General features: G+C 67.8%; 50 protein-coding genes. 19 read left to right on the forward strand and 31 right to left on the reverse strand.

The window, feature by feature from the left end:
- Positions 1 to 857, forward strand: an 857-nt coding sequence (locus tag GOPIP_RS10015; protein ID WP_006369542.1) for an HNH endonuclease signature motif containing protein, incomplete at its 5' end; no start/stop codon positions are given.
- 584 nt (positions 858 to 1441) lie between these two features.
- Here the strand turns inward: GOPIP_RS10015 and GOPIP_RS10020 are convergent.
- Both GOPIP_RS10020 and GOPIP_RS10025 read right to left on the reverse strand, forming a co-directional pair.
- On the reverse strand, positions 1442 to 2449 hold the full coding sequence (locus GOPIP_RS10020) for an enoyl-CoA hydratase/isomerase family protein (RefSeq protein ID WP_006369543.1): 1008 nt from the start codon (positions 2447 to 2449) through the stop codon (positions 1442 to 1444).
- Between the two features lie 5 nt (positions 2450 to 2454).
- The gene (locus tag GOPIP_RS10025; RefSeq protein ID WP_006369544.1) at positions 2455 to 3345 is read right to left on the reverse strand and encodes a LysR family transcriptional regulator; all 891 of its coding nucleotides are present in this window, start codon (positions 3343 to 3345) and stop codon (positions 2455 to 2457) included.
- 93 nt (positions 3346 to 3438) lie between these two features.
- Here GOPIP_RS10025 and GOPIP_RS10030 point away from each other — a divergent pair, with 93 nt between their 5' ends.
- Complete coding sequence (locus tag GOPIP_RS10030) at positions 3439 to 4392, forward strand: DMT family transporter (protein ID WP_006369545.1); 954 nt, start codon at positions 3439 to 3441, stop codon at positions 4390 to 4392.
- A gap of 146 nt (positions 4393 to 4538) precedes the next feature.
- Positions 4539 to 6074 carry an ABC-F family ATP-binding cassette domain-containing protein gene (locus tag GOPIP_RS10035; protein WP_006369546.1) on the forward strand — a complete coding sequence of 512 codons (1536 nt, stop codon included), beginning with the start codon at positions 4539 to 4541 and terminating at the stop codon, positions 6072 to 6074.
- Between the two features lie 36 nt (positions 6075 to 6110).
- Here GOPIP_RS10035 and GOPIP_RS10040 read toward each other — a convergent pair whose 3' ends face one another.
- Complete coding sequence (locus GOPIP_RS10040) at positions 6111 to 6284, reverse strand: YbdD/YjiX family protein (RefSeq protein WP_370530183.1); 174 nt, start codon at positions 6282 to 6284, stop codon at positions 6111 to 6113.
- Positions 6285 to 6301: 17 nt separating this feature from the next.
- On the reverse strand, positions 6302 to 8578 hold the full coding sequence (locus GOPIP_RS10045; RefSeq protein ID WP_035727681.1) for a carbon starvation CstA family protein: 2277 nt from the start codon (positions 8576 to 8578) through the stop codon (positions 6302 to 6304).
- 101 nt (positions 8579 to 8679) lie between these two features.
- Between GOPIP_RS10045 and GOPIP_RS10050 the strand changes: the two genes are divergently transcribed.
- Entirely contained in the window at positions 8680 to 9456 is a 777-nt protein-coding gene (locus tag GOPIP_RS10050; RefSeq protein WP_081482492.1) for an alpha/beta fold hydrolase, read from the forward strand.
- 3 nt (positions 9457 to 9459) lie between these two features.
- Here the strand turns inward: GOPIP_RS10050 and GOPIP_RS10055 are convergent, their stop codons facing one another.
- The 4 genes from GOPIP_RS10055 to GOPIP_RS10070 form a co-directional block, all read right to left on the reverse strand.
- The gene (locus GOPIP_RS10055; RefSeq protein ID WP_006369550.1) at positions 9460 to 11307 is read right to left on the reverse strand and encodes an ABC-F family ATP-binding cassette domain-containing protein; all 1848 of its coding nucleotides are present in this window, start codon (positions 11305 to 11307) and stop codon (positions 9460 to 9462) included.
- Between the two features lie 67 nt (positions 11308 to 11374).
- Entirely contained in the window at positions 11375 to 12496 is a 1122-nt protein-coding gene (locus GOPIP_RS10060; RefSeq protein ID WP_006369551.1) for a lipase family protein, read from the reverse strand.
- Between the two features lie 116 nt (positions 12497 to 12612).
- The gene (locus GOPIP_RS10065; RefSeq protein WP_006369552.1) at positions 12613 to 13572 is read right to left on the reverse strand and encodes a 4-(cytidine 5'-diphospho)-2-C-methyl-D-erythritol kinase; all 960 of its coding nucleotides are present in this window, start codon (positions 13570 to 13572) and stop codon (positions 12613 to 12615) included.
- A gap of 31 nt (positions 13573 to 13603) precedes the next feature.
- Positions 13604 to 14290, reverse strand: a complete 687-nt coding sequence (locus GOPIP_RS10070; protein ID WP_006369553.1) for an HAD family hydrolase — start codon at positions 14288 to 14290, stop codon at positions 13604 to 13606.
- 143 nt (positions 14291 to 14433) lie between these two features.
- Between GOPIP_RS10070 and GOPIP_RS10075 the strand changes: the two genes are divergently transcribed.
- Positions 14434 to 15432: an LLM class F420-dependent oxidoreductase gene (locus tag GOPIP_RS10075; RefSeq protein ID WP_006369554.1), complete on the forward strand. Its 999-nt coding sequence runs from the start codon at positions 14434 to 14436 to the stop codon at positions 15430 to 15432.
- 187 nt (positions 15433 to 15619) lie between these two features.
- The gene (locus tag GOPIP_RS10080) at positions 15620 to 17734 is read left to right on the forward strand and encodes a HelD family protein (RefSeq protein ID WP_006369555.1); all 2115 of its coding nucleotides are present in this window, start codon (positions 15620 to 15622) and stop codon (positions 17732 to 17734) included.
- A gap of 88 nt (positions 17735 to 17822) precedes the next feature.
- Here GOPIP_RS10080 and rsmA read toward each other — a convergent pair whose 3' ends face one another.
- From rsmA to GOPIP_RS10100, 4 genes are all read right to left on the reverse strand, one after another.
- Positions 17823 to 18740 (reverse strand): 16S rRNA (adenine(1518)-N(6)/adenine(1519)-N(6))-dimethyltransferase RsmA, encoded by a 918-nt coding sequence (rsmA, locus tag GOPIP_RS10085; protein ID WP_006369556.1) that lies wholly within the window; start codon positions 18738 to 18740, stop codon positions 17823 to 17825.
- Positions 18703 to 19785 (reverse strand): resuscitation-promoting factor, encoded by a 1083-nt coding sequence (locus GOPIP_RS10090; protein WP_006369557.1) that lies wholly within the window; start codon positions 19783 to 19785, stop codon positions 18703 to 18705. The genes rsmA and GOPIP_RS10090 overlap by 38 nt, the downstream gene beginning before the upstream one ends.
- 178 nt (positions 19786 to 19963) lie before the next feature.
- Positions 19964 to 20830 carry a TatD family hydrolase gene (locus tag GOPIP_RS10095; RefSeq protein WP_085949119.1) on the reverse strand — a complete coding sequence of 289 codons (867 nt, stop codon included), beginning with the start codon at positions 20828 to 20830 and terminating at the stop codon, positions 19964 to 19966.
- A 136-nt stretch (positions 20831 to 20966) separates the two neighbouring features.
- Complete coding sequence (locus GOPIP_RS10100) at positions 20967 to 21845, reverse strand: PhzF family phenazine biosynthesis protein (protein ID WP_050955252.1); 879 nt, start codon at positions 21843 to 21845, stop codon at positions 20967 to 20969.
- 106 nt (positions 21846 to 21951) lie between these two features.
- Between GOPIP_RS10100 and GOPIP_RS10105 the strand changes: the two genes are divergently transcribed.
- Positions 21952 to 22662: an HAD family hydrolase gene (locus GOPIP_RS10105; RefSeq protein ID WP_006369560.1), complete on the forward strand. Its 711-nt coding sequence runs from the start codon at positions 21952 to 21954 to the stop codon at positions 22660 to 22662.
- Positions 22659 to 25013, forward strand: a complete 2355-nt coding sequence (locus tag GOPIP_RS10110; protein WP_006369561.1) for a glycoside hydrolase family 65 protein — start codon at positions 22659 to 22661, stop codon at positions 25011 to 25013. Before GOPIP_RS10105 ends, GOPIP_RS10110 begins: the two co-directional genes overlap by 4 nt.
- Positions 25014 to 25046: 33 nt before the next feature.
- On the opposite strand, the gene GOPIP_RS10115 is transcribed toward GOPIP_RS10110, so the two are convergent.
- Together GOPIP_RS10115 and GOPIP_RS10120 are read right to left on the reverse strand one after the other, a co-directional pair.
- Positions 25047 to 26162, reverse strand: coding sequence for an alpha/beta hydrolase (locus tag GOPIP_RS10115; protein WP_035727653.1), 1116 nt, complete (start codon positions 26160 to 26162; stop codon positions 25047 to 25049).
- A 57-nt stretch (positions 26163 to 26219) separates the two neighbouring features.
- Positions 26220 to 27335: an alpha/beta hydrolase gene (locus tag GOPIP_RS10120; RefSeq protein ID WP_020172054.1), complete on the reverse strand. Its 1116-nt coding sequence runs from the start codon at positions 27333 to 27335 to the stop codon at positions 26220 to 26222.
- 292 nt (positions 27336 to 27627) lie between these two features.
- On the opposite strand from GOPIP_RS10120, the gene metG reads away from it, so the two are divergent.
- Both metG and GOPIP_RS10130 read left to right on the forward strand, forming a co-directional pair.
- On the forward strand, positions 27628 to 29232 hold the full coding sequence (metG, locus tag GOPIP_RS10125) for a methionine--tRNA ligase (RefSeq protein ID WP_006369564.1): 1605 nt from the start codon (positions 27628 to 27630) through the stop codon (positions 29230 to 29232).
- Positions 29233 to 29242: 10 nt separating this feature from the next.
- Positions 29243 to 30442 (forward strand): aminodeoxychorismate synthase component I, encoded by a 1200-nt coding sequence (locus GOPIP_RS10130; RefSeq protein ID WP_035727654.1) that lies wholly within the window; start codon positions 29243 to 29245, stop codon positions 30440 to 30442.
- A gap of 16 nt (positions 30443 to 30458) precedes the next feature.
- Here the strand turns inward: GOPIP_RS10130 and rsmI are convergent, their stop codons facing one another.
- A complete protein-coding gene (gene rsmI / locus GOPIP_RS10135) occupies positions 30459 to 31310 on the reverse strand; it encodes a 16S rRNA (cytidine(1402)-2'-O)-methyltransferase (protein ID WP_006369566.1) in 852 nt (283 codons plus the stop codon).
- Positions 31311 to 31419: 109 nt separating this feature from the next.
- Here rsmI and GOPIP_RS10140 point away from each other — a divergent pair, with 109 nt between their 5' ends.
- Positions 31420 to 32964, forward strand: a complete 1545-nt coding sequence (locus tag GOPIP_RS10140; RefSeq protein WP_231387059.1) for a dolichyl-phosphate-mannose--protein mannosyltransferase — start codon at positions 31420 to 31422, stop codon at positions 32962 to 32964.
- A 109-nt stretch (positions 32965 to 33073) separates the two neighbouring features.
- Here GOPIP_RS10140 and GOPIP_RS10145 read toward each other — a convergent pair whose 3' ends face one another.
- From GOPIP_RS10145 to GOPIP_RS10175, 7 genes are all read right to left on the reverse strand, one after another.
- Complete coding sequence (locus GOPIP_RS10145; RefSeq protein WP_014359265.1) at positions 33074 to 34759, reverse strand: BCCT family transporter; 1686 nt, start codon at positions 34757 to 34759, stop codon at positions 33074 to 33076.
- Positions 34760 to 34832: 73 nt separating this feature from the next.
- Positions 34833 to 35228 (reverse strand): GntR family transcriptional regulator, encoded by a 396-nt coding sequence (locus GOPIP_RS10150; RefSeq protein WP_006369569.1) that lies wholly within the window; start codon positions 35226 to 35228, stop codon positions 34833 to 34835.
- A gap of 6 nt (positions 35229 to 35234) precedes the next feature.
- Complete coding sequence (locus tag GOPIP_RS10155; protein WP_006369570.1) at positions 35235 to 36500, reverse strand: arginine deiminase; 1266 nt, start codon at positions 36498 to 36500, stop codon at positions 35235 to 35237.
- An 11-nt stretch (positions 36501 to 36511) separates the two neighbouring features.
- Positions 36512 to 37735, reverse strand: coding sequence for an MFS transporter (locus GOPIP_RS10160; RefSeq protein ID WP_006369571.1), 1224 nt, complete (start codon positions 37733 to 37735; stop codon positions 36512 to 36514).
- A gap of 10 nt (positions 37736 to 37745) precedes the next feature.
- On the reverse strand, positions 37746 to 38786 hold the full coding sequence (locus GOPIP_RS10165) for a patatin-like phospholipase family protein (RefSeq protein ID WP_035727656.1): 1041 nt from the start codon (positions 38784 to 38786) through the stop codon (positions 37746 to 37748).
- A gap of 43 nt (positions 38787 to 38829) precedes the next feature.
- The gene (gene soxR, locus GOPIP_RS10170) at positions 38830 to 39276 is read right to left on the reverse strand and encodes a redox-sensitive transcriptional activator SoxR (protein WP_006369573.1); all 447 of its coding nucleotides are present in this window, start codon (positions 39274 to 39276) and stop codon (positions 38830 to 38832) included.
- Between the two features lie 64 nt (positions 39277 to 39340).
- Positions 39341 to 40207, reverse strand: coding sequence for a universal stress protein (locus GOPIP_RS10175; RefSeq protein ID WP_006369574.1), 867 nt, complete (start codon positions 40205 to 40207; stop codon positions 39341 to 39343).
- Between the two features lie 178 nt (positions 40208 to 40385).
- On the opposite strand from GOPIP_RS10175, the gene GOPIP_RS10180 reads away from it, so the two are divergent.
- A complete protein-coding gene (locus tag GOPIP_RS10180; protein ID WP_006369575.1) occupies positions 40386 to 40739 on the forward strand; it encodes a hypothetical protein in 354 nt (117 codons plus the stop codon).
- Between the two features lie 69 nt (positions 40740 to 40808).
- On the forward strand, positions 40809 to 42584 hold the full coding sequence (locus GOPIP_RS10185; protein ID WP_006369576.1) for a serine/threonine-protein kinase: 1776 nt from the start codon (positions 40809 to 40811) through the stop codon (positions 42582 to 42584).
- A 43-nt stretch (positions 42585 to 42627) separates the two neighbouring features.
- On the opposite strand, the gene GOPIP_RS10190 is transcribed toward GOPIP_RS10185, so the two are convergent.
- The 8 genes from GOPIP_RS10190 to mrf form a co-directional block, all read right to left on the reverse strand.
- Complete coding sequence (locus GOPIP_RS10190; RefSeq protein ID WP_006369577.1) at positions 42628 to 43458, reverse strand: protein kinase domain-containing protein; 831 nt, start codon at positions 43456 to 43458, stop codon at positions 42628 to 42630.
- A gap of 1 nt (position 43459) precedes the next feature.
- Positions 43460 to 45625, reverse strand: a complete 2166-nt coding sequence (locus GOPIP_RS10195; RefSeq protein WP_006369578.1) for a cation:proton antiporter — start codon at positions 45623 to 45625, stop codon at positions 43460 to 43462.
- 34 nt (positions 45626 to 45659) lie between these two features.
- Positions 45660 to 47147, reverse strand: a complete 1488-nt coding sequence (locus GOPIP_RS10200) for an FHA domain-containing protein (RefSeq protein ID WP_006369579.1) — start codon at positions 47145 to 47147, stop codon at positions 45660 to 45662.
- Positions 47144 to 47584: a hypothetical protein gene (locus GOPIP_RS10205; RefSeq protein WP_006369580.1), complete on the reverse strand. Its 441-nt coding sequence runs from the start codon at positions 47582 to 47584 to the stop codon at positions 47144 to 47146. Before GOPIP_RS10205 ends, GOPIP_RS10200 begins: the two co-directional genes overlap by 4 nt.
- Position 47585: 1 nt before the next feature.
- Positions 47586 to 49202 (reverse strand): FAD/NAD(P)-binding protein, encoded by a 1617-nt coding sequence (locus GOPIP_RS10210; protein ID WP_035727685.1) that lies wholly within the window; start codon positions 49200 to 49202, stop codon positions 47586 to 47588.
- 301 nt (positions 49203 to 49503) lie between these two features.
- Positions 49504 to 50067: a hypothetical protein gene (locus GOPIP_RS29045; protein WP_168436298.1), complete on the reverse strand. Its 564-nt coding sequence runs from the start codon at positions 50065 to 50067 to the stop codon at positions 49504 to 49506.
- 86 nt (positions 50068 to 50153) lie between these two features.
- Positions 50154 to 50438 carry a type B 50S ribosomal protein L31 gene (locus GOPIP_RS10220; RefSeq protein WP_006369583.1) on the reverse strand — a complete coding sequence of 95 codons (285 nt, stop codon included), beginning with the start codon at positions 50436 to 50438 and terminating at the stop codon, positions 50154 to 50156.
- Positions 50435 to 51784, reverse strand: coding sequence for a ribosome hibernation factor-recruiting GTPase MRF (gene mrf / locus GOPIP_RS10225; protein ID WP_210739787.1), 1350 nt, complete (start codon positions 51782 to 51784; stop codon positions 50435 to 50437). Before mrf ends, GOPIP_RS10220 begins: the two co-directional genes overlap by 4 nt.
- An 85-nt stretch (positions 51785 to 51869) precedes the next feature.
- Here mrf and rpmB point away from each other — a divergent pair, with 85 nt between their 5' ends.
- The 4 genes from rpmB to rpsR are packed head-to-tail and all read left to right on the forward strand — an operon-like array spanning position 51870 to position 52894.
- Positions 51870 to 52106 carry a 50S ribosomal protein L28 gene (gene rpmB, locus GOPIP_RS10230; RefSeq protein ID WP_006369585.1) on the forward strand — a complete coding sequence of 79 codons (237 nt, stop codon included), beginning with the start codon at positions 51870 to 51872 and terminating at the stop codon, positions 52104 to 52106.
- Positions 52106 to 52270: a 50S ribosomal protein L33 gene (gene rpmG, locus GOPIP_RS10235; RefSeq protein ID WP_006369586.1), complete on the forward strand. Its 165-nt coding sequence runs from the start codon at positions 52106 to 52108 to the stop codon at positions 52268 to 52270. Before rpmB ends, rpmG begins: the two co-directional genes overlap by 1 nt.
- Positions 52270 to 52575 carry a 30S ribosomal protein S14 gene (gene rpsN, locus GOPIP_RS10240; RefSeq protein WP_006369587.1) on the forward strand — a complete coding sequence of 102 codons (306 nt, stop codon included), beginning with the start codon at positions 52270 to 52272 and terminating at the stop codon, positions 52573 to 52575. Before rpmG ends, rpsN begins: the two co-directional genes overlap by 1 nt.
- Before the next feature lie 49 nt (positions 52576 to 52624).
- A complete protein-coding gene (rpsR, locus tag GOPIP_RS10245; protein ID WP_006369588.1) occupies positions 52625 to 52894 on the forward strand; it encodes a 30S ribosomal protein S18 in 270 nt (89 codons plus the stop codon).
- An 8-nt stretch (positions 52895 to 52902) separates the two neighbouring features.
- On the opposite strand, the gene GOPIP_RS10250 is transcribed toward rpsR, so the two are convergent.
- Positions 52903 to 54756: a cation:proton antiporter gene (locus GOPIP_RS10250; RefSeq protein WP_006369589.1), complete on the reverse strand. Its 1854-nt coding sequence runs from the start codon at positions 54754 to 54756 to the stop codon at positions 52903 to 52905.
- A 261-nt stretch (positions 54757 to 55017) separates the two neighbouring features.
- Between GOPIP_RS10250 and GOPIP_RS10255 the strand changes: the two genes are divergently transcribed.
- Positions 55018 to 56019: an AurF N-oxygenase family protein gene (locus GOPIP_RS10255; RefSeq protein WP_006369590.1), complete on the forward strand. Its 1002-nt coding sequence runs from the start codon at positions 55018 to 55020 to the stop codon at positions 56017 to 56019.
- A gap of 113 nt (positions 56020 to 56132) precedes the next feature.
- Positions 56133 to 57671 carry a 4Fe-4S binding protein gene (locus tag GOPIP_RS10260; protein ID WP_006369591.1) on the forward strand — a complete coding sequence of 513 codons (1539 nt, stop codon included), beginning with the start codon at positions 56133 to 56135 and terminating at the stop codon, positions 57669 to 57671.

Genomic DNA, 57671 nt, shown 5'->3' on the forward strand with positions numbered 1-57671 from the left:
GTGAATACCTGCGGAAACTGCTGTCGCACTACTTCGCCGGTTTCACCCCCGCCGAGATCAACATCTACGCGCGGCAGTTGGGGAACGAGTTGGCGGCCGAAACACCGGGCGGGTTGCCAGCTGCGGAGGACAAGACGATCAACTCCTACAGCGACCGCATCACCGACGACGGACGGTTGGAGATCTCGGCGAACCTCGACATCGTCGCCGGCGAGAAAACCAGAACTCTGATGGAAACCTTGTCGGCGCCCAAACCTCAGCCCGACGGCTCGCCGGATCCTCGGACACCCGAACAAATCTGCGCGGCCGCATTCGAAACGATCGTGGAGTTGGCGGCACAAGGCCTGGCCGAAACTACGTTCTCGGCCAAACCCACCAACGGCCTGTTGTGGACCTGGTCAGCGGACAACCCGGCACTCGGTGGGGACTTGCAGAACATGGGTGCCATCACCGAAGCGACCGCCAAGTTGTTGTCGTGTGATACGACGATCACCAAGATCATGCTCGATCCCAATGGGGTACCGCTCAGTGTTGGGGAGGCGAAACGCTTCTTCACACCGGGACAACGCAAAGCGTTGTTGGTGCGTGATCGCGGATGCATCAAATGTGGTGCACACGCCGGACGCTGCCAAGGACACCACCTCGAGCATTGGGCTGATGGTGGTCCCACCGACCTCGACAACGGCTGCCTCCTCTGCAGCAGTTGTCATGATGATGTGCACCACCACGGATGGGACATCATCATGGGCTACGACCGACACCCCTGGCTGATCCCACCCGCCAGCATCGACCCGAAACGCCGACCCGTGCCGTCGTATCACCGACGCACCATGCGACTCGACGACGCAGCAGCCTGACCCGAAGCGCCTCTACTACAGCCTGATTCCCTGCACCCGGCCCGGCCGGGACCGCATCTGTTGTTTGAGAACTCCATAGAGATTGTTCCCACCCGATGGTCGAGGTGTTGTGCCGACTGTGGCCCGGAATCCCTTCGGCACACGGGGTCTCGAGGCTCGTCGCTGGCGCTCCTCGGCACCTCGACCACCGGGATGGGACGGCCGTCGGGCGGGAAGGGCGGAGCATCATAGATCGATGGTCGAGGTGCGAGCCGCGTGCGGCGAGCCTCGAGACCGCCTGTAGCAGAGCTGGAACCGGACCACCGTGGCCCGTATACCCATCGGCACAAGGGGTCTCGAGGCCCGGCGCCTGGGGCGCCGTGCACCTCGACCATCGGGATGGGACGGCCGTCGGGTGGGAAGGGCCACCGGGTACAGGAAGGCGTCAGCATCCTTCCGTGGCGAGTCGCCTTCCTCCGATGGTCGAGGTGCGAGCCGCGTGCGGCGAGCCTCGAGACCGCCTGCAGCAAAGCTGGAACCGGGCCACCATCTCCCGAATACTCATCAAGACAACAGTTCTCGAGGTAGACTACCGATCCGAGGTGTCACACACCGACGATGCGGGAGACCTCTGCGGGATCGACGTCGTCGATCTCGGCGGGGACGAAGGCGGGAGTTCGGTCTTTGTCGACCAGTACCGCTCGCACGCCTTCGGCGAAATCGTGGGTTGTGGTGATCTTTTCGGCGGAGTGCAGTTCGCGTTCGAGGCATTCGTCGAGCAACGCGGTCTCACCGAGTTCGAGCAGTCGCGCGGTGACCCAGAGGCTGGTCGGCGATGCGTGGCCGAGAAGGTCGAGCATCTGCGCGGCCCACTCGTCGCCGACCGCACCGCGCAACCCCCCGACGATCGCTGCGACATTCGTGTCGGAGAAATATTCGCCGATCTGCTCCACGGGCAGCGGAGGGTGGTCGGTGTGCTTGTCCGGTGAGGGCACCAGGATCTCACCGAGTGGTGCGCCGGAACGGATTCGGTCGGCAACGCCCCCGAGTTCCGCGGACGGCACGAAGTGTGTCGCCAGACCCACCGACAACGCCTGCGAACCGCGCACCCGAGCGCCGGTGAGCGCCAACCACATTCCGACCCCCTGCGGCAGCCGGGGCAAGAAGTAGGTGGATCCGATGTCGGGGAAGAAGCCGATCGCGGTCTCGGGCATCGCGATCATCGCCTTTTCGGTGACCACCCGGATCTCCCCGTGCACGCTGATGCCCAGACCGCCGCCCATGGCGGCACCGTCGATCAACGCGATGTGCGCCTTGGGGTATTCGGCGATCAACTGATTGAGCCGGTATTCGTGGGAGAAGTAGCGGGTGATCGACTCGCCATCACCGGCGAGTGCGCTGTCGCGGATCGCGCGGATGTCGCCGCCCGCGCAGAAGGCGCGGTCGGTACCCGAGGTCAGCATCACGGTGTCGATGCCGTCATCGTCAGCCCAGCGCAACAGCACGTCATACGTGTCGTCGACCATCGATTGGTCGAGGGCGTTGAGGGCCTTGGGCCGGTCGAGGATGATCTCGCCCACCCCGTTGGCGACGTTGGTGCGAATGTGCGACATGACGTTCACGCTAGCGCGTCAGCGCGCCGTCGGTCACCCACCTCGACCTGCGACGTCGTCTCGGCCAGTGCCGCGCGCGTCGCGGCCTGCACCGACTCGGGAACCGTCGGCGCGAAGCGGATCTGCAGGGCGCACGACGGCGACGGCGGCAGCGATGTGACCTCACGCAACCCCTCCGGCGGGCGGCTGACCACCGGCAGCAACACCACGCCGAGCCCCGCACGGACCGCGGCGGTGACGCCGGCGAGGTCGGCCGACTCGACGATGATCGCGAAATCGATCTGTGCCCGCCGAAGGATGTCGAGGGCGACACCTCGGGTCGAGCAGGGTTCGTCGAACGCCACCAGCGGCAGCGGCTTGTCGGGCTCGACGATGAGGTCCGGAGCCCCGAACCAGCGCATCGCCACGCGGGGGCCCAACAGTTCCGTCGTGGGGCCAACCGGTTCGTGATACACCGCGACATCGACGTCGCCGTTCTCGATGGCCGCAATCACCCGACGGCTGCGGTCGAGACGAAACGTGACCGCGTGCCCGGGGCACTGTTCCCGCAGGATCTGCGAGAGAAAGGGTAGTGACCAGTCCGCGCCGTGCTCCGTCGTGGCCACCGTCAACGTCGGGGTGGCGGAGCGAATGTTCAAGCGCTGCACCGCATCATCATGTGCGGCGAGGATGCTACGCGCTTCGGCGAGCATCGTCTCCCCGTCCGCGGTGAACCGGGTGATCCGCCCTTCACGCTCGACGAGCTTGAGTCCGGTCACGGTCTCGAGCCGGCGGACATGCTGACTGACCGCGGACTGGGTCAGATGCAGCGCCGTCGCCGCGCGGTGAAATCCACCACAGGTGGCCACCGCGACGAGGCTGCGCAGCGGAGTGATGTCGAGAACCGTGTTGGCCATGCCAGCCAGCCTACGTCGATTACGATTCATGATCAATCACGATTACTGATCATTGTTGGACGGCGCGCCTGGTCGCCGCGCACGCTGGAGCACATGAGAATCCCTCCCCTACCCGCCGCGGCGTTCATCCTGTTGTGGGCCTTCGGCTATCCACTCGGGGCGCTCGGCGTGTCCGCGATGTCGCCGATGGCGCTCCTGACCATCCGATTCGCCGGGTCCGCGGCAGCCCTCGGCATCATCGCCGTCGTGACCCGCCGGGCCTTCCCCCGCGGACGGCAGCTCGGCCACGTCGCAGTCGTCGGGTTGCTGACTCAGTTCCTCCAATTCGGCTGCGCCTACCTGGCATTGCAACTCGGGGTGCCCGCCGTCATCGTCGCACTGGTCATTGCCTTGAACCCGGTGGCCACGGCGATACTCGCGTGGCCTGTGCTCGGTCAGCGCCTCGGGTCGCGGCAATGGATCGGCATCGCGGTCGGCACGGCCGCGGTCCTGGCCGCGTGCCTTCCCCGGGTGATGGCCGACGCCTCGACAATGGGCATCGCCGTGGGCCTGACCCTCCTCGCACTGACCGGTGTCGCGCTCGGCGGCATCTATCAGCAACGCTTCTGCGGCGGAGTCGATCTCGTCGCCGGCAACGCCGTCCAGCTGGGCGTGGCCCTGATACCCACGGCCGCAATCACTCTCGCGACTCCCGAGTCGATCACCGACCCACTCCGGGCCGCCTGGGTGTTGCCGACGATGATCATCGCCTCGTCGATGATCGCCACCACCCTATTCCTCCGGCTGGTCAACACCGCCGGTGCCGCGGCCACGTCGATGCTGTTCACGCTCATCCCCTCGGCGTCGGCACTGCTGGCGTGGGGTCTGCTCGGCCAACGCCCCGATATCGGGATCGTCATCGGACTCGTACTGGGCGCCGCGTCATTGGTGATCGTGCGACACCCTGGCGCCCCACCCCGGACCAACCAGCCCGCGACCACCGCAGAGCCCGGAACATCCGGCGAACAAAAGCGGTTGACACACTTGCCCGGGGGCGCGCTATCGTGAACGCGCATCTCTGATGCACGCCAGCCAGCTGAGTCACATCGAGGAGTGATCTGACAGTCATGAACATCTGAGGTCGGTAAACCACCGCGAAAGTCGACGCCGTACGCGACGTCGCCGCGGAATCCTCACCACCTCAAGGAGTTCTCATGGCGTCACCCCTGCACCCTTCCGGATCGATCACCCTCTCCGGCGTCTCCTTCGCCTGGCCTGATGGCACCACCGTCTTCGACGATCTCTCGATGAACGTCCCACCAGGGATCAGCTCACTCGTCGGAGCGAACGGCGCCGGCAAGACCACGTTGCTGCAACTCATCCTCGGCGCACTGTCGCCGACCACGGGCAGCATCTCGGTGTCCGGCGAGTGCGCGCTGGTCCCCCAGCATCCGCAGGCCCACTCCGACGACACCGTCGCCGACGTCTTGGGAATCGCCACGATTCGCAACGCCTTACGACGGATCGAGAGCGGATCGGTCCAACCCGACGACTACGACACCGTGGGCGACGACTGGGACGTCGAGGAGCGCGCGCTCGCGCAACTGTCGGCGTTGGGCCTCGTCGCCGACCTGGACCGGACCGTCGGCACCCTCTCCGGTGGCGAGTCGACGATGCTCGCGATCGCGGCCCGCCTCCTCCGCCGCCCCGACGTCCTGCTGCTCGACGAGCCAACCAACAATCTCGACACCGATTCGCGGACAGCTCTTTTCGAGGCGCTCGACGCGTTCTCCGGAACTGTCCTGCTGGTCAGCCACGACCTCGAGTTGCTCGATCGCGTCGACACCACGATCGAGCTGTACCGAGGCAGAGTGCGGCTCTTCGGCGGTCCGTACACGCTGTACCGCGAGGTCCTCGACACCGAGCAGGCAGCCGCGGAGGCTGCCGTCGCCAACGCCGCGGGTGACCTGCGCGCACAGAAACGCGACCTCGCCGACGCCCAGATCGCCCTGGACCGCCGGGCCCGGACGGCGGCGAAAGCCGAACGCGAGAAACGGGTCCCGAAGATCGTCGCCCACGGCCGCAGGAACGCGGCACAGGTATCGGCGGGCAAGTATCGCACCTCGCACCGCGAGGACGTCGCCGCGGCGGCGGGTCGGCTGGAATCGGCGCGCGCCGACGTCCGTGCGGACCGGACCGCGCGGATCTCGATGCCCGAACCCGACCTCGCCTCGCACGCCCAGGTGATCGCCGACGACCGGTTGCGCCTCGACGGTCCGGAGCGAGTCGCGCTCGTCGGTGCCAACGGGTCCGGGAAGACCACCCTCATCGCCGACCTCATCGCCGGCGACCGCATACTCGTGCCGTATGCCCTGGTGCCGCAACACATCACCTTCGCCGATCCGTCGCAGACGATCGCCCAGGATCTCTCGGCGACACACCCGGATGCCACCGCGCAACAGGTTCGGGCGCATCTCGCGCGATTCCTGTTCCGCGGTAACGCCGGTGACCGTGCCCTCGCCGAGTTGTCGGGCGGTGAGCGCCTGCGGGTGGCGTTGGCGTCGGCGTTGCTCACCGACCCGACACCCAAGCTCCTGATCCTCGACGAGCCGACCAACAACCTCGACATCGACACCACCGAGGAACTGGTGTCGGCGTTGCGTGACTGGACCGGTGCGCTGCTGCTGGTCAGCCACGACCCCGGGTTCCGCGACCGCGTCGGCACCGACCGCACGGTGCGGATCGGGTAAGTGTCACCCGGGAGCAACGCCTCGGGGCGACACGCCCTAACAGCACCGGCCCTGCGGGTTGTTCTCGACGTGGTCCCAGCGGTGGCGCCAGTAGTCGCGCTCGCTCATCGGCGGCGTCGGATCACCGTGTGCGGCATGGTGTTGCAAGTAGCGCTCGTAGTCGCGGTCACCCATGACGCTGCCGACGTACCACGCGACTCGTTCACCCATCCGGTGCAGTATCTGCCTCATGTGACCGTCTCGGTCTTGCGCTGGGTGGCAATGTCATCCCACTCCCGCTGGACCTCGCGTTCGGCGGCGGTGGTGATGAGCCCGCTCGGACCGAAGATGCGTGAGGGTTCCGGTGGGTCCTCGGTGGTCGGGAGTCCACCAAGACGCAGCGCCTTCATCGAGATGTAGACACCGACGATCACCACGATGAGCACGAGTACCGCGAAGATGATCGACAACGTGCCCTGGATGAAGGTGTTGCGGATGACGGCGTCGATCTCGCCGATGTTCTTGGCGGTCTTGAACGACGTCTTGCCGGCGTCCTTGGCATTGGCGAAGTCGCGGTGCTGCGCCCAGTAGCCGATGGCCGGATTCGACGAGAAGATCTTCTGCCAGGAGGCGGTCATGGTGACGATCACGTCCCACACCAACGGGATTCCGGGTATCCACGCCCACTTGGCCTGTCCGCGTTTGAACAGGATGACGGTGACGACCGTCAACGCGACCGCGGCGAGCAACTGGTTGGCGATGCCGAACAGCGGGAACAGTGTGTTGATACCGCCGAGTGGGTCGGTGACGCCCATCAGCAGGATCGAACCCCATGCGGCGCAGACGATCACGGTGCACAGCCACGCTCCGGGCCGCCAGGACGGATCCTTGAAGCGGCTCGCGCCGGGAATGTTGCCGATGCCGTCGGAGAGCATGAACCGGGCAACCCGGGTACCGGCGTCGACGGTGGTCAGGATGAACAGCGCCTCGAACATGATCGCGAAGTGATACCAGAACGCGCGCAACGATTCCCCACCGATGGCCCGCTGCAGTGTGTCGGCCATACCCATCGCGAGGGTGGGCGCACCACCGGTGCGGGAGACGATCGAGGACTCACCGACTCCCTGGGCGGCGGAGGTGAAGTCCGCTGCGGTGACCGGATTTCCGCTGACCCCGAGTCCGTTGACGTAGTCGGCGGCGCCCTGCGCGGTGCCGTCGGTCAGCGCCTTGGGTGCGTTCATGCCGAAGTAGATGTGCTGATCGAGGATGCAGGCGGTGATCAACGCCATGATCGCCACCGACGATTCGGTGAGCATGCCGCCGTATCCGATGATCCGGGCCTGCCCTTCCTTGGCCAGCAGTTTCGGTGTGGTGCCTGAGGCGATGAGGGCATGGAATCCCGACAGCGCACCGCACGCGATGGTGATGAACAGGAACGGGAACAATGCGCCGGAGAAGGCGGGTCCCTTGCCGTTCCAGGCGAATTCGCTGACGGCCGGAGCCTTCATCACCGGTTGGACGATCAGGATGCCGAGGGCCAGCAGGGCGATCGTGCCGACCTTCATGAACGTCGACAGATAGTCGCGGGGTGCCAGCAGCAGCCACACCGGCAGTACCGCGGCGGCCACACCGTAGATGATGATCGCCCAACTCAGGAAGACCGGTGAGAGGGTGAACCAGTCCTTGCCCCAGCCGGATTCGCCGACGTAGCGGCCGGCGACGATGGCGGCGAGCAGCAACACCACACCGATCAGCGAGATCTCGCTCACGCGACCGGGCCGCAGATACCGCAGGTAAATACCCATGAACAGGGCGATCGGGATGGTCATCGCGATGGAGAACACGCCCCACGGACTGTCGGCGAGCGCGTTGACGACGACCAGGGCCAGCACCGCGATGAGGATGATCATGATGACCAGCACGGCGACGATCGCGGCGGTGCCACCGACCCGGCCGAGTTCGTCGCGGGCCATCTGTCCGAGGCTGCGTCCGCGACGCCGCGTCGAGATCGACAGCACCAGATAGTCCTGAACGCAGCCGGCGACCACGGCGCCGATGATGATCCAGATGGTTCCGGGCAGGTAGCCCATCTGCGCGGCGAGTACCGGTCCGACGAGTGGACCAGCTCCGGCGATGGCGGCGAAATGATGGCCGAACAGCACTCGCCGGTCGGTCGGCATGTAGTCCTGCGCGTTGTCGAATTCCTCGGCGGGCGTGGCGTGATCGTCGCGGGGCTTGACGACCTTCATCTCGATCATCCGCGCGTAGAAACGGTAGGCGATCACATAGGTGCAGACGGCGGCGACGACGAACCAGACGGCGTTGACGTTTTCTCCGCGGATGAATGCCACGATCACCCACGCCACCGCACCGAGCAGGCCGATGATGGCGAACAGGATCTTCTTCGGCACGGTCATCGGTGAGCGGTCGATGATCGCGACCGGTGGGAGATCGGGATCGTTGCGGATGAACTCGACGTTCGGATGGTCCTCGCGTCGCTCGCTCGTCGGTGTCGGTTCGGTCATCGTCATGGCGTTGGTGGGCCCTTTCGACGTCTCGAGGGGAGCCACGGATAGTGGCCTGCGTCACTATACGCGGACGGTCAAAGCGGTCATACTGACTCCCGATGAGCTGCAACGAACCCGAAATGGGTACCAGCGCACGGTCGGAGCAACGCACTCCGGTGGTGCTCGTTCACGGTCTGCGCGTCAGCGGTGCGTCGCTGCATCGCATCGCGAACGCCGTCACCGACCGACCGGTGATCCACCCCGACCTACCCGGTCACGGCACGCGCAGCGCCGAGACCTTCACGATGGCCGAGGCGGTGTCCGCCGTCGTCGACGCCATCGACCAACTCGGCGCACCGGCGGTCCTCGCGGGAATGTCGTTGGGCGGCTATGCCGCGATGGCCACCGTGGCCGCGCATCCCGAGCGCGTGGCCGGGCTCGTCGCGATGGGGTCGACCGCCCAGCCCAGCGGGTTGTTGGCCGCACCGTTTCGGTTGTTCGGCGCGGCCACCTCGTTCCTACCCGCGCAGAGCGCCGAGATCAGCCGGTTCCTCACCCGGATGGCGTTGGGCGCGCAGGTCTCCGACGACATGGAGGCCGGCGGCCTCGCGTTGCACTCGATCGCCGATGTGGTCGACGAGATCGCCGGATTCGACGCCCTGTCCGCACTCGTCGGGTATCCGGGACCGATGCTGTTCGCCAATGGTGGCTGGGATCAGTTCCGAATCCACGAACGCAGGTTCGTCGCTCTGTCGCCGCGTGCGCGGCTACGCGTCATCCCTCGCGCCACCCATCTGTATCCGCTGATCCAGCCGGCCGTGGCGGGAACGATGATCAGTGAGTTCGCGGCGTCGATCGACGCCGAGCGGGTAACGCAGCCGACGTCGGCACCCTGAGCCTCACTCGATGGCTTCAGCGGCCTCGAGCCACGCCGCCTCGGCGGCTTCCTTGTCGGAAACCACTTGCCGTAGTTCGGTATTGAGCGACACCAGACGTTCGGGGTCGGTCGCCGCGGCCACCAGCGCGGCATGCAACTCGTCCTCGCGCCGCGAGAGTTGCTCGATCTGCCGTTCGGCCCGGTTCATCGCCTTGCGTGCCTCGCGATGTTCGGCGGCACTCACCGCGGGTCGCTCGGCAGGAGCGTCGGCCGTACCCGGGGACTGCGCGTCTGCGGTCTGCCCCGATGCCGCCTGCGATGAACCCACCTTCGACGAACCCGAACCCGTGGTGCCGGAACGCATCTCACGACGCCGATCGAGATACTGCGCGATCCCGCCCGGCAGGTTGGTGAGCGAGCCGTCGCCGAACAACGCCCACGTGGAGTCACAGATCCGCTCGATCAGGTAGCGATCGTGGGAGATGACCACCATGGTTCCGGCCCACGAATCGAGGAGATCCTCGAGCTGTTGCAGGGTGTCGATGTCGAGGTCGTTGGTCGGCTCGTCGAGCAACAGCACGTTCGGTTCGGCCATCAGCACACGCGTCAACTGCAGGCGCCGACGCTCACCACCGGAGAGATCGCCGACCGGGGTACGTTGTTTGGCCGGCGAGAAACCGAGCCGCTCGGCAAGCTGACTCGCCGAATACTCCTTGTCGCCCAACATGATCCGCGCGGCCACCGACTCCACCGCATCGAGTACACGTTGGTCCTCGTCGAGGTCGTCGAGTTCTTGGCGCAGCCACCCCAATTTCACGGTCACGCCCTCGATGCGACGGCCGGGGGCCACGTCGACCTCCCCGGCCAGCGCACGCAGAAGCGTCGTCTTGCCCGATCCGTTGACCCCGACCAGACCGATGCGCTCCCCCGGCGCCAGTCGCCAGGTCAGATTGTCCAGCAACGCCTGTCCCGCAGGTGTCTCGATGTGCGCGTCCTCGAGTTCGATGACGACACGTCCGAGCCGACGCTTGGCGAACGTCGACAACGTCACCGTGTCACGGGGCGGCGGGACGTCGCTGATCAGCTTCTCGGCGGCCTCGATTCGGTAGCGCGGCTTGGAGGTTCGGGCGGGCGGTCCGCGACGCAGCCACGCCAGCTCCTTGCGGGCCAGGTTGCGTCGCCGCTCCTCGGCGGCGTCGGCCAGCCGCACCCGCTCGGCGCGGGCGAACACCCAGTCGTTGTATCCGCCCTCGTACTCATCGACCCGACCGTCGTGGACCTCCCAGGTCCGGGTGGCGACGGTGTCGAGGAACCAGCGGTCGTGGGTGACCACGACGAGCGCGCTGCGGCGCCGCATGAGGTGGTCGGCGAGCCATTGCACGCCTTCGACGTCGAGGTGGTTGGTGGGCTCGTCGAGGATCAGGACGTCGGCCTGGGAAACCAGCGCGGCGGCCAGGCCGACGCGACGACGCTGGCCGCCGGAGAGTTCGTCGACCCGCGCGTCGAGCAGTTCGTCGACGCCGATGCCGGCGAGGATGCCGCGGACCCGCGGATCGCCGGCCCACTCGTGCACGGCGACGTCGGGGCCGCCGACGACGACCTCGGCGACCGTCTTGCCCGCCGGCAGCTCACCGCGCTGGGTGACCACGGCGATGCGCGCCCCACCCGCCCGCGACACACGCCCCGAATCGGGTTCGGTGACGCCACCGAGGATCTCCAGCAGCGTGGTCTTACCGCCGCCGTTGAGTCCCACCACCCCGATGCGTTGCTCCTCGTGCACGCCGAGGCTCACCTCGTCGAGCAGGGATTTGATGCCGAAGCTCTTGCTGATGCGGTCGGCGTTGATCAGCGCGGAGGGGGCGGGTGGCACCGGTAGACGATAACAACCCGGGACTGTCGGGCTCTCCTGTGGCGCCGACTCCCCGCCGATGCGGTGCTCAGTCTCGCCCGAATGCCGCCGCGGCGGTTCCCATCACCTGATCGAGCGAATCGGCGACGACGTCGGTGTGGTCGGCGCGGGTGTGGGTGTGCAGGTCGACGTCGGTGCCGTCGGCCTGCATCGAGCGGACCAGCGTCGCGGTCAACGGGAACGGCACCACCGGGTCGAGCAGGCCGTGATCGATGCGGATCGGCACCGTGTACCCGCCGGTCGGCACCCGCGTGTAGTCGGCGAGCGCGGCCGCGAAGCGCTCGTCGCCCAGCGAGGAGTCCAGCAGATCTCCCGGCGCCACCGACCGCATCGCGGTCGACACCTCGCCGTTGCACTGCGAGCGGGCGAGATCGAGAGACCGCTTGCCCGCCTGGGTGAGGTGATCGGTGACGTGCAGATCGGGGCGCGCGTGGTCGAGGCCGGCGAGGATGTAGAGATACAGCGCACTGACGGTGTTGAGCTTCCCCAGGCTCGGCACGCTGGGCGTGAACGACTTGGTGAGCACCCCTTCGATACCGGAAGCCGGTGCCAGGGCCAGGATTTCACGCAGGTCCAGTTCCGGCGCGTATGACGGCGCCTCGTGGCCGGCGAACAATGCCGCATGCCCGCCCTGCGAATGGCCGGCGGAGACCCATTCGGTACCCAGCGACCCATCGCGGGCGCGGGCCGCGCGGATCATGTCGATCACCGAGTACGCGGCGGCCCGTCCGCCAAGATACTCGGTCTCACCGGGTGCGCCGAGACCCGCGTAATCGGTTGCGGTGACCGCATATCCGCGCTTGAGTGCGTCGATGATCGCGGCGTCGACACCGGCGCCGTTGCGGGTCCGGCTCGGCGCGCACTCGTCGGCGATCCCCGTGGTGCCGTGCGCCCAGGAGAAGATGCGCCAGCCGCCCGACGGCGGCGTGCCCTTCGGGACGTAGAACACGCCGGTGGACAACGCCATTCGATCATTCTGGTCGCGGGTCACATACGTGAGGCGTTGTCCCGACGCCGCGCCGGGCGGCAGGTCGGCGCCGACGATCGCGGCGCCGGCGAGCACGCGCCCGGGGACCGGGGTCGCGGTGGCCGAGCCGGCTCCGACCGTCGCCAGGCCGACCATCATCAGTCCGACCACGAATGCGACCACACCGACGAGCCCGAGCCGACGACATTCGCGGTGCGTCCGAGCGAACGCCCCGGGTACACCGCGGGCGTTGACCCGCTCGGCCCGCGTTCGTGTGCGCGGTCGTCGGGGTCGCGTGATCACTGCCCGGGCGCCTGTCGGGTCGCGCCGCTGACCGGCCCGGATGCGGTGCGTACCGAACGGGACACCCCGGCACCGGACAGTTCGGCGGCCACGGCCACCGCGGCCTCGGCGTCGGCGCACAGGAAGGCGCACGTCGGCCCCGATCCGGAGACGATGCCGTTCAACGCGCCTGCGTCGACGCCGGCGCGCAGCGTTCGGCGCAGTCCCGGCTGCAGACTCAGTGCGGCCGGCTGCAGATCGTTGTGCAGCAGCGGCGCGATCTGCGTCGGCTCCCCGGTGGTCAGGGCCTGCACCAGCTCGTCGGGCCGCGGGTTGTGCACGTCGAAGGCGTCGGCGTGGTCGGCGCGCAGACGGTCGAGTTCGGCGAAGACGGCCGGCGTGGACAGTCCGTCGCGCGCGAACGCCAGCACCCAGTGCAGCTCACCGCGCGCGATCATCGGCATCAGTTGTTCACCGCGGCCGGTGCCCATCGCGGTACCGCCCTGGACCGAGAAGGGCACGTCGCTGCCTAGACCGGCGGCGATCTCCAGCAGCTCCGCACGCGGCAGATCGAGTTTCCACAGTGCGGCGAGAGCCACCAGGGCACCCGCGGCGTCGGCGCTGCCGCCGGCCATTCCGCCGGCGACCGGGATGCGTTTGACGATCTCGATGGCCACCCGCGGATCGCGGTCGGCCCACTTGCCGAGCGCGCGGACGGCCTTGATCGCCAGGTTGTCGTCGTCGAGGGGTACGTCGGCGGCGTCGGCGCCTCGTCCGCCCTCGCGGCGCAGCGTCACCCCGAGGGCGGCGGCGCGCGCGACGGTGACGTCGTCGTACAACGAGAGCGCCTGGTAGACGGTGACGAGATCGTGGTAGCCGTCGTCGCGGAGCGGGCCGACGCCGAGGTGAAGATTCATCTTGGCGGGCACGCGCACGGAAACGGCGTCGGAGATCACCGACAGGGACGCTGGGGACACGGGTATCCAGGGTAGTGAATCGCCGTGCGAGTCACGGTTGCCAACCCCGTTCGACCAGCGCGGCGACGTCGTCGACGACCTCGATCGCGCCCGCATCGAGCAACTCCGCGCCCGCGAAACCACCGGTCCGCACACCGACGCAGGCGATACCGAGTTCGTTCGCCGACGCCACGTCCCACACGCTGTCGCCGACGAGGACCGCGGTGTCACCGCCGGAACGTTCACGCGCGACCGCCAGGAGATCCGGCGCAGGCTTGGAGTTCTCGGCGTCGTCGGCGCTGGTCACGACGGCGAAATCGGAGCGCGTCAGGCCCAGTAGATCCAGCGCTGCGTCGGTGAACTCCTGCGCCCCCGACGACGCGAGCGCCACCCGATAGCCGGCATCGGCGAGCATCCGCACCAGTTCCGCCGCACGCGGCAGCGCGCGCACCTCGGGTAGCAGCTTGCGGTATTGCTGGGCCCACTTGTCGCGCAGGTCATCGCCGAGGGAGTTCTCGACGTCCGGCCCGCAGATCTCCCCCACCAGCTGATCGCCGCCCATCCCGATCGCGCGGTGGATACGCCACCATTCGGGGTACAGATCGTGCCCGGCGAAGGCGCGCTGCCACGCCAAGGCGTGCAGATGGTTCGAGTCGATGAGCGTACCGTCGACGTCGAGGAGCACGGTGTCCACAGGCGCCTCTTCGGTCGGCGTCTCTGTCCGGTCGGTGTGCGTCATCGCTGTCACTCCTGTTCCTCTTGGGTCGAGACCACGTGCCCACCATCCACCTTCGCACTGTTGGACGTCGAGCCGGTGGGACGTCGAGGTGGCGTCACTTCCGATTCGCTCGGACGTCCGCACCGATCAGAAGGAGCGCGAGCATGGCGACACGATTCGGATACACCCTCATGACCGAGCAGGCCGGACCCCGGCAGCTGGTCCGGGACGCGGTGGCCGCCGAGAAGGCCGGCTTCGATTTCGAGGTGTCCAGCGATCATTACTTCCCGTGGCTGTCGGCGCAGGGCCACGCACCGTACGCATGGACGGTGCTCGGCGCGGTGGCTCACGCGACCGAGCAGGTCGAGCTGATGACCTACGTGACCTGCCCGACGATTCGTTACCACCCGGCCATCATCGCCCAGAAGGCCGCGACCCTGCAGTTGCTCGCCGAGGGCCGGTTCATTCTCGGACTCGGTAGCGGTGAGAACCTCAACGAGCATGTCGTCGGCGCGGGGTGGCCTGCCGTCTCCGAGCGGCACGCCATGCTCTCCGAGGCGATCGAGATCATCCGGGCATTGCTCGACGGCGGTCTCGTCGACCATCGCGGCGAGTACTTCCAGGTCGATTCGGCACGGATCTGGGATCTGCCCGACGACGGTGTGCCCATCGGCGTGGCGGTGTCCGGACCCCGTTCGATCGACGAATTCGGGCCTCTCGCAGACCATCTCATCGCCGTCGAGCCGAACGCGGACTTCATCGAGCACTGGAATGCCAATTCCGAGACCACCTCGATCGGGCAGGGCGCCGCGCTCGACCCGGCGCGCGCGATCGGCCAGATCCCGATCTGTTGGGACCCCGACCGTGACACCGCGGTGGCCCGCGCCCACGACCAGTTCCGGTGGTTCGCCGGGGGCTGGCACGTGAACGCGAACCTGCCGACCACCGCGGCGTTCGCCGGCGCCACCCAGTTCGTCACCCCCGACGACGTCGCGGCCAACATCCCCTGCGGGTCGGATCTCGACGAACTCGTCGACGGGATCCGGCCATTCGTCGACGCCGGATTCACCGACGTCGCACTCGTTCAGATCGGCGGCGAGAGCCAGGAGCGGTTCCTCGACGAGGCGGCCGGGCCGTTGCTGGAGAAGTTGCGGTCGGCCTGAGCGCTGACGCTGGAACGCGGTGCGTGCCAGGCCACGGAAATGCTGTTCTGTCAACGGATCTCCGCCGAACGCACCCTGACCTCCGTTCTTACCCGAAGGCCATGACCGGACTGCGAAGTCAACGTTGCATAGTCGGTACCCGCCCTCCACAGTGGACGTCGTTGGTCGAACGACGGAAGACGGGTCAATGGCTGAGATCACCGACAGGGCAACGCAGATCGCAGAGGAGCAGGTCGCAGAGGAGCAGCAGGCCGTCGACACGATGTACACACGCCTCGACACCGAGACGATGACCGGTCTCCGAGCGCGCGAGGAGGCCCTCTCGTCGCCCATCGACGGTCCCGAAGATCGTGTTGCGCGAGACGCCGATCTCTCACGTCTGGACAAGGCCATCCGTCGGCTCCGAAAGGCCGAACACGCACTGTGTTTCGGGCGGATCGACGGAACCACCGGCGGCGCGCCACTGTACATCGGTCGGATCGGGCTCCTGTCGGACTCGCACCGCACCCTGCTCGTGGACTGGCGGGCCGACGCTGCTCGACCCTTCTACGCGGCGACCGCGGCGTCACCGCTCGGGGTGCGTCGGCGTCGTCACCTGCGACTGCGAGACCGTGAGGTCGTCGAGCTCACCGACGAGATCCTCGACGGGACCGCACCGATCGATACCGACGTCGTCGGCGACAGCCCCCTCGTCTCTGCACTCAGTGGAGCCCGGACGGGTCGGATGCGCGAAGCGATGGCGACATTGCAAGCCGAGCAGGACGAGATCGTCAGATCCGAACACCGCGGAATCATGGTTGTCGATGGCGGCCCGGGAACGGGCAAGACGATCGTTGCCCTGCATCGGGCGGCGTATGTGCTGTACGCGTTTCCCGCGATTGCCGATCGCGGAGTACTGGTGTTCGGACCGAACAGACGATTTCTCACCTATATCTCCGACGTTCTGCCGTCCCTGGGTGAGAACGATGTCGCCCTGCGTACGCCCACCGACCTGGTGGATTTCACGGTAACGCGCACAGAGACCGATCCGATCGCACTCGCGAAGGGCTGCAAACACTTTGCCGAACTTCTCGCCGGTCGAGTCGAGACCTCACAGCCTCGTGGGATACCCCTTCGATTGCGGACCGGGTACGGCGCGGTCGTGCTTGATCCCGCGCGCGTGGATGCCGCGCGCCGCAGCGCGTTGCAGGGCGGCGTCGGCCACAACCGGGCACGGCAGGCATTCCTCGAACAGATCGTTGACGAGGTGGTGACGGAGTTGGAAGCACAAACCGCACAGGAGATCTCGGACTTCGAGGACGAGATCAGAAACGTACTCGGCATCGATCTCGATCGAATGTTCGCCGGCGAGGCCCGGCCGTCGGGGTATGACGACGACGGCAGCGGGGAGCTCGAGATCGACTGGGACCGTATCCACGATGATCTCCTCGACGACGCCGAAATCACACGGGCCATCGACGAGGTCTGGCCATTCCTCACCGCCGAAGGCGTGGTGCGTGACGTGCTCACCGACGCCGTCTCGCTCACCCGCCACTTCCCCCGGTGCACCGACAAGGACGTCGCCTCGATCGTCGACTGCGCTCGACAAGGTTGGAGCATGGCCGATCTGGCCCTCCTGGATGAAGCCCGCACGCTCGTCGACGGGCCACCGGAGTCGGTATATGGACACATCGTCGTCGACGAGGCGCAGCAACTCTCGCAGATGCAGTGGCGGATGCTCATGCGTCGATGCCCGAACCACTCGATGACCATCGTCGGCGACCTCGCCCAGGCGGGACCGACCACGACCATCAGCTCCTGGGGCGAGGCGCTGCACCCTTTTGTCGACGACCGCTTTGTCCACCACACTCTCACGATCAACTACCGCACCACCGCGGAGATCTTGGAAACGACGGCGCCCGTCCTCGCGCGTATCGCTCCCACACAGCGGCTTTCACGCTCGATACGTCATGGCGAACATCCGACGACCGGCATCGTCGCGAACGATGCCGTCAACTCCGAGGTGGACGAACTGCTCGCGGCGATACGGGCAGCGCACCCCGGGGAGCTCATCGGCATCATCACCACGGCACGGCGCGCATCGTGCTTCGACGCCGGCGCACTCGGAGACGATGTGATGGTCGTGCCGGCCGCCGACGCACGTGGTCTGGAATTCGACACCGTGATCGTGCTCGGCGCCAACGAGATCCGGGGTGCGGACCACTCCGGTCTCCGAGATCTCTACGTGGCACAGACCCGGGCGACCAAGCGCCTGGTCATGCTCGACTTCGGCGGGCCCGTTCCTGACGACGGTGCGGCCTGATCCCTTTACGCTGGCCGTTTTCCCTCGCGCGCAACGATTTCCTTGCGCGGGAGGGAAAACGACTAGCGGGAAGCAGTAAGTGGTGCGCTCAATCGCCTACCGGGACCTGTGCCAACCGGACGAAGTCGTCGACGTCGAGCTTCTCGCCGCGGATCTGCGGGTCGATGCCGGCGGCGCGTAGCCGACGCTCGGCCTCGGCCGCCGAGCCGGCCCACCCGGCCAGCGCCGACCGCATCGTCTTGCGGCGCTGCGCGAAGGCGGCGTCGATGACGGCGAACACCTTCGCCCGCACCGCGGGATCGTCGGAATAGCGCGAATGCCGTTGTACGCGAACCAGTCCGGATTCCACCTTGGGTTCCGGCCAGAACACGTTGCGGCCCACCGCCCCCGCCCGCGACACGTCACCGAAGTAGCGGGCCTTGACGCTCGGGACACCGTAGATGCGGCCGCCCGGTCCGGCGGCGAGACGGTCGGCAACCTCGGCCTGCACCATCACCAGCGCGGTCTGCAGGGTCGGGGACTGTGCGAGCAGGTGCAGCAGCACCGGGACCGCGACGTTGTAGGGCAGATTCGCCACCAGCGCGGTGGGCGCGGCGGGCAAGTCGTCGGCGCGCACCGTCATCGCGTCGGCGGTGACGACGTCGAGTGCCGCGGACCGGGTCGGCGCGTACTCCGCCACGGTGGTGGGGAGTCGCGCGGCCAGGACCGGGTCGATCTCGACGGCGATCACGCGTGAGACGGTGCCGAGCAGGGCCAGGGTCAGCGAGCCGAGGCCGGGGCCGACCTCGAGCACGACGTCGTCGGCGCCGACCCCGGATGCGGCGACGATGCGTCGCACCGTGTTGGCGTCGTGAACGAAGTTCTGCCCGAGGGTTTTGGTCGGGCGAACGCCCAGTTCGGTTGCCAGAGCCCGGATCTGCGCGGGACCGAGTAGGCGCGAATGCGCAGGCGCGTCGTCGGCGGTCAGATCAGAGCCCCAGCCGCGACGAGCAGGACGGCCACGCACCCCAGCCCTGTGCGGCCTGGGTCTTCTCGGCGATCGCGATCTGCTCCTCACGGGTGGCGAGGTCCGGGCGCGGCGCGTACTCCTGGCCGCCCCAGCGATCCCAGGTGTTCTGGTCGAACTGGATACCGCCGTAGAAACCGTTGCCGGAGTTGATCGCCCAGTTACCGGTCGATTCACACTGGGCCAGCGCATCCCACACCGAACCGAACGGCACGAACGGGGCGCCCGGCTTGGTCCCGACGCGAACGGTCGCCGCAACCGGTTGGGTGAGCACGTCCTGGCCGATCTTCACGCGCTTGGTGATCTTGCCGTTGACGGTGGTCACCTCGTACTGAACCTTCGCTCGGCCCGGCTTACCGGGCTTGACGACGATGCGGCGATCCTTGATCAGGGTCGGATCGTCCTGGGTGATGTCGGGAGCGTTGACATCCTCTTCGACCGTGGTCTCGGTGGTGCGGATGCGGGTGACGTTGATGACCGTGCCGTCGGTGACCTTGGCGTCGGCGGCCGGGGTGACCTTGTCGGCGTCCTGCAGCGGCGCACCGATGCTCTCGAGGGCCTCCGACACGGTGTCGGCGGGCACCGACTTGATCGAGGGCACCCCGCCGTCGATGATGACGAGCTTCTTGGGGAGCGTGACGTCAACAACCGCGCCGTTGACCGGGATCGGCCCGTTCGCGTTGAAGTTCGCCTGGTCTGCGCCGTGCGCGAGTCCCTGCTGGGCGAGGAGTTGGTTCACATTGACCGCAGTCGTCTCGACGACCCGCTTCTGGCCCTCCACGTCGAGGACGACCTGCTTCTTGCGGTGGAAGGTGATCGTCTGGCCGTCGGAGAACGACGAATCGGGCGACGGCGACACCATGTCGCCACTGGCCGGCTGGTAGCCCTGCGACTCGAGCAACGAGTCGACGTTCATCGTCATCGTGGCGACCTGGATCTTCTGGCCGTCGACGTCGATGGTGACGTGTTTGTGCATGGTCACGCCCATCACGCCGCCTGCGGCGACGGTGCAGAGCACGGCCCCGATGGCGATGCGGGCGCGCATCGACTCCAACGTGTGGATTCTCGCGAAAACAGACAAGGTCAAGCATCCTGATCGACGACGTGGTCATCCCCCGACACCGGCGCGAGGTGGTCGTCCCGACAGGCCCGAGGGCCCACATCCCGAGGAACGAAACCACCGCCGAGGCGACGGATCACAATACGATAACGAGCAGGGGTGATTACTGCAAAGACAGCCGGTACACGCGCCGCGCGTTGTCGCCGAGTGTCCGCGCCATCGTGTGCTCATCCGTTCGACGGACATCGGCGAGCCACCGCGCCGAATAGGGCAGGCAATAGGACTGATTCGGCTGGCCACGGTAGGGATGCGGGGTCAGGAAAGGTGCGTCGGTCTCGACGAGGATCTGCCCATCGGGAACCAGGTGAGCTGCCTCACGCAACTCGGCGGCATTGGCAAATGTCACAGTTCCAGCAAAACTCAGAAAATAACCGCGATCTATGCATTCGCGAGCAACGTTTCGGTCACCGGAGAAGCAATGCATGATCACGGAGTCCGGGGAGCCCTCGGCCGCCAGGATGTCGAGGAGGTCGTGGTCGGCCTCCCGGTTGTGGATCATCAACGGTTTGCCGATCCGCTTGGCCAAATCGATGTGCCAGGCGAAGGCCTCCTTCTGCACCTCCGGCGACGCCGCCGACTCGGACTTGCCGGGCCAGTAGTAGTCGAGACCGGTCTCGCCGATCGCCACCACCCGCGCATCGGCGGCCATCTGTTCGAGTTCGGCGCGCGCCGCATCGTCGAGTTCGCCCGCGTGGGTGGGATGCAGCGCAACCGCGGCGAACGCCCGATCGTCCCAGTGCGCGGCGTCGAGGGCCCAGCGCGCGTCGATCATGTCGTCGGCGACGGTGACGACCTGCCCGACGCCGACCCTCTCGGCGTGATCGAGAATGGCCCGCACCGAGTCCGCATCCCGGCCCCCGCAGGCGGCGAGATGGGTGTGCGCGTCGACCAGCCCCGGCAGCGGCTCGGGGTCCGGCGGCGGCTCCCGACGCCGCCGCTTCTTGGCCGCCTTGGCGCTCTCGGCCTTCATCGAAGCGCTGTCGGCGGTGTGGTGGGCGCTGTCGGCGGTGTGGTGGGCGCTGTCGGCGGTGTGGTGGGCGCTGTCGGCGTCGGTCATGGGGCCAACTGTAGGGCTCGGCGCACCGGGGTCGGGGTTACCGGTCCGCCTACAGGTCGACGCTGCCGGTGATGACGGTCGTGCTCTCGCCGCCGATCCAGATGTTCTCCCCGTCGTCGGTGACGTGCACGCGTCCGGACCGGCCGAGCACGGTTCCCTGAGCAGCCACATAGGACGACGGCGCCAGACCGGCGCCGCGGAGCCACATCGCGATGCCGGCGTTGAGACTGCCGGTGACCGGGTCCTCGGGGATGCCGTCGCCGGGTGCGAACGCGCGGACCTCGAACATCACATCGGTGTCGGGGGCGGTCGCCTCGGTGTGGGCGCCGACGAGCCCCACCTCATGGTCGCCGAGGGCGGCGAAGTCGGGGGTCACCTCGAGCACGCGCTGCGCCGAATCGAGCTGCAACACCATCCACCGCGGCCCGTTGATCACCCATTCGGCGGCGAGTACGTGCTGCGGGTCCACGCCGAGGGCGGCGGTCACCTCGGCGCGGGTGTCGTCGGCGACCGGCCCGGAGCGGCTCAGGGGCGGCGCGGCGAAGGCCAGGCGACCGTCGGTCCGTCGGATGCGCACCAGCCCGACACCGCACTCCTGCACGATGTCGTCGCCCGCGGCGACACCCCCGGCGGCGAGCCACGCATGCGCCGACCCCAGCGTCGGATGCCCGGCGAAGGGCATCTCCGAGCCGGGAGTGAAGATCCGCAGCCGGTAGTCGGCGTCCGGGTCGGTCGGCGGCAGCAGGAACGTGGTTTCCGACAGATTGGTCCATCGTGCGAACGCCGCCATCTGTTCGTCGCTGATCCCGTCGGCGTCCACGACCACCGCCACCGGATTGCCGGAGACCGGTTGGGACGCGAAGACATCGACCTGGGCGAAGCGTCGGGACTGTACGACATCACGAGACATGGCCTCATGGTTCATCATTCGCGTCGCACGCGTCCACACATTTGTGCACCTGCGCGACACCCGGCGGATCCGCGTCGCTCGCATAGCGCGCCCCAGCCGCCACAGACGGGTAGCGTGGCCACTCGTGTTGGGTTTGCCAGATGACGTCACCGTCGCGCTCTTCGACCTCGACGGCGTCCTCACCAGTACCGCCGTCCTGCATCGCCATGCGTGGAAGGCGGCGTTCGATGCCTACCTTCGTCAGCGTGACGGCGAGGGGTTCACGCCGTTCACCGAACAGGACTACCTCGACCACGTCGACGGCCGTCCGCGCGACGACGGCGTGCGTGCCTTCCTCGCCAGCCGCGGGATCGACGACGTCGACGACGCCACCGTCGAGTCGATCGGCAGCGGGAAGAACGAGATGTTCCTCGCCAGCCTCGAACGCGATGGGGTGAACCCGTATCCGGGATCGGTGCGCTATCTGCAGGCCGCCAAGGATGCCGGACTGCGGATCGCGGTGGTGACCTCGTCGAAGAACGGTGCCGCGGTGCTCGACGCCGCCGATCTGTCGAAGTTCGTGGAGGTTCGCGTGGACGGTCTCGAGACGGCCGCCGCGGGACTGCGCGGCAAGCCCGCCCCCGATTCGTATCTTCTCGGAGCACAGCGGATGGGCGTCGAGCCCTCCGCCGCCGCGGTCTTCGAGGATGCGATCTCCGGAGTCCAGGCCGGGGCCGCCGGTCATTTCGGCTACGTCGTCGGTATCGACCGGGTCGGCGGCACCCAGGCCGCGTCGATGACCGCGGCCGGGGCGTCCATCGTCGTCAACGATCTCGAGGAGTTACTCCCCGCATGAGCACCTCCGACAACGCCTACGGATTCGACGTCCACCCATGGCAATTGCGCTGGCGCGGACTCGACATCGACATGCTCAGGCGCACCGAGACCCTCTTCGCGCTGTCCAACGGACACATCGGGTTGCGCGGCACCTTCGAGGAGGGTGAGCCGGTCGATCACCCGGGCACCTACCTCAACGGCTTCTACGAGCAGCGCGGTCTGCCGTACGCCGAAAGTGGTTACGGTTACCCCGAATCCGGGCAGACCGTGGTCAACGTCACCGACGGCAAGATCATCCGGCTGCTCGTCGAGGACGAGCCGATGGACCTGCGTTACGGTCGCACCGAGGAGCACGAGCGTGTGCTCGACTTCCGCACCGGCACGTTGCGGCGCAGCACCCTGTGGACCTCCCCGACCGGTCGCACCGTACGCATCAAGTCCGAGCGGCTGGTGTCGTTCACCAAGCGCACCATCGCCGCGATCCACTACGAGGTGGAGCCGGTCGGCGAGGACATGAAGCTGGTCCTGCAATCGGATCTGCTTGCCAACGAACCCATTCCGACGCCGGGCAACGATCCGCGCCTCGCCGCCGCACTCGATCAGCCGCTCGTCTCGGACCTCGCGACCTGTCGCAACTACTGGGGCATCCTGGTCCACCACACCAAGCGCTCCGGCCTGCACATGGCCGCCGGCATGGATCATCAGATCGAATTCCCGGATCGCGCAGACACTTTCATTCGCGCTGACGGCGACCTCGCGCGACTGACGGTCGCGGCCAACGTCCCCGAGGGCACCCGGCTGAGCCTGACCAAATACATCGGCTACGGCTGGTCGGCGCGGCGATCGGTGCCCGCACTGCGCGCACAGGTCGACGCCGCGCTGGCGATGGCCATGGAGACCGGCTGGGAATCGCTGAAAGCCAACCAGGCCGCCTACCTCGAGGACTTCTGGCGCGACGCCGACATCGAGCTCGACGGCGATCCCGAACTGCAGCAGGCGATCCGGTTCGCCCTGTTCCACGTGCTGCAGGCCGGCGCCCGCGGCCAGTCGCGTGCGATCCCGGCCAAGGGCCTCACCGGCCCCGGCTACGACGGCCACACCTTCTGGGACACCGAGAGTTTCATCCTGCCGATGCTGACCTACACGGTGCCCGCGGCAGCCGGCGAGGAGCTGCGCTGGCGCCACGCCACCATGGACAAGGCCAAGGCACGTGCCGCCGAACTCGCCCAGCGCGGCGCGATGTTCCCCTGGCGCTCGATCAATGGCGACGAATGTTCGGGTTACTGGCCCGCGGGCACCGCGGGCGTGCACGTCAGCGCCGACATCGCCAACGCGACCGGCCGGTACCTGCGCGCCACCCACGATGAGCAGTTCGAAACCGAATGCGGCGTCGAGATACTCGTCGAGACCGCCCGCCTGTTCGCCGGCCTCGGACATCACGACGTCAACGGGCACTTCCGGATCGACGGCATCACCGGACCCGACGAGTACACCGCCGTGGTCAACAACAACATCTTCACCAATCTCGCTGCGCAACAGAATCTTCGGGATGCGGTGGCCGCGGTGCACCGACGCCCGGATCTGGCTCAGCAGTTCGGCGTCACCAACGCCGAGTCGGCGCACTGGGAGGCCTGCGCCGACGACATGGTGATGCCCTACGACGAGGCACTCGGTGTGCACCAGCAGTGCGAGGCGTTCACCCTGTTGGGCGCATGGGATTTCGAGGCCTCACGCGGCAAATACCCACTGTTGCTGAACTATCCGTATTACGAGCTGTACCGCAAGCAGGTCGTCAAGCAGGCCGATCTGGTGTTCGCCATGTACCTGTTCGGGGAGAGCTTCACCCCGGAACAGAAACTGCGGAACTTCGACTACTACTACCCACTGACGGTGCGGGATTCGTCGTTGTCGGCGTGCTGTGAGGCGGTCACCGCCGCCGAGGTCGGCTACCCCGACCTCTCCTACGATCTGCTCGTCGAATCGGTGTTCACCGACCTGCACGATCTGCATGACAACGTGGCGAGCGGTCTGCACATCGCGGCGCTGGCCGGAGCATGGATGGACTGTGTGGCCGGGTTCGGCGGCATGCGCGACTTCGGCGGCAACATCACGTTCGCGCCGAGACTGCCGACACGACTGGACTACCTGTCGTTCCGGATGACGGTGCGCGATTCCAAGATGCTGGTCGCCATCGACAAGAGCTCGGCGACGTATCGCCTGCTCTCGGGACCCGACATCGACCTCGCGCATCACGGCGACAAGTTCACCCTCACCGAGGGCACACCGGTCACCATGTCGATCCCGGAGATCGCCCTGCGTGAGCCCCCCAAGGCCCCGCCGGGATGCGAGCCCTACCGCCGTCAGATGTGAGAACCCTGGTGGTCCCCGATCTTGGCGTTACCGTCAGTGCGTCTGGGCCGCTTGCGGATCCGAGATGACGTAGCGGTCGGCGAGTTCGCCGAGTTCACGCAGCACCCGCTTGGACGACTCCGCCCACGGCATGAGGATCGGGAAGACGTGGAACATGCCACGCTCCTCCCTGCCGGTCACCGGCACCCCGGCGGCCTCGAGGTTCTCGACGAATTGCCGGATGCCGTCGCGGAACATCTCGACCTCACCCCAGCAGACGAACGTCGGTGGGAACCACTGCGGGTCGGGATGGCCGTAGACCGCGGAGACCCGGTCGTCGTTGGGCTGCACCCCGCGCAGGTAGGGCGCGACGGGGATGCTCCACGGCAGGATGTCGTACGGCGCGTTCTCGACGATGGAATCGTGGTCGAGATCGAGGTCGATCTCCGGTGAGAACAGGGCCAGCGCGGCCGGTTTGGGGAGATCGTGATCGCGGAGGTAGGCCACGAGCGAGGTGGCGAGCCCACCACCGCCGGAGTCTCCGGCAACCACCAGATGCTTGGGGTCGACCCCTCGCGCGAGCAGCCCGCGGTAGACGTCGGCGGCGTCGTGTACCCCGGCCGGGAACGGGAATTCCGGCGCCATCCGGTAGTCGGCGATGAATATCTCGAACCCGGTGAGGCGGACGAGGGCGGCGGCGAACGCGCCGTACATCATCGGTGAGGTACCGATGTAGCCGCCGCCGTGCAGATACAGCATGGTGCCGTCGATGGCCTTCTTCTGCTCGGCGTCGTCGACGTAGGAGTCGGTGGAATCCTTGGCGCGACACCAGATCCCCGGAATCCCGGCGATCTCGTCGGCGACGATCTCGACCTTGCCGGCCAGACCGACGACCGGTGGGAGCACGATCTTGCAGATGTCGTCGATGAATTTCTCCATCGAACGGAACTCCTCGATCGGCAGACCCATCGAATAGCCCATGAACGCGCGGATCGTCTGTCGGGTCACCGACTGTCCGAGGTTGTCCAGGAGGCCGCCGGGACCGCTCCACGGCTTCTGGAACGGGACCCGCGCGAGTCCGTTGAGCATGCTCTCGGCCAGACCCACCACGGCCAGCGCGCTCACGGGTCCGGATGCGGTCGCTACCTCGGGACGATCAGCCATCACCATGCGGCCAGCCTAGGCGCCGTGTGCGCGAGGCCGCTTGTCGGTCGGCTGGTGCGCTCGTCAGTGGGTGGGTACGGCGGCCGGGTCGGGGGTGACGTGGCGGTCGACGAACTCGTCGAGTTCGCGGTACACCTCGTGCGAACTCTCCGCCCACGGCATCAGGATCGGGAAGACGTGGAACATGCCGCGTTCTTCCAGCGACATGACCTCGATGTCGGCGGCGCGCAGGGTCTCCACGAATTCGCGGATGGGATCACGGAACATCTCGTCGGCACCCCACGTCACGAAGGTCGGCGGGAACCACCGCGCGTCCGGTTCGGCTTTCGTCATCGACACGCGCGTGTCATCGGGTGAGACGCCATGCAGATAGGGCGTGACGGGCACGTTCCAGGGCAGGATGTCGGTCTTGGCGTTGTCGGTGATCGACGGGTGGTCGAGATCGAGATCGACCTCCGGGGAGAACAGCGCCAGAGCCGCCGGGCGCGGCGCCCCGATCTCCGACAGGTAGGTGACCAGCGAGGTCGCCAACCCGCCGCCGCCCGAATCACCGGCGATGACGAGGTGATCGGCGTCGACGCCACGCTCGAGCAGTCCGCGGTAGACATCGGCGGCGTCGTGCACCCCGGCGGGGAACGGGAACTCCGGTGCCATCCGGTAGTCGGCGATGAAGACCTCGCATCCGGTGCCGCTGCACAGAGATGCGGCGAAGGCCGAGTACATCATCGGGGTGGTCCCGATGTATCCGCCGCCGTGCAGGTAGAGGATGGTGCCGTCGATGGTCTTCTTCTGCGCGTCGTCGTCGACGAAGGCATCCGAACTCGCCCGTGATCGCACCCACAGCCCGGGTACCCCGTTGATCTCGTCGTCGGTGACCTCGACGTCGTCGGTGAGGTGGATGAACGGTGGGATGACCGTCCGGCACAGTTCGTCGAGCACCTTCTCCATCGACCGGAATTCCTCGATGGGCAGGCCGACGATGTAGCCCATGAACGAGCGCACGGCCTGACGCGTGACCGACTGCCCCACGTTGTCGAGTAGTCCGCCCGGCCCCTGCCAGAACCGGCGGAACGGCACGCGGGCCAGGCCGTTGAGCATGCTGTCGGCCAAGCCGACCATGGTCAACGCCGTCACCGGCGCCGATGCGGTTGCGACCCCGGGACGATCAGCCATCACCATGGGGCCAGGGTATCGGGTGATGTCCGGATCGGCCCGGTCATCCGCGACCGGCGGGGCCTTGGCGGCACGCCCACGTCCCGGAGCCCGGAGCCTGAGCCGGAGTACGAATACAACTTCCACGGAATAGGGTGAAAACAGCCGAAAATCGGGGTCGGTACCCCGCTGCGGTGGAAGCTGTATTCGTACACCGCTCAGCGGCGACCGGGAGCCGCGGGATTCGCCGACGTTCGCGCTGACCAGAGCGTGACGGGGTGGGCTGCGGCCGGGAGCGACCCCGTATCCTGTCATCACTATGCCCAGTGACCTGACCAGCACCGACGCCCCAACTTCGCCGGACGCCCCGACCACGGACGCGACCGCCTCGCACGGAGCGGGCCGCCCGTACTACCTCACCACCGCGATCGCCTACCCCAACGGCGCACCGCACATCGGGCACGCCTACGAGTACATCTCCGCCGACGCGTTGGCCCGGTTCAAGCGGCTCGACGGCTTCGACGTGCGCTTCCTCACCGGCACCGATGTGCACGGGCAGAAGATGCAGCAGACCGCGGAGAAGGAGGGCATCCCGACCGCAGAGCTCGCCAACCGCAACTCCGACCGGTTTCAGGAGCTGCAGGATCGTCTCGGTTCGAGTTATCACCGTTTCATCCGGACCTCCGACGAGGATCACAAACGGGCATCGGCGGCGATCTGGCAGCGCATGGTCGACGCCGGCGACATCTACCTCGACACGTACTCCGGCTGGTACGACGTGCGCGACGAGATGTTCTACGCCGAGGGCGACACCGAGGTCGACGACGCCGGGCAGCGCGTGGCCACCGACACCCGTCACGTCCTGACCTGGACCGAGGAGCAGAGCTTCTTCTTCCGGCTGTCGGCGTATCAGGACAAGTTGCTCGATCTCTACGAGAGCCACCCGGAGTTCGTCGGGCCCGACGTGCGGCGCAATGAGGTGGTGAGCTTCGTCAAGGGTGGGCTGACCGATCTGTCGGTGTCGCGCACCACCTTTGACTGGGGTGTGCCGGTGCCCGGGCATCCCGATCACGTCATGTACGTGTGGGTCGACGCGCTGACCAACTATCTGACGGGCGCGGGTTTTCCCGACGACGAGGCCACCTACGAACGGTATTGGCCGGCCGATCTGCACATCATCGGCAAGGACATCATCCGCTTCCACTGCGTGTACTGGCCGGCGTTCCTGATGAGCGCAGGCCTGCCGCTGCCCAAACGTGTGTTCGCCCACGGCTTCTTGTTCAACCGCGGCGAGAAGATGAGCAAGTCCGTCGGCAACGTCGTCGACCCGGACAACCTCATCGACGAGTTCGGTCTCGATCCGGTGCGGTACTTCTTTCTGCGCGAGGTGTCCTATGGGCAGGACGGGTCGTACTCGGCGGAGGCGATCGTCTCGCGGATCAACGCCGACCTGGCCAACGAGTTCGGCAACCTCGCCCAGCGCACCCTGTCGATGATCGGCAAGTACTTCGACGGCGCGGTGCCGGCTCCGGCCGAGTTCACCGAGGACGATCGGCGATTGCTCACGGCCACAGACGAATTGCTACCGAAGATGCGTGAGCACTTCGACGCCCAGGCGATTCATCTCGGTCTCGAGACGCTGTGGACGACGCTGGCCGAGACCAACCGCTACATCTCCGCACAGGAACCGTGGAAACTGGCCAAGACCGATCTGGCGCGCACCGGCACCGTGCTCTACGTGTGCGCCGAGGTTGTGCGTGTGGTGTCCCTGTTGGCCCAGCCGGTCATGCCGACGGCCTGCGGCACACTGCTCGATCTGCTGCGCGTCGGCGACCACCGCGACTTCGCGGCCGTCGCGCAGCGACTGGTGCCGGGAACCGAACTACCCAAGCCCGCACCGGTTTTCCCTCGTTACGAGGCGTGATCGTTCCGGCATGACGGCCACCGCGCTCGACGTTCTGCGGTCGTTGCGGCACGCGGCGAAAGAGGGCGTGCCCGGTCCGGCGGCACTCATCGGCGACTGGTGGGATGCCGACGCGGTGATCGCGCCGTCGATCGAGATTCGCGCCGGGTCGGGCCCACCCGACCGCACCGACCGATTCTGGTTGGGCTACTGCGGTTTCGGTGGTTCACACGCACCCGCGGCCACGCTGCCGTCGTGTGCGGGCGGACTCACCGAGCGTCTACTGGTACTGCGCGACGGGCAGTGGCGACACGTGTCGGTGGATGGCTCACCGCAGCCCGGCTGGGTGACCCGGGCGATGGACGACGCCGCGCTGGGTCGGGTCGGCGGAAACCCGCCGCGTTCGGAGTTGATGTGTTCGGGGTCGCGGTGGTCGGCACGATGGACGCCACCGGATCACGCGCACCACGTCGAGGCCATCGAGAAGTGTCTGGAGGCGATCCGCGCCGGCGACATCTACCAGGCGTGCGTGTGCACCCGCTTCACCGGCCACCTCGAGGGGTCGGCCTTGGAGTTCTATCTCGACCTCACCGGCGCGACCCGTCCGGCCAAATCGGCCTTCCTGCAAGGTGAGTGGGGTGCGGTCGCGAGTTTCTCGCCGGAGACGTTCCTGCGCCGGACCGGCAACATCGTCTCGTCGTCGCCGATCAAGGGCACCATCGCCGCCGACGCCGACCCGAGCCTGTTGTCGGCGTCGACGAAGGACATCGCCGAGAACATCATGATCGTCGACCTCGTCCGCAACGACCTCGGGCGCGTCGCGGTCACCGGATCGGTGCGAGTCGCCGACCTCCTCACCGTCGTCCCGGCACCCGGTGTGTGGCACCTGGTGTCGCGGGTGGAGGCGATCGTGGCGCCCGACGTCGGCAATTCCCGACTCCTCGACGCCACCTGGCCACCGGCCTCGGTCACCGGCACCCCGAAACTACGTGCGCGCGAGCTGCTCGCGGAATGGGAATCGTCGCCGCGCGGAGTGTATTGCGGCGCAGTCGGTTTCGCCGGACCCGACGCGCTCCTGGATCTCAACGTCGCCATCCGCACCGTCGAGATATCCCCCGGCGGCGGGCTGGAGCTCGGCGTCGGCGGCGGCATCACCATCGACTCCGATCCCGAACGTGAATGGCAGGAGTGCCTGGACAAGGCGGCCAGCATCATCTCCGCACAGGCCTGACGCCACGAGTCGCCGGTCAGTCCACCGATCGTGCCGCCAGCACCGCCTCGTACACATCGCGTCGAGAGGCGTTGGTGCCCTTGACGACCTGCGCGCACGCGTCTTTCAAACGCATTCCGTCGTCGGCGAGTGCCGTTGCACGGGTGACGAGTTCGTCGAGGTCGGGTTCGCCGGCAACGGCACCGGCGAGCACCACGGTGATCTCCCCTCTGACCCCGTCGGCGGCCCACGCGGCCAGTTCGGCGAGCGTTCCGCGCCGCACTTCCTCGTAGGTCTTGGTCAGCTCACGGCACACCGCCGCCCGACGCTCCGGGCCGAGGACCTCGACGGCGTCGGCGAGACAGTCGGCGAGTCGGTGCGGCGATTCGAAGAACACAGCGCTGCGTGACTCGTCGCGCAGCACGCCCAGCCAGTCGCGGCGCGCCCCGGACTTGCGGGGTGCGAACCCCTCGAAGCAGAACCGTTCCGACGGCATCCCCGACACCGCCAGCGCGGTGGTGACCGCCGACGGCCCGGGCAGTGCGGTCACCCGCAGTCCGGCGTCGGCGCAGGCCACGACGATGCGATAGCCGGGGTCGCTGACCGACGGCATGCCGGCGTCGGTGATCAGCAGCACCGTGGCGCCGGCGGCGATGGCCTCCACGAGGCGCGGTGTGCGGGCGGCCTCGACCTGGTCGTAGTAGCTGATGAGTTCACCGGCGATGGTCACCTCCAGCCCGGCGGCCAGGGCGCGGGCGCGGCGGGTGTCCTCGGCGGCGACGATGTCGGCGGTGCGCAGGGCCTCGACCAGGCGAGGTGACGCGTCGTCGTATCGGCCCATCGGGGTGGCCGCGAGCACCAGGGCACCCGTCGGCGACGGCGAAGTCATCCCGCAAGCCTACGGCCTGGCCGGTCGCCGTCCGGCGACCATTACGATCGGACGAGTGACCCTCACCGCCGGCGACGTCGCCCAGCGCGACCGACACCTCAGCGCCGAGATCACGGCGTCGGCGCACCCGACCGCGCCACGGCCCGGCCCGGAGATCCCGAACCCTCTGTTCGGCGCTCCCGATCGCGTTCGCGGACTGATCGTCGGCCTGGTCATCACGTTGCTCGCGACGATCACACGCTTCTGGTCGCTGAACACGCCGACCGACGACGGCACCCCGATCTTCGACGAGAAGCACTACGTCCCGCAGGGCTGGCAGGTCCTCACCGGCGGCAATTGGATCGAGGACAACCCGGCCTACGGGCTGGTCGTGCATCCACCGGTCGGCAAATGGCTACTCGCCGCCGGCGAGGCCATGTTCGGTTACACCCCGCTCGGGTGGCGGGTGATCTCGGCGCTGTCGGGCATCGCGATCGTGGTGATGATCTACCTCGTCGTACGACGCATGACCCGATCCACCCTGATCGGCGCGATCGCCGGGATCTTCGCGATCTGCGACGGCGTGCTCGTCGTCCAGTCACGGCTGGGCATGCTCGACATCTTCCAGGCACTGTTCGTCGTGGCGACCTTCACCGCGCTGATCGCCGACCGCGACCAGGTGCGGGCACGCATGCACAAGGTGTATCTGGAAGGCCGCATCCACGATTCGGTGTTCGGGCCGCGCCTGGGCTTTCGCTGGTATCGCTTCACCGCGGGCGTCATGCTCGGGCTGACCTGCGGTACCAAATGGTCGGGGATCTACTACATCATCTTCTTCGGGCTGCTCTCGGTGGGCTTCGACGTCGCCGCCCGCAAGGCCTATCACGTGCAGCGCCCCTGGCTGGGCACGTTGCGTCGCGACGTCTTCCCGGCGGGCATGAGCCTTGCCGTGATGCCGATCGCCATCTACCTGGCGACGTTCATCCCGTGGTTCTCCAGTGAGACGTCGGTGTACCGCTATCAGGTCGGCAACACCATCGGCACCGGTGGCACATGGTCGTGGTTGCCCGGCGCGTGGCGCTCACTCTGGTACTACGAGGCCGGTGTACTGAGCTTCCACGAGCACCTCACCAACTCGGCGGGCAACCACCACCCATGGGAATCCAAGCCGTGGACGTGGCCGATGAGCCTGCGGCCCATGCTCTATGCCCTGGAGAACGGACCCGACCAATGCGGCGGCGGCGAATGTGTCCGCGCGCAGATGCTCATCGGCTCACCGGCGATGTGGTGGTTGTCGGTGCCGATGCTGCTCTGGGGCATGTGGTCGTGGTTCGTGCGACGCGACTGGCGCTACGCCGCGGTCGTCACCGCCTACGCCGCCGGCTACCTGCCGTGGTTCATCGAACTCGACCGTCAGATGTACTTCTTCTACGCGACCGTGCTCGCGCCGTTCCTGGTGATGGGATTGGCATTGGCCTGCGGGGACATCCTGCGCGGATCGCGACGCGCCGTGCCGGGCACCAGACCGGAGAGACAGGCGCTCGCGGTCATCGTCGTCGCCCTCTATGTGGGGCTCGTCGTCGCCAACTTCGTCTGGCTGTGGCCGATCCTGACCGCCTCCCCCATCTCGCCGACGATGTGGCGGCAGGAGATCTGGTTGCCCAGCTGGGGCTGATACCCGATCGACGCGATCAAGCGCACGGTCGACGGGATACAGCGCACGGTCGACGCGAATGGGCGCCCGATCGATGCGACAGGGCGCCCACTCGACGGTTGTTGCCGGGCTACTCGGTGCGCGGTGTCGCGCCCGCCCCGTCCGAAACCTGCCCGTCCGAAACGCGACCGTCCGGAACCTGCCCGTCCGGGCTCGCCACGATCGGCGTGGTACCGGCGACCGGCATCTCACCGGTGCTGATCACCTCGGCCTGTTTGCGGATGTGGTCGTCGACCTGTCCGGCGAGGATCTGACGCGACACGATCAGCGGGTCACGCCGCAGATCCATGTACAGCGAGACGCACATGCCGATCATCACCAGGACGAACGGCAGCGCGGCGATGATCGCCATCTGCTTGATGCCGTTGAGGGCTTCGTGGTCGGGGTCGTCGCCGCCCATCGCGAGCAGCAACGCGGCGACGGCACCGGTCAGCACACCCCAGAACACGGTCGTCACCCGGCGTGGCTCGTGGGTGCCGCGCTCGGAGAGCGTACCCATCACCAGTGACGCCGAGTCGGCGCCGGACACGAAGAAGATCGCGACGAGGATCATCACCAGCGCTGAGGCGATACCCGTCCACGGCAGGTTGGCCAGCACATCGAACAGGGTGTCCTCGCTGGCGGCGGTGGCCGGGTCGAACGGCAGCACGCCGTCCATGTTCTCCCGGATCGCGGTGCCGCCGAAAATGCAGAACCACAGCAACGACACCACCACCGGCACCACCATGACGCCGATGACGAATTCGCGGATCGTCCGGCCCTTGGAGATCTTGGCCAGGAACATCCCGACGAACGGGGTCCACGACACCCACCACGCCCAGTAGAAGATCGTCCAGTCGGCCAGCCACTGCTGACCGTCGGCGTCGACGGTGGCGCCCGAGCGCGCCGAGAAGAACGGCAGATCGTTGAGATAGGCGCCGAGGGTGGTCGGCAGCAGATCGAGGATGAAGACGGTGGGGCCGACCACGAAGACGAAGACCGCGAGGATCAGCGCCAACACCATGTTGATGTTGGACAGCCACTGGATGCCCTTGGCGATCCCCGACACCGCCGACGCCACGAAGCACGCGGTGAGGATCGCGACGATCGCCACCAACAGCATGGTGCCCGGATTGTCGAGCCAGCCGACCTTGCTGATCCCCGAACCGATCTGCAGCGCACCGAGTCCCAGCGAGGCGACGGTCCCGAACAGGGTCGCGAAGATCGCGAGGATGTCGATGATCTTGCCGATCGGACCGTTGGTCCGCGACCCCAGCAGCGGGGCGAACACCGAGCTGATCAACTGGGTACGCCCACATCGGTAGGTGCCGTAGGCGATCGCCAGCCCGACCACCGCGTACATCGCCCACGGGTGAAAACCCCAGTGGAACATGGTCGTTGCCATGGCGGTGCGCACGTCGGCGGCGGTCATCTCCGGTGGCGCGTCGACGAAGTGGAACAGCGGCTCATACGAGCCGAAGAACATCAGGCCGATGCCCATGCCGGCGCTGAACATCATCGCGATCCAGCTGACCGTGCGGTATTCGGGCTTCTCGTCGTCGGCTCCGAGCGGGATGCGACCGTACTTGCTGACCGCGAGATAGACCGCGAAGATCACGAATCCGGTGGCCGCCAACACGAACAGCCAGCCGAGATTGGTGGTGATCCATCCGAGGACGGTGTCGCTGACCGTGTTGAGGCTGTCGGGGCCGATCAGCCCCCAGGCGACGAAACCGATGACGATCGCGGCAGTGACCCCGAACACCGTCGGATCCAACGAGACTCGCGTTCCGGTTGCGGGTTTTTGGGCTTTTTGCACCAATTCACACAAGCAACAATCTTGGCGAACTTCAACTCCAGCCGAGAGCGCGCCGCAGCATGTCGAGGATCGCCGCGTCGTCGAACCCCAGCTCACGCAGGCTTTTCACATGCTCGACGGTGGTGTTCTGGGCGGCCGCGAGCCGGGCGTCGGGGCCGGCCTTGATGAACGATCCGTGACGTCCGCGGGTCTCGATGATGCCGCCCGCCTCGAGTTCGCGGTAGCTGCGGGCAACGGTGTTGGGCGCGAGGCGCAGATCCGATGCCAGTGCCCGGACCGTCGGAATCCGCGCCCCCACCAAGATCTTTCCCGACCCGATGAGCTCGATCACGCCCAACCGGATCTGTTCGTAGGGCGGGCGCGCGGCGGTGGGATCGATGCGCAGCAGCCCGGCGAGGTGGATGGGCACGTTGGGGTCGGTGGTCACGGGGCCTCAGATCTCGTCACGTGCGAGCGGGCAGGCCATGCAGCGCGGGCCACCACGCCCCGCGTCGAGTTCGGAACCGTCGATCTCGATGACCTCGATGCCCGACTCCCGCAGCCGTCGGTTGGTGTCGGAGTTGTGGCGGTAGGACACGACGACGCCGGGCTCGACGGCGAGGGTGTTGCTGCTGTCGTTCCACTGACCGGGATCGGCCACCCCGGTGGCGAGGTCGGGTTCGATCAGCGTGATGCGGTCCCGGCCCATCGCCTCGGCCGCGGCGTCGGCGAACGGACGCGCCTGCGACACGCTCACTCCGCCAGTGCCGCCGTCGCGAACGGCAAAGGCGGACATGCCTTCTGCCATCACCGGGCGCACCAGGAACTTCTCGGCGTCGACCATGGTGCACATCGTTCCCAGGTGCATGAACACCCCGGTCCGCTCGATCGGGATCGCGAGGACGGTGTGGGCGAGCGCATCGGCGAACAGGCTCTGGGCCAGTGCCTCCGCGCCGGCCGGGGTGGTGCGCTCCCCCACCCCGACCGCCACGACACCCGGGGCGAGCAGCAGGACGTCGCCGCCCTCGACCGGTGCCACCCGGGACTCGTAGGCGCGACGCGCCCCCAGGAACCGCGGGTGGTGAGCGTAGATCAGGTCGACGAGCGACGCCTCGCGGGCCCGCGCCCGACGCGCCAGCGACGAGATCGCGAACCGCGAACCCACCCAGAACGAGCTGTCGCGGCTGTAGAGCAGATTGGGCAGCGGTTCGATCGCGAACTCGTCGTCGCGATGCATCTGCCGCACCAGCGACGACGACGTCGATACGTTGATGTCGGGCAGTTCGCCGAAGGTGATCCCGCCGGTGAGGACGCGGGCGAGATCGGCGGCCGGCAGCGCGCGCAGATGGCGGCTGAGCTCGTCGACGAGGTGCGGGCCGAGCCTGCGCACCCCGACGGCCGCCGAGATGCCCTGGATGCGTGCGGCCCCACTGTGTTCGATCGCCTCGGTGAGCAGATCGCCGAGTAACAGCACCTCGATGGCTCGGTCGCGCAGCGCGCCGGCGAAGGCGTCGTGCTCGTCGTGGGCGCGTGTGAGGTCGGGAACCCGGGCGAAGAGGTAGTCGGCGTCGTTCGCGGTGGTCAGCCGCGCCAGCTCCGGGCCGGGGCGATGCATGATCACCGCACGCAGTCGGCCCACCTCGGTCGTGCATCCCAGGACGGACGGGCCGGCCGCGACAGAGGCGTCGGGGGGCGCGGGGGATTCGGGGGTCCTCGCCATGCCCTCATACGTTAGTCGGGAGTGGCCGGTGTCTCCGGGTCGGTGAGCTTGGCCGGTGCGCCGAGCACCTCCGGGGCGGTTTCCCGGGCGAAGAGCCACATCACGAAGGCGAACGCCGCGACGGCGGCGGTGAAGACGAAGGCCGGCCCGAATCCGACTCTGTCGGCGACGTATCCGACGATCACCGGCCCGCCGATGGCACCGAGATCCGACGACATGCCGTAGGCGGCCAGCGCCGATCCACCCTGTTTACGGGCACCGAGCACGTCGGCCAGCGCGGCCTGATGGGTCGGCGCGAACAACCCGGAGCCGACGCCGGCGAGCACCGAGAGCCCCAAGGCCACCCAAATATTCGGTGAGAAGCCGAGCACCGCGGTCGAGACCGCCATGATGAGCAGCCCGGGCAGCATCACCTTGCGGCGACCGTAGCGGTCGGAGAAGCGGCCGGCCGCCAGGATCGCGGCGACATTGCCGACGGCGTACACCGCGAGCACCACACCGGCCATCGCGGGCTCCTGACCCAGACCATCGGTGATGAACAGCGGCACCACCGCCACCCGAACACCCATCGACGCCCAGCCCTGGGTGAAGTTGGAAGCCAGGATCGCCCGATAGGCGCTGTCGCGCAGCGCCGTCCGCAGCGTCATCACCCCGTGGGCGGCGCCGGTCTCGGTGGGCGGGGCACCACTGTCGCGGAGCTGGGTGGCCACCACCAGCGACGCGATCACCAACGCGACTGCGTACACGACGAACGGCATCCGCAACCCGAACCCGACCAGTGCCGCACCCACCAGCGGACCGGTGATGTTGCCGATCAAGAAACCCGCGGAGAAGAACCCGGCCACGCGGCCGCGGATGTCGTTGGGCGACAACCGGATCAGAAGCGCCATCGCCGACACGGTGAACATCGTCGATCCGATACCGCCGAGCCCCCGGAAGATCAGCAATTGCACGTAACTCTGGGCGAAGGCGCACGCGAAGGTACTCGCGGCGACGATCAGCAGGCCGGACAAATAGATTCGGCGTTCGCCGAGCAGTGTGACCAGCCGTCCGGTGGTCGGGGCGAACAGCAGACGCATCACCGCGAACGCCGACACCACCGCCGACACCGCGGTGTAGCCGACGTCGAAGCTACGCGCGAAACTCGGTAGCGCCGGGGCGATCAGGCCGAAGCCGAGCGCGATGACCACATTGGCGCTCAGCAACACCCAGATTCCGCGGGGGATCTGTTTCATCCGCGGTCGCTCATGGGAGTTCGGGAAGCCGGTCGAGGGCCTCGGCGGTCTTCGATCGGCCGAGTTCGATCATCTCCGAGGCCTTGTGAAAGTCCAGCGTGCGCACCGACTTCCGCGGGATCTCGATGAGGATGTCGGGCGGATACCCGGCGATCTGATGTCGGGTCAGGGCGATCGACATGATGTCGAGGGACCGGCTGAGCACCTCGATGCGGCCCATGGTCTTGGGCTCCCCGGTCTTGGGCTCACCCGTCTTGGGCTCTCCGGTCTTGGGTTCACCGGTCTTGGGTTCACCGCCCGGGTCCTCGCCCGCCGACCCGATGTCCTCGGTCCCGGAGGGGACGGTGTCGGCGGAATCCGGGGCGTCGGCGTGCGGGTCGAGACCGATGCGGTCGCGGACCGAGCGCACGAATTCGCTCGACAGGATGGGGTCGACGTTGCGTCGGATGACGCCCTTGGCCTTGGTCTCCCGGGCCGCGCGCGCCGCGGAGCCACCCTCTCCGTCGAGGACCACGCCGATGGTGACGTCGCTGGCGACCGCGGAGGTCGGCGCCACCGGCAGCGGGTCGAGGATGCCGCCGTCGGCGAGCAGCCGACCGTCGAGCAGGTGGGGTGCGATGACTCCGGGGATCGCGATCGACGCGCGGATCGCGTCGACGAGTCGCCCGCGCTGAAACCACACCGACCGGCCGGCACCGAGGTCGGTGGCCACGGCGGTGAACGGGATGGGCAGGTCCTCGATCGCTACGTCGCCGAGGATGTCCTGCACGCGCGCGACGATGCGTTCGGCGCCGATGACCCCGCCCGGTTTGGTCAGCGACACATCGAGCAGTCGCATGACGTCGAGTTGGTTGAGGCCGCTGATCCACTCGACGTACTCGGCGAGTCCACCGGCACAATGCAATCCGCCGACGAGGGCGCCCATCGACGAGCCGGCGATGCTGACGAGGGAGAAGCCGCGGGCCTCGAGTTCGGCGATCACCCCGATATGGGCGTACCCGCGCGCACCTCCACTGCCCAGGGCGAGGGCCACCCGTGAACCTCCGGCCATGGGTCCAGCTTAGGGCGCCTCATGCATCCGCCGGGGAGTGGTCTCATTCCTCCAGCAACCGACGCGGCCCGGGACCCTGCCGGTGCAGTTCGTCCCCGGGATTGAGCAGGTGACACGCACTCAACGACAGACATCCGCACCCGACGCAGGAGCCGATCATGTCGCGCATCTTCTCCAGCAGTGCGATGCGGTGATCGAGGTCGTCGATCCAGCGTTTCGACGCCGCTTCCCACATGGCCGTCGACGGTGATTCGGCGTCACCGAGTTCGCCGAGTACCTCGGCGATCACCGCGAGCGGGATCCCGGCGGTCTGGGAGGCCTTGATGAAGGCCACCCGGCGCAGCATCGCGCGGTGATAGCGACGCTGGTTGCCCGCGGTGCGGCGGGAGAAGATGAGACCTTGCTCCTCGTAGTACCGCACCGCGGACGTGGCGATCCCGGCTCGCAAGGCGAGTTCCCCGACGGAGAGCTCGATCTTCTTCAGGCCCATGGGAACCGATGATGCCCCACCGGGCGGCGATCGCCACCGCAACCCGTGCCGGAGATTGCTCGGTTCAGCTGCGGACGACCATCACCGGCAGATGCGCCTGGTGCAGGATCTTCTGGCTGGTCGAACCGAGGAGCAGACCCTTGAAGCCGCCACGGCCACGGCTGCCGACGACGACGAGACCGGCGTTGTACTTCTCGGCCGCCGACAACACGGCCTTGCCCGGTTCTTCCGGCAGCACCTCGCGCACCACCTCGACGTCGGGGAACTCCTGGCTGTATCCGGCCAGACGCTCGGCGAGGGCGGCGACGGCGTCCTGCGACATCCGCTCGACCTCGTCGGGGTCGATGCCGTAGCCGTGCAGGGCGTCGGCGTCGAGCGGGGTCCAGGTGTGCACCGCGATGAGCTTGGTGGTGCGCAACGACGCCTGGCGGAAGGCCTCCTTGATGGCGCTGTCGCTGACGGGCGTGTCGTCGATGCCGACGACGACCGGTGCACTCGGCTCCGACGGCCCGCACACCACCACCACGCGCCCACGCGAGTGGGAGGCCACGGTGGTGCTCACCGATCCCAGGAACAGTCCCTTGATGCTGCCGAGCCCACGGGTACCGAGCACGATCGCGGCCTCGTCCTTGCCGAGTTCGAGCAGCACGCGTGCGGCGTCGCCGTCGACGATCGAAGCGTGGATCGTCAGGTCCGGAGCGATGGCCTTCGCCACGTCCGCGGCGGCGTGCACGGCGTCGGTGGCGTCCTGACGGATCGCGTCGATGACGTCTTGCGGAATGATCAGGCCGGGCGCGTAGTCGCTCGTGCTCGCGTCGTAGACGCCGACCAGCTTGAGCTCATGCCCTTCGAGGTGAGCGGCGGCCGCGGCCCACTTGACTGCATCGGTCGACGCTTCCGACCCGTCGACGCCGACGAGGATTGCGCTCATTGTCTTGTCATCTCCCTTTGTGGCGAACATCTGTGGACATACCTTCCACTGTTCATCCTGCCACGTCCGAACTCACCGGTAATGAGAAGAAAGTCCTGACCATTGCGGGTTTCGGCCCGGAGCGTAGGGTCGGAGATGACCGATTCACATCCCCCGCGATCCGATGTCCGGAAGGTCGATGACCCCCGACGAAACACCCCCACCACCCGATTCCCGCCCGCCCGGTTCTCCCCCGGGACCGGGCCCAGAGGAGCCGTCGACTCTGCGCGCCGCCGTCACCTACGGAATCGTGGTCATCGGTCTCGGCCTGGCGACGCTGCTCGTCGCATTGGCGTCCTCGGACGGATTGCGCACCGCCCTGGTGGTTGCCGCGCCGATCGTCGTCGGCGTCGGCGCCCTCGGCGGGCTGTGGCGGACCTACACCGTCTGGCGCGCGGGTGGGCGCTGGCAGGTGTGGCAGGGTGCGGCGTGGTTTCTGCTCGCCACCTTCGTGGTCTTCCTGTTCAGCACGGCTCCCGCACTGGTCGGCTGATCGGTCCACACCTGATCGGCCCACACACCGCCGGATCGGCGCAGGTGCACCGGCTACACTCGTACCGCAATGGGCCAGGAGCGCAACGGGAGCGAGAACGTGACGCAGGGTGAGGTTGCGCCGGAGGGTGAGGGCCCGACCACACCGCCCGAACAGCAGACGCCGTCCGAGCCTGCCCCCACACAGCCGCAGGCACCGGCACACTACGGCCAACTCAGCCCCGGAACCGTCTTCGCCGGCTACCGCATCGATCGGGTGCTGGGTCACGGCGGAATGGGCACCGTGTACGTGGCGGCGCATCCGCGCCTGCCACGTCTGGACGTCCTCAAGCTGCTCAATCCCTCGTTCTCCAGTGATCCGAGCTTTCGTGCCCGCTTCGAACGCGAAGCCGACCTCGCCGGCAGCCTCGAGCACCGCAACATCGTCTCGGTCTACGACCGTGGCGTCGAGAACGGCCAGCTGTGGATCGCGATGCGCTATGTCCGCGGCTACGACGCCGCATCGCTGATCCGTAGCCGCCCGACGGGCATCGACCCGGCCTTCGCCGTGCACATCATCTCCGAGATCGGGATCGCGCTGGATCACGCGCACCGGCGCGGGATGGTGCATCGTGACGTCAAACCGGCGAACATCCTCATCGAGTCCGACGACGACGGCACCACCGGCGCGATCATGTTGACCGACTTCGGTATCGCTCGCGCCGTCGATGACGCCATACACCTCACCGACACCGGGCTGACCGTCGCCTCGGTGCCCTACGCGTCCCCGGAGCAGTTGCACGGCTACGAGCTCGACGGGCGCGCCGACATCTACGCGCTCGCCTGCACCTTTGTCGAATTACTCACCGGCGCACCGCCGTTCCCCCGTGACAATCGACTCGCCGCGATGAGCGCACACCTTCACGACACGCCGCCATCGGTCCGAGACCGGGTACCGACGCTGCCGCCGGAACTCGACACGGTCCTCTCGATCGCACTGGCCAAGGAACCCGACGAACGGTACCGCACGTGCGCGGAGTTCTGCTATGCCGCCGCCACCGCCGTCGGGGTGGCGCCGTCACCGAACTCGCCGCTGTCGTCGGGGATGCACACCGCCCTGATCACCGGGCAGACGTCGAATTCCGGCGCGCACACCGGTTCCCGGCGGGCGCCGACGTCGGTGTCCTCCGATCCACGGTTCTCCGATCCACGTTTCTCCGATGCGAGGCGCTCCGACCCCCGGACCGGTGGAATGTCGGGTCGTGTGTTCTCCCCCGCCGGAAACCCGGACAGCGCAACCCAGGTGGTCCAGACCCGAGGCCGACGGCCGGTTACGCCGCCACCCACCGGACGCGACGAACGTCGCAAGACGACGCTCCTGGTGTCGCTGGCGACGGTTCTCGCGCTGATCGGCGTGATCGCCGGTGCACTGGCCTACGTCGATCGCCCCGATACCGGAACGTGGTCGGCGGCAAGCGCATCCATCGCCGAACAGTTCCCGCAGTTGCTGCCCGCCGGACCCAAGGCGCAGGGCTTCGGCGGCGCGACGTGCTCGGCGGCCACCGGCAACGGACTCGACGCGATCAGCTGCACCGCATCCTCGGGGGTGCAGTACACGGTGTGGCACACCCCGACCGCAGACGACCGCGCCATCGTCGATGACCTCGTCGGTTCCCAGCCGGGCACGCCCCGCACGTGGGCGCAGGGGTCGGTTCGGGTGTCGCGCACCACCGTCGCCAACGGGTGGGTGATCACCAATTTCAACGATTCCGCCCGCGCGCCCTACACGGTGGTGGCCACCTGGGCCGGGCACACCGGCGAGCAGGTACTCGACGAGTGGTGGCGCAACGCACCTTTCGGCTCGTAGGGCGCTCGGCCCGTCCGGGTGGGCATCGCCGGCCCGCCGCCGGTCAGGCGTGCCTGAGCCGGTCGATCCGTTCGGCCACCTCGCCCGCGGTCGCGGGCCGCTCCCCGGACAGCGCAAGGCAATTGGCGATCAGGGCACGTTCGGCGCGTTCGAGGTTCTCCGACAGCGCGGGCGGGGTCGACAGGGCCGCGCGGATCGCCAGCAACGGCTGGGCGTCGGGGACCTCACCGTAGACGCCCTTACCGGTCAGCGCGCGATGCAGCACTGCGCCGAGTGACCAGATGTCGGTGGCCCGGGACGGTACATCACCGGCGAGCAGCGCAGGATCCATGTATTGCACGGCGCCGGGCTGGGCGAAGCTGGTGATCGGTTCGTCGGCGGCGAGCACCCGGGCCAGGCCGAGGTCGGAGATCTTGCCACCGTGCACCTTCGGGCCCTCTCCCCCGGTGAGCATCACACTCGACGGGGTGATGTTGGCGTGTGCGATCCCGGCCTCGTGCAATGCGTCGACACCACGGGCGGCGTCGGCGAGTGCGGCGAGCGCCACCTCCCGGGTCAGCGCCTCCGCGGGCGCCTGCAGCGAACCGAGCGGGAAGAACTCCATCGCGTACATGAACTGGCCCTGCAGCACCGCGTCGTAGAGCGACGCGAGATAGGGCGAGCGCACCGCGGCGAACGCGCGTAGCTCCCGCACCCCGCGCCGGTACGCGTCGTCGCTGCACACCCCACTGAACACCTTGAGCACCACGCGGTCGGTGGCGAGCCCGAGTCGTTGTGGTGGCACCGCGAGATAGAAGGTGCCGTTACCGCCCTCACCGAGTCGGCGCAGCACGGTGAAATCCGCGAGCTGTTGTGGGACATCGACTTCTGCCATGTCAGTGCCTCTCCGGGGGTGCGGTGGATGGTGGCGGCGATTGTGGGGACGGGGATTCTGGTGATTGCGGGGGTGGCGGTGCGGCCACGGCGGTTCCCGGGCCACGTCCGGCGAACCGGATTCCGATGCGCTCGGCGATCGACTGCTCGCTCGTGCCGGTGTGATCGATGACGGTGTAGGCCGGGGCCACCGTGAGGGTGGCGGGTCCGGCACCCGGTGTCGTGGCGTCGTCGGCGACGAGAACGAGCGTGCCAGGGATCACCAGCAGGTCGGCGTCACCGGTCACCGTCACGCGCACCCCGAGGTCGGAAACCGGCGCCAGGTCGGCGGACAGACGCCGGCGCGACGAGGCGGCGATCACCGTCAACGTGCCGCCGACCGGTTGGCACAGCGCAGCGGCCAACAGCACGGCGGTGCGCCCGGACCTGCTGTCGGTGGCGGCGCAGACCAGCGGCGCGGTCCCCGGCACTGCACCGGGGGCCGGTGACTCGTCGACGACGAGCACCGGTGCACTCGTCACCTCGGCGGCCATGTCGCGCCGGCTCGTGTCGATGACGACGACGTCGGCGGCGCAGTTGGCGGCCATCTCCTCCAGATCCGCACCGGGGTCGGAACTGAAGCGGCACAACACCGACACCGAACACACACCCTCGAGCCGGTTGCCCACCGCGGTCAGCTTCTCCACCGCCGACGCCATCGCCGAGAGGTCGGGTACCAACGGCGCCCCGAGTTCCAGACGCTGTGTGGGCCCGACGGCGGGCAACACGCCGGCGATCACCACGTCGGTGCCCACCCCGGCGGCGAGCAGTCGGCGGTGTCGGGTGAGGAGTTCGCCGACCTCGGCATCGAGGTCGCCGAGGACGATCATGGTGCGCGACGCCGTGCCCGCGGCCAGGGCCCGCCGCTCGGCGGCCGCGATGTCCCGGGCGATGACCGAGTCCGGGTAGATCACCCGCAGCAGCGGCTCGGCGAGGATCGTGGTGACCAGGGCCATGACCACCATCATCGCGAACAGCTCGTCGGAGAGGACCCCGAGTTGCTTTCCGGCACTGAGGATCACCAGTTCGGTGAGTCCACGGGTGTTCATCAGCACCGCGATCGCCGACGCCTGGCGTGACGGTATTCGCGAGAGTCGCGCGCCGGTGAAGGCCCCGGCGAACTTGCCGACGATCGCGACCGCGAGGACCGCGAGCAGTTGCCACCAGGCGTTGGGTCCCATACCGGCGAGGTTCACGCCGAGTCCGGTGACGACGAAGAACATCGGGAGCAACAGCAGGACGCTGACCTGCTCGAGTCGTTCGAGGATCTCGCGGGTGAGCGCTTCACCGCCCACCTTGGGCATGATCGCGCCGAACACGAAGGCACCGAAGATCTGATGGATGCCGATGATGTCGGTCGCCGCGGCCGAGCAGAACAACCCGATCAGGATGACCGCGAGGATGTCGGGCGTCATGCGACCGGCCCGGTCACGCCAGGTGACGAGCTTGCGCAGCAACGGCCGCACGATCAGGAACATCACCGCCACGTAGGCCGCCGTCAGACCGACGATGCGCGCGACCGCGAGCGGGCTGCCACCGGAGATGACCGCGATGACGAAAGCCAATGCGGTCCAGGCGATGATGTCGTCGACGGCCGCGGCAGCCAGACTGAACACACCCGGCGGGGTGCGCTGCATACCCCGATCGGTGAGGATGCGGGCCAGTACCGGAAACGCCGTGATCGACATCGCGATGCCGAGGAACAGGGCCATCCCGGTCAGGCCGATCTCCTTGCCGCCCACCACCTTGTTGGTCGGGTAGAGCACCACCGCGAGACCGACACCGAGCGCGAACGGCACCACGATCGAGCACACCGAGATGGTCGCGGCGGCCCGTTCACGTCCGGCGACCAAACGCATGTCGAGTTCGAGTCCGACGATGAACATGAACAGCACGAGCCCGATCTGGGCGAGCGCGCCGAGCAGCGGTTGCACCTCGGTGGGGAACAACGCCTCGGTCGGGTTTCCGGGCAACAGCCCGAGCAGGCTGGGGCCCAACGCGATTCCGGCCGCGATCTCACCGACGACCGCGGGCTGCCGGAAGGCCTGCGCGATACGTCCGCCGATCCGCGCGGCGGCGATCACCACCGCCACGTCGATCAGCAGGAAGGCCACCGTGTGTGCGTCCATCAGTCCGATCCCGTCACGATTCTCGCTACCCGGATCACGCCCGGGCGTGCGGGGACTCGAAGATGAAGTGCCGTCCCCCGATTCGCACGTGCGATCCGGGCGTCAGCAGGTGGGGTTGCCGAGGCGTCAGCCGGATCTCCCGGTTGCCCATCGCGGGGTCGCTGACGTAGGTGCCGTTCGCCGAGCCGAGGTCGATCAGGTGCACATCCCACTCGACCAACCGGATCTCGATGTGCCTGCGGGAGAGCTGACCCGACTCGTCCTGCACCCGGATGGGTTTCGGCGCGCCTCGGCCCGGACGGGTCGGCGCTCCCGGCTCACGTCCGATCACCAGGTCCTCGTCGAGCAGGTAGGTGGAGCCGTTGTCGAGCAACAGCCATCCCAGTGGCGGGCGCTCCCCTTCGACGAGAATGCCGGTCAGCTGATCCATCCGAATCCCGCACACCCCGCACAGCCAGGACCGCGGATGGTTCAGATGTCCACGACTACAGCGGATTCCGTGGACGTGAGCGCGTGACTCGACGAGCTTGACGACTTCGGTGGCGGGTTTCTGTTTTTCCTGCACCGGCAACGGTTCGCGTTGTTCGGGCACAGCGTCCTGCAAGGAGTCGACCCGGAAGTCGTGATTCGGCACCGGCGCCGGTGGTGGCGACTGGTCGCGGTGCGGCAGCGGATCACGCTGTCCCGATTCACGCTGCGGGGCCGCGGGTGCGGGGCGGTCGGCGCGGGCGAGCCCGGGGCGTGGCGGTTCGTCGGCGTCGTCCGGGGCCAGCGAGGACGACTGGAACTCCCGGGGCGGCTCCGGGGCCTTGGCGATCGACACCGGCTGTGCGGCCTCGGGCCGGGCCGGCTCGGGCCGATCCGGACCAGGATGGGCGGAGTCGGCTTGGGCGGGAACCCGTTGCGGTGCTTCGGGTTCCGGTGCGGAGTCCTGGGGTGCGGGGGGCTGGGGTGCCGGGCGCGGCGGTGTCGCGGCGCGCGGCTCGGGGGCCGCCGAGCCGAGATCGAGGACCTCGGTACCGCGCATACCCAGTGGGGTGTGCAGCAGGGCGCCGGCGGCCGGGACGAAACCCTCGACGAGATCGTAGGTTTCCTCACCGGGCTCGGCGGGAACGGCATCGGCGAGGTACAGCCCGAGACCCTCATACGGCCAGGGGATCGCCCGGTCGAACGGCTCGGACCCGTCGGCGCGCAGGCGACGACCATCGGCCTCACCGAAGACCGTGCCGCTCAGATAGATCGCGATCCCCACGCTGTCGGGTGCGGCGAAACCGATGTCGGCGACCTGATCGAGATCGGCGGTCGCCGCGAGTTGTGCCACCGCCCGCACCACGTGGCGACCGCGGCGCGGCATCCGGTCGGCGGTGGCCACCGCGTCCTCGATCGCAAGGATGTCGGGCAGCAGTGCACGAGCATTGTCCCCGAGCACACACAGGAACGCGGTCTTGCGGATGACGATCCCCGGGCCGGGCACCAACGTCACCAGCGGTGTCACACCCGGGCTTGGCACAGGAGCGCTCACACGAACCGCCCTCCCTGAAATCTCCAGTGCGGGAAGATCACCCGCAACGGCCCGTTGAGGACCACCCACACGACCAGCCAGGTCGTCACGAACTGCAGCGCATACGCACCGGCCGGGGGCGGGCCGAGATCGCCCGGGAAGATCGGCACGTACTGCACGACGAACCAGGCGACGACGCCCTCGTTGATCCCGGTGAGCAACCCGAACAACGTCGGCCAGTCCTTTTCCCAACGGAATTGTTGCAGAAGGTGATACACGAACTCCCACGCGACGCCGAGTACGACGACCACCGCGAGCACGAGGAACGCCACCGCATAGGTGTCGCCGAGCGCGGCGCCGTCGGGCAGAAACGGACCGATGATCAGCGTCCAGATCCCACCGACGATGCCCAGCACCAGGATTCGCGTCTGAATTCTTCCCCACAGGGTCGGCAACATGTCAGTCCACGCCCTTCCCGCGCGCCCAGCGCCACCACTGTGCCGTCGAGCGCCAGGGCGACAACCGTTTGCAGAAGCCCTGCTTCGCCAGGTCGTCGACGATCTCCAGCGCGGCGATCTGCAAACCGAGGAAGGTGTCGACGCCGGGGAAATAGCCACCGAGAGTGGCCGACCCGGACGCGTAGATCCGGCCGTTGCCGTTGCGAGTACCGATCAGCTCGAAGTTGCGGTCCACGTCCATCCGGCCGACCGGATTGATACCCGCGCCGGTGTGATCGAGCAGGTCGGCGAGCAACCGATGTTCGCGCACATCGGCTTCGAGTCCCGTGCAATCGATCACGTAGTCGGCGTACAGCTCGAAGGTCCCGTCGGGTCGGGCCTCCTGTGTGATCGAGGCGTGTGGGTCGACGCGAACCGTCGCCACCACGCCTTGTCCTCCGGCGGCGGGCACCAGTGACTCCGCCTTGCCGACCGCCACCCGGTACCAGCCCTCGCGACGGCCGCGCTTGAGCTGTTCCTGCCAGGAGTCGCGCACCGGTGTGTTGGTGCCGCCCATCTGTTTGTACGCCTCGGCGCGTTCGTGCCCCTCGAGTTTGCGCATCCGCGCCTTGAGCTGGCCACCCCACACCGACTTCGGATAGTTGAAGCCCTGATAGGCCCAGCCGTCTTTTCCCTTGCGCCGCATGAAGATATGCGGCCCGTGCGACTTGTCGACGTAGGTGCGGAACAGGTGCACGATCTGCGTCTGCAGACCGAGTGCGTCGCGGTCGTCGATCAGCCGCTGCAACACCCGCGAGGCGACGATGCCCGCGCCACGGATCATCACCGTTGCCGGCCGCCGCTGCAACGCCTGATAGATGTGCTCGTGCGGCTCATAGGCATTGACCACCTTGCTTGCATCCCGATAGGTCTCCCGGAACGCCTGCAGGTCGGGCAGCAATTTGATGCCGGGATAGCCGATCGCCACGTGCACCCACTGGCTACGGAACGCGATTCGCTTTGTCGGGGCCCCCACACCCGCCTCGGGCCCGCTCGGTGGCGTGAGGATCGTGAAGTACCCGCCGCCGGCACGGCGTCGGATCATCCGCACCTGGCCCTGTCGCAGGCACTGCAGATACCCGATGCGGTGGCATTCCTTCTCCATCGACTCGAAGGCGTGGCCCGCCTTGGGCGTGTAGTAGTTGGCGAAGATCGGTTCGACGGCGACACTCCAGAGCGGCTTGATCGATTTGGTCGCCCACGCCTCGCGGACAGCGTAGGACGGGAAGCCCCAGATGTTGTCCGGCGTGGACGCCGAATCCGATCGCAGCCGCTCACCACGCGGGATCTGCGAGACCCGCGTGAGGTATTCGTAGGAGTGCCACGGCACATCCTGCGGGCCGAGCACGACGATCCGGTCCAGTGGCACACCGCAGATCCGCAGGTAATCGACGGTGACGAACGACCCGATCCCCGACCCCACGGTCACGAACGGCACGTCGACGACCGGGATACCGGCCTGCTCGACCATGGCGTCGGTCCATACGTCGGTCTCGATGAGCTCCGGCGTGAGATCGCCTCGGCCCGAACGTGTTCGGCGTTCGGCGTCGTCGAAACCCCGCGATTCGGGACCCGGCAGCGGCGGGCCGGGCGGAGCGGGTTGCGGCCGGCGGGGTTGCGGCGGACGGGGATACGCGGGACCAGCCGGGCCGGGCTGGTACCGGCCGGGCTGCGGCGCACCCGGATGGCGGCCCGGCGGCCCGGGGCGCGGTGCGACACCCGGCGGCGGCCCCACCGGGCCGGGCGCACCCGGTGCGGGAACGTGGCGTGTCGGGTTCGCCGGCGGCACCGGCGGACGCACGCCGGGCTGATGGGGTGGCCCTCCCGGCCGGGGTCCGTGAGAACCGGGGCCCTGCACCGTCATCGTCGACTCCGCGCTGTCATCGCCGGCTCCGCATTCGGCCGACCAGGAGATAGGCCAGGATCGCGGCGGCACCGACGATCGCGATCACCGAGACGGCGATGAGCGCGGTCCGCGCGTTCGTCGACTTCTTCTGCGCCACCGGGATGACGTTCTGGGTGACCGTCGCCGGCGCCGACGACGACGGTGCAGTGCTACTCGGCAGCGGAATGGTCTGTTGCGGGACCTCTTGCACCGTGGTCGGTGCGACCGTCGTCGACGGTGTCCGGCTCGGGATGGACGGCGGTGCCGACGACGGCTCGGACGGCGGCGTCGAGGACACGGGCGGCTCGGAGGTGGTCGGCACCGTCGTGGTCTCCGAGGGCGTGTCGGAAGGCGACGGGGTCACGCTGCCGGGATCGTCGACCACCGGCGCCGACGGCGCGCCGCCCGGGGGTTCCGCGGACGCCGGCGCGCCCGTCGCGAGGACCGCCACCAGCAACGCCGCGGTCACCAGCAGGACCCGAACGGCGTGGCCTCGCAACGTTCGGGCCGGTCGCGCGGGACGCGGGAGCATGGTGTCCTCCGGTGGGTTCGACTGCATGACGCAGCCACTTTAACCCGTGACCGCCGGTGGCAGCGGAGTTAACCAATCGAACAGAGGACGACGCCGTCGCCGCTGGTGAGGGCCTATTCGGGCGCGGGAGCGGGCGTGCCCTTCGTCCGATTCGCCCGATCGCCGTACCGACGGCGGAAACGCTCCACACGACCCTGGGTGTCGACCAGACGGTTCGCCCCGGTCCAGAAGGGGTGCGAGTCGCTGGTCACGTCGACGACCACCAGCGGATAGGTGTTGCCGTCGGACCACTCCACGGTTGCCTCCGACGTCATCGTCGAGCGGGTGAGGAACGCGGTGCCGGTGGAGGCGTCGCGGAAGACGACCGGGTGGTAGTCGGGGTGGATGCCGGGTTTCATGGGTGGTCCTCTCGAGGGATGTCGGTGTGGTCGGCGAGTGCGGGGTCACCGAGGGTCAGGTCGTCGCACGGGTCGGTGTGTTCGGTGCCGAAGGGGTCGGGGAAGTGCGCCCACGCCCGGGGGCCGGCGGCCATCTCGTGGTCGTCGAGGCAGGCGCCGTTGAGCGCGTGACGAATGTGGTCGGGGTCGGCGCGATGGGTGATGACGACGAGTGCGCTGTGCCGGTCGCCGTGCTCGGGATGCCAGCGCAGGGCCGCCATCGCCCGTCGTTCCGGGTCCTGCTCGTCCTGTTCGTCGGCGTCCATCGCGGCCAGCCACCGGCCACCTTCGGCCACCTTCAGCGCCTCCCCCGCCGACTCCAACCAGAACGCCTGGTCGGGGCGGGTCGCCAGCCACAGTCGGCCGCGTGCACACACGACGCCGTCGAGGAGGGCGTCGAGCGCCTCGTGCAGCCGCCCGGGATGGAACGGACGATCGGCGTTGAATTCGACGATGCCGACCCCACATTCGTCGACCAGCGGCGGTTGGTGGCGCAGCAGCGGATCGTGCGGGCCGTCGATCCGGCCACGACGCGCATCGTCGGGGATCGCGCGCAGCAGTTGCATGATGGTGACCGCGGTCAACCGGCGCTGCGGCAGTTCCATGAGGATCGGTGCGCGCGGTGCGACCCGACGCAGCACCGCCATCAGCCGGGCCGATTGCCATGCGTCACGCATGACCGGGTCGGCGGCCGCGATGATCAGGGCGTCGGCGAAGGCGACCTGTCCCACCGCGAGTTGGGCCAGGGTGCGATCGTCGTCGTCGACACCCATCCCCGCCTCGGCCAGGGTGACGTCACCGGTGGCGTCCTCGAGCCATCCCATCTCCGAGACGCAGGCGATCGTCGCGGTGATCTGCACGTCCCGCCCGGCCGGACCGTCGACGAAACCCGGCATGTCGGCGACGATGACGTTGTCGATGGCCCAGCTCAACGCTTCCGGCTCCACGAGTGGGTCGAGACGCAACACGATCTCGTCGACCGAGTCCCGTTGATGCAGCCGACGTAGCAGCGGCAACAGGTCCTCACGCAGCGTGCAGGAGACGCAGCCGTGCTCGAGGACGACCTCGGTGATCTGCTCGACGGCGCAGCCGTCGGGGCTGACCGAGGTGACGGTGCGGATCACCCGGCCCGACGCGATGGCACCGAGATCGTGGTGCACCAGCACCGTGCCGGCCATCACGAGTGCGTGGGCTGCGCGCCCGACCGCGGCGGAATCGAGTCCGGTGACGAGTGTGACCGGCGTCCGGCGGCGCGTCGGGCCACCGGTCCCGTGCGAGTGCGGGTCGATCTCGATCACCCCTTCCATTGTTGGCAACAATTTTCATTTACAGGGCTTTCACGGTAGCCTTCTGCGGGTTCTAACGCCAATCGTTTTCAATAAGGAGGTGTGCATGTCTGCGCGTTGCCAGGTCACCGGCGCAACACCCGGTTTCGGTAAGTCGGTGTCGCACTCACACAAGCGGACCAATCGCCGCTGGAATCCCAACATCCCACGACGCCGGTTCTATCTACCCAGCGAGGACCGCCACGTCACGCTGCGGGTCAGTGCCCGCGGAATCAAGACCATCGATCGGCGCGGCATCGAGGCCGTCGTCGCCGAGATCCGCGCTCGCGGGGAGAAAATCTGATGGCCCGCAACGAAATCCGCCCGATCGTCAAACTCCGCTCGACGGCCGGCACCGGATACACCTACGTGACCCGCAAGAACCGCCGCAACGATCCCGATCGCATGGTCCTCAAGAAATACGACCCGATCGTTCGACGGCACGTCGACTTCAAGGAGGACCGCTGATGGCCAAGAAATCGAAGATCGTCAAGAACGAGAAGCGCAAGGAGATCGTCGCCCGCTACGCCGAGCGGCGCGCGCACCTCAAGGGTGTCATTGCCGATCCGACCGCGAGCCCGCAGGCGCGTGACGACGCCCGTTGCCGCCTACAGGCACTGCCCCGCGACGCCAGCCCGGTGCGCATCCGTAACCGCGACGCCGTCGACGGCCGTCCCCGGGGCTACATCGGCAAGGCCGGCCTTTCCCGAGTCCGCTTCCGCGAGTTGGCACATCGCGGCGAGCTGCCCGGGATCGCAAAATCCAGCTGGTGACCTCGCACCGACACCTTCTACATCCATCCACCCCTTCAGGAGGACATCCATGCCCCCGTCGAACACCAAGCGCGGCAAGCGCCGTGACGAGACCCCGCAACGAGCACGAAACAAGCTGACCGCCATGGGCATACACCCGACCGGTCGGGATCCGGTGGACTACAAGGACATCGAGACACTCCGGCAGTTCATCTCCGATCGCGGCAAGATCCGCCCGCGTCGGGTCACCGGTCTGACCCCACAGCAGCAGCGTCAGGTCGCCACCGCGATCCGCAATGCGCGAGAAATGGCGTTGTTGCCCTTCGACTCCCGACGCTGACGCCGGGTTCAACCGCCCTGGAGCTCGAGGCTGATCTCCTCGGCGTCGAGCTGATTGAGGACTCGCGACAACGCCTCCGACGAGTAGCTGCCCTCGCGGCGCAGACTCAACAGGCGTGCACGCTGGACCGCGATGATCTCCCGGCGCACCGCCCGCATCTGTGCGCGCTCGGCGAGGTTCAGGCCATAGGTGGCGCCCGTTCCGATGACGGGTCCGGGGTTCGCCCCCTCGCTTCTGTCCCCGTCGATCATGTCCTCGTCGTCGGCATCTTCCTCACCGATGTCTTCGGCCTCACGAGTGGCCTGCTCGATACGCGCACGCAGCCAAGGGATCTCACGTACCACCTCGGATTGCGCCATTGCGGCCTGCATGGTGGCGTCCATGTCGGCGCGCAGTCGCAGGCGTTCGGCGCGTTTGTCTTCGACGGTGTCGGGCAGTCGCAGTCTGCGGATCAGCCACGACAGCGTCCCGCCTTGGAGGAGCAGTGACGCGGCCGCCACCACGAACGCGGTCAGCACCAGCAGTGAGCGGGAGTGGGTGTCGTCGGGCAGGGTCTGAGCGGCGGCGACGGTGACGACGCCGCGCAGACCTGCCCACACCATGATGACGCCCTCTTTGCGCCCCAAGGGCGCGTCGTCGTAGTAGTCGATGTCGGCCAGCGCCCGGGTGATCCGCGCGTTGATCCGACCCGCGGTCTCCGGCGACATCGTCGTCGGAGACGTCTTGTCCGGGTCGGGATGGCGACGGAGGTGGAACCGGCGTCGCCACCGCGTGAATCGGCGGCGGACCCGGGCGTCGTCGCGTTTCGACGCCCCTGCCGTGGCGGTCGCGGTGTAGTTCTCCAGGATCGGCCGCATCGCCTCGCCGCGCTGGCGTCGGCGATCGACCCACCACACCAGCGGCACGATGTAGACGGCCCGGATCGCCAGCGCCACCCCGAGCGCTGCCAGACCGAGCCACACCGCGTGCTGCACCCCGTTGTGTTCGTTGACGACGTCTCCCATGAGGCCGAACAACTCCAGGCCCATGAGGAAGAAGACGCCGCCCTCGGCGAGCATCGCGACCATCCGCCAGTTCTGGGTGTCGGAGATGCGGTGGCGCGGGGTGAGGAATCGCGTGGCCCCCGCGCCGGTGATCAGCCCGGCCGTGACGGCCGCGACCAACCCCGACGCACCCAGTTCCTCGGTGGGCAGATACGCCAGGAACGGCACGGTGAACGAGATCGCCGTGTTGACCGCCGGGTCGTGGACGCGAGCCCGCACACGCAGATTGAGCATCCCGACGACCGCGCCGATCGCCACGGCCAGCACCACCGCGTAGACGAAGTTGACCAGCACTCCCCAGAAGGAGATGGTCGCGGCCGTGGCCGCGATCGCGGCCCGCAACAGCACCAGCGAGGTGGCGTCGTTGAGCATGCTCTCGCCCTCGAGCACCGCGGTCACCCGCGACGGCACGCCGAGTTTCTTGGCGATCGAGGTGGCCACCGCGTCGGTGGGACTGACGATGGCCCCGAGCGCCACCCCGGTGGCCAGGCCGATCCCGGGAACCACCACCCGGAAGAAGAACCCCAGGGCCAGCGCACTGACCAGCACGAGCAGCACCGACAGCGCGCTGATCGTCCCGAAGTCGCGACGGAACTCCATCGCGGGCATCTGCACGGCCGCCGCGTAGAGCAAGGGTGGGAGCACGCCGACGAGAATCCATTCCGGGTCCAGGTGCAGCGCCGGAACGATCGGCATGATGCCGATGGCCGCGCCGATCACCACCAGCGCGAGTGCCGCGGGCACACGAATACGCGGAGCGATCTCGGTGACGGCCACGATGAGCAGAATCGCTCCGACGACGATCAGGATCTTCTCCATGACCCACATCGTCTCCCGAATGCCGGTGCTCGAGCCAGACGAAGTCGAACGGCGGCTGGGTCGATCGTAGGTAAGGGGCGAACCGCGCAATACCGTACGAGCATCCGGCAAACATGAGGACACGTGGCACACCGCCGACTGTGACATTGACTGTTGACACAAGCGGGTGGGCGCCCCTACCGTCAATGACAACGATTGTTGTCGCATCACGCCCGACGCCACCGGCGTACGACGCCCCACCGATCTCGGAGGAGACCGACGATGACCCAGGCTCTCAAGTACGTCCCCGAACACGACAAGTCCGACGCCGACAACAACTACAACCAGGTCCTCGAAGACCTGTCGGCCGCGTCGGTGCACCGCAACTTCGACCCCTACCTCGACATCGACTGGGACGCCCCGGAGATGGCGGTCGTCCCCGACGACCCGCGGTGGATCCTGTCGTATGACGTCGACCCGATCGGGCGCCACCCGTGGTATCAGGCGCTCCCGCAGGACAAGCAGATCGCGATCGGCATGTGGCGCCAGGCCAACGTGGCCAAGGTCGGCCTGCAGTTCGAGTCCATCCTGATCCGCGGCCTGATGCAGTACAGCTTCGCACTCGACAACGGCGACAAGCGGTTTCGCTACACCACGCACGAATCCAAGGAGGAGTGCAACCACACCCTGATGTTCCAGGAGCTGGTGAACCGCATCGGGATGGATGTTCCCGGGGCCAAGACGTTCTATCGCCGGGTCTCGATGTTCGTTCCCCTCGTGTCGACGATCTTCCCGACGGTCTTCTTCTTCGGCGTACTCGGCGGCGAGGAGCCGATCGATCACCTGCAGAAGGACTTCCTGCGTACCACCGACAGCCTGCACCCGGCGATGGCCGCGGTGATGCAGCTGCACGTCGCCGAGGAGGCGCGCCACATCTCCTTCGCCCATCACCACCTGCGCGAGACGGTCCCGAAGAAGAACCGTTTCCAGCGCTTCGTCCTGTCGCTGGCGCTACCGATCGCGATGCGTCTGCTGCTGGGCGCGATCATGGTGCCGCCGCGCAGTTTCCGTCGCGAGTTCGACGTCCCGGACGCAGTGATGCGCGAGATCTTCTGGCGGTCACCGGAATCCAAGCGCGTGCGACGCAACGTCTTCGGTGATGTCCGGATGCTCGGCGAACAGTGCGGCCTGATGAATCCGGCCTCCCGGACGCTGTGGCGTGCACTCGGCATCTCGGGCCGGTCGTCGCGGTTCCGCAGCGAACCGGTCTACACCGCGCCCTGATCGCCCCGTCCATCGGTCGCCCCGACTCTCTCGGTCGCCGCATCCCTCGGTCGCCGATCACCGGCGTAGCAAGCGTCCGGTCCCTTCCGTAGAAGCAAGAGATCGCCCATCCCATGCCCCATGTAGTCACCCAGGCTTGCTGCGGCGACGCGTCGTGTGTGTACGCGTGCCCGGTGAACTGTATCCATCCGACGCCCGACGAGCCCGATTTCGGTATCGCCGAGATGCTCTACATCGACCCCAACACCTGCGTCGATTGCGGAGCCTGCGTCACCGCGTGCCCGGTCGGCGCGATCACGGCGTCGCATCGTCTCACCGACGGCCAGGAACGGTTCATCGACATCAACGCGTCGATGTACGCCGGCACCACCTCGGGTGCCGCTGGCTCGCGGATCGGGCTGACCGAAGCCCGATTCCCTGTCGATCCGGGCCGCCGGTTGCCGCTCGCGCCGATCAGCCACCCCGATGCGCTCGCGGTGGCCGGGAAAGTATCGGTCGGCATCGTCGGATCGGGGCCGTCGGCGATGTACGCCGCCGACGATCTGCTGCGGTATCCACAGGTGAGCGTCACGATGTACGAGCGGCTCGATCGACCGTTCGGGCTGGCGCGCTTCGGCGTGGCCCCCGACCACGAGTCGACCCGCACCGTCATGCGCCTGTTCGACGACATCGCGGGCCACCCGCGTCTGGAGATCCGGCTGAACACCGAGATCGGCCGCGACCTCACCCTCGAAGACCTCCGGGCCCGGCACACCGCGGTGATCTGGGCGGGCGGCGCGCCCACCGATCGGCGTCTGCAGATTGGCGGCGCCGACGCCCGCGGCGTGACCAGCGCGACCTCCTTCGTCGGGTGGTACAACGATCATCCCGATTTCGCCGACCTCGACGTCGACCTGTCATCTCCCGAGGCGGTGGTGATCGGTACCGGCAATGTCGCCCTCGATGTGGCGCGCATCCTCGTCCGCGATCCCGACGATCTCGCCGGTACCTCCATCGCTGCCCGTGCGCTCGCGGCGTTGCGCTCATCCGCGGTGCGCCGGGTGACGGTGGTCGGCCGTCGCGGCGCCGAACACGCGGCGTTCACCCTGCCCGAACTCGTCGGGCTCGTCGACGGCGGCATCCCGGTGACCATCGACGCCGACGACGTCCCCGACCCGGCGTCCACGACCGATCCGACCGCTCGCGCCAAACTCGAGGTGCTCGGCGAAATCGCGGCCCGCCCGACCCCGACGGTTCCGCACATCCGTTTCGCGTTCGGCCGTGCGCCACGCGAGATCCGCGTCGTCGACGGCCGCGCCAACGGGGTGGTCACCGACCGCCCCGACGGCACCTGCGAGGTCCTCGACGCCGGGCTGGTGTTGACGTCGATCGGGTACCGGGGCCGTCCCGTGCCCGGACTACCCTTCGATGATGCCGCGGGCGTGGTGCCCCATTCCGGTGGACGCGTCATCGCCGACTCATCGACCGGAGACGCGATGCCCGGCATGTACGTCACGGGATGGATCAGGCGTGGGCCGTCGGGGTTCATCGGCACCAACAAGACCGACTCCGCGGAGACGGTCGGGTCACTCGTCGACGACCTCGAGAGCGGCGTGCTCACCGCCGCGGGAGGCTCGCGGCGAGGGATTTTATCCCGACTCGGCCGCAGCTGA

The sequence above is a fragment of the Gordonia polyisoprenivorans NBRC 16320 = JCM 10675 genome (assembly GCF_000241325.1).
GTDB lineage: Bacteria > Actinomycetota > Actinomycetes > Mycobacteriales > Mycobacteriaceae > Gordonia > Gordonia polyisoprenivorans.

What these genes read in the sequence shown, in the direction of transcription:
- GOPIP_RS10020 (WP_006369543.1), bottom strand. Translation starts at nt 2,449, where the DNA reads ATGTCGCACATTCGCACCAACGTCGCCAACGGGGTGGGCGAGATCATC.
- GOPIP_RS10025 (WP_006369544.1), bottom strand. Translation starts at nt 3,345, where the DNA reads ATGGCCAACACGGTTCTCGACATCACTCCGCTGCGCAGCCTCGTCGCG.
- GOPIP_RS10030 (WP_006369545.1), top strand. Translation starts at nt 3,439, where the DNA reads ATGAGAATCCCTCCCCTACCCGCCGCGGCGTTCATCCTGTTGTGGGCC.
- GOPIP_RS10035 (WP_006369546.1), top strand. Translation starts at nt 4,539, where the DNA reads ATGGCGTCACCCCTGCACCCTTCCGGATCGATCACCCTCTCCGGCGTC.
- GOPIP_RS10040 (WP_370530183.1), bottom strand. Translation starts at nt 6,284, where the DNA reads ATGGGTGAACGAGTCGCGTGGTACGTCGGCAGCGTCATGGGTGACCGC.
- GOPIP_RS10045 (WP_035727681.1), bottom strand. Translation starts at nt 8,578, where the DNA reads ATGACCGAACCGACACCGACGAGCGAGCGACGCGAGGACCATCCGAAC.
- GOPIP_RS10050 (WP_081482492.1), top strand. Translation starts at nt 8,680, where the DNA reads ATGAGCTGCAACGAACCCGAAATGGGTACCAGCGCACGGTCGGAGCAA.
- GOPIP_RS10070 (WP_006369553.1), bottom strand. Translation starts at nt 14,290, where the DNA reads ATGACGCACACCGACCGGACAGAGACGCCGACCGAAGAGGCGCCTGTG.
- GOPIP_RS10075 (WP_006369554.1), top strand. Translation starts at nt 14,434, where the DNA reads ATGGCGACACGATTCGGATACACCCTCATGACCGAGCAGGCCGGACCC.
- GOPIP_RS10080 (WP_006369555.1), top strand. Translation starts at nt 15,620, where the DNA reads ATGGCTGAGATCACCGACAGGGCAACGCAGATCGCAGAGGAGCAGGTC.
- GOPIP_RS10090 (WP_006369557.1), bottom strand. Translation starts at nt 19,785, where the DNA reads ATGCGCGCCCGCATCGCCATCGGGGCCGTGCTCTGCACCGTCGCCGCA.
- GOPIP_RS10095 (WP_085949119.1), bottom strand. Translation starts at nt 20,830, where the DNA reads ATGAAGGCCGAGAGCGCCAAGGCGGCCAAGAAGCGGCGGCGTCGGGAG.
- GOPIP_RS10100 (WP_050955252.1), bottom strand. Translation starts at nt 21,845, where the DNA reads ATGATGAACCATGAGGCCATGTCTCGTGATGTCGTACAGTCCCGACGC.
- GOPIP_RS10110 (WP_006369561.1), top strand. Translation starts at nt 22,659, where the DNA reads ATGAGCACCTCCGACAACGCCTACGGATTCGACGTCCACCCATGGCAA.
- GOPIP_RS10115 (WP_035727653.1), bottom strand. Translation starts at nt 26,162, where the DNA reads ATGGTGATGGCTGATCGTCCCGAGGTAGCGACCGCATCCGGACCCGTG.
- GOPIP_RS10120 (WP_020172054.1), bottom strand. Translation starts at nt 27,335, where the DNA reads ATGGTGATGGCTGATCGTCCCGGGGTCGCAACCGCATCGGCGCCGGTG.
- metG (WP_006369564.1), top strand. Translation starts at nt 27,628, where the DNA reads ATGCCCAGTGACCTGACCAGCACCGACGCCCCAACTTCGCCGGACGCC.
- GOPIP_RS10130 (WP_035727654.1), top strand. Translation starts at nt 29,243, where the DNA reads ATGACGGCCACCGCGCTCGACGTTCTGCGGTCGTTGCGGCACGCGGCG.
- rsmI (WP_006369566.1), bottom strand. Translation starts at nt 31,310, where the DNA reads ATGACTTCGCCGTCGCCGACGGGTGCCCTGGTGCTCGCGGCCACCCCG.
- GOPIP_RS10155 (WP_006369570.1), bottom strand. Translation starts at nt 36,500, where the DNA reads ATGGCGAGGACCCCCGAATCCCCCGCGCCCCCCGACGCCTCTGTCGCG.
- GOPIP_RS10160 (WP_006369571.1), bottom strand. Translation starts at nt 37,735, where the DNA reads ATGAAACAGATCCCCCGCGGAATCTGGGTGTTGCTGAGCGCCAATGTG.
- GOPIP_RS10165 (WP_035727656.1), bottom strand. Translation starts at nt 38,786, where the DNA reads ATGGCCGGAGGTTCACGGGTGGCCCTCGCCCTGGGCAGTGGAGGTGCG.
- soxR (WP_006369573.1), bottom strand. Translation starts at nt 39,276, where the DNA reads ATGGGCCTGAAGAAGATCGAGCTCTCCGTCGGGGAACTCGCCTTGCGA.
- GOPIP_RS10175 (WP_006369574.1), bottom strand. Translation starts at nt 40,207, where the DNA reads ATGAGCGCAATCCTCGTCGGCGTCGACGGGTCGGAAGCGTCGACCGAT.
- GOPIP_RS10180 (WP_006369575.1), top strand. Translation starts at nt 40,386, where the DNA reads ATGACCCCCGACGAAACACCCCCACCACCCGATTCCCGCCCGCCCGGT.
- GOPIP_RS10185 (WP_006369576.1), top strand. Translation starts at nt 40,809, where the DNA reads ATGGGCCAGGAGCGCAACGGGAGCGAGAACGTGACGCAGGGTGAGGTT.
- GOPIP_RS10190 (WP_006369577.1), bottom strand. Translation starts at nt 43,458, where the DNA reads ATGGCAGAAGTCGATGTCCCACAACAGCTCGCGGATTTCACCGTGCTG.
- GOPIP_RS10195 (WP_006369578.1), bottom strand. Translation starts at nt 45,625, where the DNA reads ATGGACGCACACACGGTGGCCTTCCTGCTGATCGACGTGGCGGTGGTG.
- GOPIP_RS10205 (WP_006369580.1), bottom strand. Translation starts at nt 47,584, where the DNA reads ATGTTGCCGACCCTGTGGGGAAGAATTCAGACGCGAATCCTGGTGCTG.
- GOPIP_RS29045 (WP_168436298.1), bottom strand. Translation starts at nt 50,067, where the DNA reads ATGCAGTCGAACCCACCGGAGGACACCATGCTCCCGCGTCCCGCGCGA.
- GOPIP_RS10220 (WP_006369583.1), bottom strand. Translation starts at nt 50,438, where the DNA reads ATGAAACCCGGCATCCACCCCGACTACCACCCGGTCGTCTTCCGCGAC.
- mrf (WP_210739787.1), bottom strand. Translation starts at nt 51,784, where the DNA reads ATGGAAGGGGTGATCGAGATCGACCCGCACTCGCACGGGACCGGTGGC.
- rpmB (WP_006369585.1), top strand. Translation starts at nt 51,870, where the DNA reads ATGTCTGCGCGTTGCCAGGTCACCGGCGCAACACCCGGTTTCGGTAAG.
- rpmG (WP_006369586.1), top strand. Translation starts at nt 52,106, where the DNA reads ATGGCCCGCAACGAAATCCGCCCGATCGTCAAACTCCGCTCGACGGCC.
- rpsN (WP_006369587.1), top strand. Translation starts at nt 52,270, where the DNA reads ATGGCCAAGAAATCGAAGATCGTCAAGAACGAGAAGCGCAAGGAGATC.
- rpsR (WP_006369588.1), top strand. Translation starts at nt 52,625, where the DNA reads ATGCCCCCGTCGAACACCAAGCGCGGCAAGCGCCGTGACGAGACCCCG.
- GOPIP_RS10250 (WP_006369589.1), bottom strand. Translation starts at nt 54,756, where the DNA reads ATGGAGAAGATCCTGATCGTCGTCGGAGCGATTCTGCTCATCGTGGCC.
- GOPIP_RS10255 (WP_006369590.1), top strand. Translation starts at nt 55,018, where the DNA reads ATGACCCAGGCTCTCAAGTACGTCCCCGAACACGACAAGTCCGACGCC.
- GOPIP_RS10260 (WP_006369591.1), top strand. Translation starts at nt 56,133, where the DNA reads ATGCCCCATGTAGTCACCCAGGCTTGCTGCGGCGACGCGTCGTGTGTG.